The sequence below is a fragment of the uncultured Gemella sp. genome (genome assembly GCF_963525165.1).
In the GTDB taxonomy this organism is placed as follows: domain Bacteria; phylum Bacillota; class Bacilli; order Staphylococcales; family Gemellaceae; genus Gemella.
Genome location: NZ_CAURJN010000015.1, coordinates 1 through 41,150 on the forward strand (window position 1 = coordinate 1; position 41,150 = coordinate 41,150).

The 41,150-nt window shown below is 32.0% G+C and carries 60 protein-coding genes and 1 pseudogene; 59 read left to right on the forward strand and 2 right to left on the reverse strand.

Annotated elements, in window-relative coordinates; all coding sequences use genetic code 11:
- The 10 genes from RWQ74_RS04220 to RWQ74_RS04265 all read left to right on the forward strand — a co-directional run.
- The coding region (locus tag RWQ74_RS04220) for a tail fiber domain-containing protein (RefSeq protein ID WP_314397045.1) at positions 1–2,159 on the forward strand (2,159 nt) is incomplete at its 5' end.
- Positions 2,152–2,328, forward strand: coding sequence for a hypothetical protein (locus tag RWQ74_RS04225; RefSeq protein ID WP_314397046.1), 177 nt, complete (start codon positions 2,152–2,154; stop codon positions 2,326–2,328). The genes RWQ74_RS04220 and RWQ74_RS04225, both read left to right, overlap by 8 nt.
- Position 2,329: 1 nt before the next feature.
- Positions 2,330–3,085, forward strand: a complete 756-nt coding sequence (locus RWQ74_RS04230; protein WP_314397047.1) for a carbohydrate-binding protein — start codon at positions 2,330–2,332, stop codon at positions 3,083–3,085.
- Between the two features lies 1 nt (position 3,086).
- A complete protein-coding gene (locus tag RWQ74_RS04235) occupies positions 3,087–3,449 on the forward strand; it encodes a hypothetical protein (protein ID WP_314397048.1) in 363 nt (120 codons plus the stop codon).
- A 27-nt stretch (positions 3,450–3,476) separates the two neighbouring features.
- Positions 3,477–3,926, forward strand: coding sequence for a hypothetical protein (locus tag RWQ74_RS04240; protein WP_314397049.1), 450 nt, complete (start codon positions 3,477–3,479; stop codon positions 3,924–3,926).
- Positions 3,914–4,177: a phage holin family protein gene (locus RWQ74_RS04245; protein ID WP_314397050.1), complete on the forward strand. Its 264-nt coding sequence runs from the start codon at positions 3,914–3,916 to the stop codon at positions 4,175–4,177. The genes RWQ74_RS04240 and RWQ74_RS04245 overlap by 13 nt, the downstream gene beginning before the upstream one ends.
- A gap of 176 nt (positions 4,178–4,353) precedes the next feature.
- Positions 4,354–5,586, forward strand: a complete 1,233-nt coding sequence (locus RWQ74_RS04250; RefSeq protein ID WP_314397051.1) for a CHAP domain-containing protein — start codon at positions 4,354–4,356, stop codon at positions 5,584–5,586.
- A 201-nt stretch (positions 5,587–5,787) separates the two neighbouring features.
- The gene (locus RWQ74_RS04255; RefSeq protein WP_314397052.1) at positions 5,788–6,069 is read left to right on the forward strand and encodes a hypothetical protein; all 282 of its coding nucleotides are present in this window, start codon (positions 5,788–5,790) and stop codon (positions 6,067–6,069) included.
- A 1-nt stretch (position 6,070) separates the two neighbouring features.
- A complete protein-coding gene (locus RWQ74_RS04260; RefSeq protein ID WP_003147047.1) occupies positions 6,071–6,262 on the forward strand; it encodes a hypothetical protein in 192 nt (63 codons plus the stop codon).
- Positions 6,263–6,333: 71 nt separating this feature from the next.
- Positions 6,334–6,729 (forward strand): hypothetical protein, encoded by a 396-nt coding sequence (locus RWQ74_RS04265; protein ID WP_314397053.1) that lies wholly within the window; start codon positions 6,334–6,336, stop codon positions 6,727–6,729.
- 58 nt (positions 6,730–6,787) lie between these two features.
- On the opposite strand, the gene RWQ74_RS04270 is transcribed toward RWQ74_RS04265, so the two are convergent.
- Entirely contained in the window at positions 6,788–8,179 is a 1,392-nt protein-coding gene (locus tag RWQ74_RS04270) for a recombinase family protein (RefSeq protein WP_314397054.1), read from the reverse strand.
- A 54-nt stretch (positions 8,180–8,233) separates the two neighbouring features.
- The gene (locus RWQ74_RS04275) at positions 8,234–8,980 is read right to left on the reverse strand and encodes a S24 family peptidase (RefSeq protein ID WP_314397055.1); all 747 of its coding nucleotides are present in this window, start codon (positions 8,978–8,980) and stop codon (positions 8,234–8,236) included.
- 178 nt (positions 8,981–9,158) lie between these two features.
- Between RWQ74_RS04275 and RWQ74_RS04280 the strand changes: the two genes are divergently transcribed.
- From RWQ74_RS04280 to RWQ74_RS04520, 49 genes and pseudogenes are all read left to right on the forward strand, one after another.
- Positions 9,159–9,374, forward strand: coding sequence for a DUF739 family protein (locus RWQ74_RS04280; protein WP_314397056.1), 216 nt, complete (start codon positions 9,159–9,161; stop codon positions 9,372–9,374).
- Positions 9,375–9,411: 37 nt separating this feature from the next.
- Entirely contained in the window at positions 9,412–9,543 is a 132-nt protein-coding gene (locus tag RWQ74_RS04285; protein WP_314397057.1) for a hypothetical protein, read from the forward strand.
- Between the two features lies 1 nt (position 9,544).
- Positions 9,545–9,742, forward strand: a complete 198-nt coding sequence (locus RWQ74_RS04290) for a hypothetical protein (protein ID WP_314397058.1) — start codon at positions 9,545–9,547, stop codon at positions 9,740–9,742.
- Entirely contained in the window at positions 9,735–10,412 is a 678-nt protein-coding gene (locus RWQ74_RS04295; protein WP_314397059.1) for a helix-turn-helix domain-containing protein, read from the forward strand. The genes RWQ74_RS04290 and RWQ74_RS04295 overlap by 8 nt, the downstream gene beginning before the upstream one ends.
- Positions 10,413–10,438: 26 nt before the next feature.
- Entirely contained in the window at positions 10,439–10,669 is a 231-nt protein-coding gene (locus RWQ74_RS04300) for a hypothetical protein (protein WP_314397060.1), read from the forward strand.
- A 138-nt stretch (positions 10,670–10,807) separates the two neighbouring features.
- Positions 10,808–11,527: pseudogene (locus RWQ74_RS04305) on the forward strand (SNF2-related protein); the annotation flags it as partial.
- Between the two features lie 24 nt (positions 11,528–11,551).
- Positions 11,552–11,998, forward strand: coding sequence for a helicase-related protein (locus tag RWQ74_RS04310; RefSeq protein ID WP_314397102.1), 447 nt, complete (start codon positions 11,552–11,554; stop codon positions 11,996–11,998).
- On the forward strand, positions 11,967–12,284 hold the full coding sequence (locus RWQ74_RS04315; protein WP_314397061.1) for a hypothetical protein: 318 nt from the start codon (positions 11,967–11,969) through the stop codon (positions 12,282–12,284). The genes RWQ74_RS04310 and RWQ74_RS04315 overlap by 32 nt, the downstream gene beginning before the upstream one ends.
- Positions 12,281–12,481: a helix-turn-helix transcriptional regulator gene (locus tag RWQ74_RS04320; RefSeq protein ID WP_314397062.1), complete on the forward strand. Its 201-nt coding sequence runs from the start codon at positions 12,281–12,283 to the stop codon at positions 12,479–12,481. The genes RWQ74_RS04315 and RWQ74_RS04320 overlap by 4 nt, the downstream gene beginning before the upstream one ends.
- The gene (locus tag RWQ74_RS04325; RefSeq protein WP_314397063.1) at positions 12,478–12,771 is read left to right on the forward strand and encodes a VRR-NUC domain-containing protein; all 294 of its coding nucleotides are present in this window, start codon (positions 12,478–12,480) and stop codon (positions 12,769–12,771) included. The genes RWQ74_RS04320 and RWQ74_RS04325 overlap by 4 nt, the downstream gene beginning before the upstream one ends.
- Positions 12,764–13,066 (forward strand): hypothetical protein, encoded by a 303-nt coding sequence (locus RWQ74_RS04330; RefSeq protein WP_314397064.1) that lies wholly within the window; start codon positions 12,764–12,766, stop codon positions 13,064–13,066. Before RWQ74_RS04325 ends, RWQ74_RS04330 begins: the two co-directional genes overlap by 8 nt.
- Entirely contained in the window at positions 13,056–14,747 is a 1,692-nt protein-coding gene (locus tag RWQ74_RS04335; protein WP_314397065.1) for an AAA family ATPase, read from the forward strand. The genes RWQ74_RS04330 and RWQ74_RS04335 overlap by 11 nt, the downstream gene beginning before the upstream one ends.
- A 5-nt stretch (positions 14,748–14,752) precedes the next feature.
- A complete protein-coding gene (locus tag RWQ74_RS04340; protein WP_314397066.1) occupies positions 14,753–15,208 on the forward strand; it encodes a DUF669 domain-containing protein in 456 nt (151 codons plus the stop codon).
- A 28-nt stretch (positions 15,209–15,236) separates the two neighbouring features.
- Positions 15,237–16,556 carry a hypothetical protein gene (locus RWQ74_RS04345; protein WP_314397067.1) on the forward strand — a complete coding sequence of 440 codons (1,320 nt, stop codon included), beginning with the start codon at positions 15,237–15,239 and terminating at the stop codon, positions 16,554–16,556.
- Positions 16,540–18,420 carry a phage/plasmid primase, P4 family gene (locus RWQ74_RS04350; RefSeq protein ID WP_314397068.1) on the forward strand — a complete coding sequence of 627 codons (1,881 nt, stop codon included), beginning with the start codon at positions 16,540–16,542 and terminating at the stop codon, positions 18,418–18,420. Before RWQ74_RS04345 ends, RWQ74_RS04350 begins: the two co-directional genes overlap by 17 nt.
- 263 nt (positions 18,421–18,683) lie before the next feature.
- Positions 18,684–19,004 (forward strand): hypothetical protein, encoded by a 321-nt coding sequence (locus RWQ74_RS04355; protein WP_314397069.1) that lies wholly within the window; start codon positions 18,684–18,686, stop codon positions 19,002–19,004.
- Positions 18,979–19,221 carry a hypothetical protein gene (locus tag RWQ74_RS04360; protein WP_314397070.1) on the forward strand — a complete coding sequence of 81 codons (243 nt, stop codon included), beginning with the start codon at positions 18,979–18,981 and terminating at the stop codon, positions 19,219–19,221. Before RWQ74_RS04355 ends, RWQ74_RS04360 begins: the two co-directional genes overlap by 26 nt.
- Before the next feature lie 11 nt (positions 19,222–19,232).
- Entirely contained in the window at positions 19,233–19,412 is a 180-nt protein-coding gene (locus RWQ74_RS04365) for a hypothetical protein (RefSeq protein ID WP_314397071.1), read from the forward strand.
- Between the two features lie 12 nt (positions 19,413–19,424).
- Positions 19,425–19,622 carry a hypothetical protein gene (locus RWQ74_RS04370; protein WP_314397072.1) on the forward strand — a complete coding sequence of 66 codons (198 nt, stop codon included), beginning with the start codon at positions 19,425–19,427 and terminating at the stop codon, positions 19,620–19,622.
- A 1-nt stretch (position 19,623) separates the two neighbouring features.
- Entirely contained in the window at positions 19,624–19,890 is a 267-nt protein-coding gene (locus RWQ74_RS04375) for a hypothetical protein (protein WP_314397073.1), read from the forward strand.
- 11 nt (positions 19,891–19,901) lie between these two features.
- Entirely contained in the window at positions 19,902–20,105 is a 204-nt protein-coding gene (locus RWQ74_RS04380) for a hypothetical protein (RefSeq protein ID WP_314397074.1), read from the forward strand.
- Positions 20,095–20,319, forward strand: a complete 225-nt coding sequence (locus RWQ74_RS04385; protein WP_314397075.1) for a hypothetical protein — start codon at positions 20,095–20,097, stop codon at positions 20,317–20,319. The genes RWQ74_RS04380 and RWQ74_RS04385 overlap by 11 nt, the downstream gene beginning before the upstream one ends.
- Before the next feature lie 2 nt (positions 20,320–20,321).
- Complete coding sequence (locus RWQ74_RS04390) at positions 20,322–20,849, forward strand: hypothetical protein (protein ID WP_314397076.1); 528 nt, start codon at positions 20,322–20,324, stop codon at positions 20,847–20,849.
- Positions 20,849–20,995: a hypothetical protein gene (locus tag RWQ74_RS04395; protein ID WP_314397077.1), complete on the forward strand. Its 147-nt coding sequence runs from the start codon at positions 20,849–20,851 to the stop codon at positions 20,993–20,995. Before RWQ74_RS04390 ends, RWQ74_RS04395 begins: the two co-directional genes overlap by 1 nt.
- 59 nt (positions 20,996–21,054) lie before the next feature.
- Positions 21,055–21,420, forward strand: coding sequence for a YopX family protein (locus RWQ74_RS04400; protein WP_314397078.1), 366 nt, complete (start codon positions 21,055–21,057; stop codon positions 21,418–21,420).
- A gap of 3 nt (positions 21,421–21,423) precedes the next feature.
- Positions 21,424–21,657, forward strand: a complete 234-nt coding sequence (locus tag RWQ74_RS04405; protein ID WP_314397079.1) for a hypothetical protein — start codon at positions 21,424–21,426, stop codon at positions 21,655–21,657.
- On the forward strand, positions 21,644–21,832 hold the full coding sequence (locus RWQ74_RS04410) for a hypothetical protein (RefSeq protein ID WP_314397080.1): 189 nt from the start codon (positions 21,644–21,646) through the stop codon (positions 21,830–21,832). The genes RWQ74_RS04405 and RWQ74_RS04410 overlap by 14 nt, the downstream gene beginning before the upstream one ends.
- A 2-nt stretch (positions 21,833–21,834) precedes the next feature.
- Entirely contained in the window at positions 21,835–21,960 is a 126-nt protein-coding gene (locus RWQ74_RS04415) for a hypothetical protein (protein ID WP_314397081.1), read from the forward strand.
- Positions 21,950–22,384 (forward strand): DUF1492 domain-containing protein, encoded by a 435-nt coding sequence (locus RWQ74_RS04420; protein WP_314397082.1) that lies wholly within the window; start codon positions 21,950–21,952, stop codon positions 22,382–22,384. The genes RWQ74_RS04415 and RWQ74_RS04420 overlap by 11 nt, the downstream gene beginning before the upstream one ends.
- A 183-nt stretch (positions 22,385–22,567) precedes the next feature.
- Complete coding sequence (locus RWQ74_RS04425; protein WP_314397083.1) at positions 22,568–23,110, forward strand: ParB/Srx family N-terminal domain-containing protein; 543 nt, start codon at positions 22,568–22,570, stop codon at positions 23,108–23,110.
- Positions 23,103–24,113: a DNA (cytosine-5-)-methyltransferase gene (locus RWQ74_RS04430; RefSeq protein ID WP_314397084.1), complete on the forward strand. Its 1,011-nt coding sequence runs from the start codon at positions 23,103–23,105 to the stop codon at positions 24,111–24,113. Before RWQ74_RS04425 ends, RWQ74_RS04430 begins: the two co-directional genes overlap by 8 nt.
- On the forward strand, positions 24,106–24,606 hold the full coding sequence (locus RWQ74_RS04435; protein ID WP_314397085.1) for a helix-turn-helix domain-containing protein: 501 nt from the start codon (positions 24,106–24,108) through the stop codon (positions 24,604–24,606). Before RWQ74_RS04430 ends, RWQ74_RS04435 begins: the two co-directional genes overlap by 8 nt.
- Positions 24,599–25,906 (forward strand): PBSX family phage terminase large subunit, encoded by a 1,308-nt coding sequence (locus tag RWQ74_RS04440; protein WP_314397086.1) that lies wholly within the window; start codon positions 24,599–24,601, stop codon positions 25,904–25,906. The genes RWQ74_RS04435 and RWQ74_RS04440 overlap by 8 nt, the downstream gene beginning before the upstream one ends.
- Positions 25,907–25,916: 10 nt before the next feature.
- Positions 25,917–27,413, forward strand: coding sequence for a phage portal protein (locus RWQ74_RS04445; protein WP_314397087.1), 1,497 nt, complete (start codon positions 25,917–25,919; stop codon positions 27,411–27,413).
- The gene (locus RWQ74_RS04450) at positions 27,397–29,034 is read left to right on the forward strand and encodes a phage minor capsid protein (RefSeq protein ID WP_314397088.1); all 1,638 of its coding nucleotides are present in this window, start codon (positions 27,397–27,399) and stop codon (positions 29,032–29,034) included. Before RWQ74_RS04445 ends, RWQ74_RS04450 begins: the two co-directional genes overlap by 17 nt.
- A 5-nt stretch (positions 29,035–29,039) precedes the next feature.
- A complete protein-coding gene (locus tag RWQ74_RS04455; RefSeq protein ID WP_314397089.1) occupies positions 29,040–29,219 on the forward strand; it encodes a hypothetical protein in 180 nt (59 codons plus the stop codon).
- A 216-nt stretch (positions 29,220–29,435) separates the two neighbouring features.
- Complete coding sequence (locus tag RWQ74_RS04460; protein ID WP_314397090.1) at positions 29,436–30,005, forward strand: phage scaffolding protein; 570 nt, start codon at positions 29,436–29,438, stop codon at positions 30,003–30,005.
- A 16-nt stretch (positions 30,006–30,021) separates the two neighbouring features.
- Positions 30,022–30,909 (forward strand): phage capsid protein, encoded by an 888-nt coding sequence (locus RWQ74_RS04465; RefSeq protein ID WP_314397091.1) that lies wholly within the window; start codon positions 30,022–30,024, stop codon positions 30,907–30,909.
- 15 nt (positions 30,910–30,924) lie between these two features.
- Complete coding sequence (locus RWQ74_RS04470) at positions 30,925–31,149, forward strand: hypothetical protein (RefSeq protein ID WP_314397092.1); 225 nt, start codon at positions 30,925–30,927, stop codon at positions 31,147–31,149.
- 26 nt (positions 31,150–31,175) lie between these two features.
- On the forward strand, positions 31,176–31,571 hold the full coding sequence (locus RWQ74_RS04475) for a hypothetical protein (RefSeq protein ID WP_314397093.1): 396 nt from the start codon (positions 31,176–31,178) through the stop codon (positions 31,569–31,571).
- The gene (locus RWQ74_RS04480; protein ID WP_314397094.1) at positions 31,561–31,902 is read left to right on the forward strand and encodes a putative minor capsid protein; all 342 of its coding nucleotides are present in this window, start codon (positions 31,561–31,563) and stop codon (positions 31,900–31,902) included. The genes RWQ74_RS04475 and RWQ74_RS04480 overlap by 11 nt, the downstream gene beginning before the upstream one ends.
- Entirely contained in the window at positions 31,903–32,247 is a 345-nt protein-coding gene (locus tag RWQ74_RS04485) for a minor capsid protein (protein ID WP_314397095.1), read from the forward strand.
- Complete coding sequence (locus tag RWQ74_RS04490; protein WP_314397096.1) at positions 32,244–32,657, forward strand: minor capsid protein; 414 nt, start codon at positions 32,244–32,246, stop codon at positions 32,655–32,657. Before RWQ74_RS04485 ends, RWQ74_RS04490 begins: the two co-directional genes overlap by 4 nt.
- Complete coding sequence (locus tag RWQ74_RS04495) at positions 32,650–33,105, forward strand: phage tail tube protein (protein ID WP_271964633.1); 456 nt, start codon at positions 32,650–32,652, stop codon at positions 33,103–33,105. Before RWQ74_RS04490 ends, RWQ74_RS04495 begins: the two co-directional genes overlap by 8 nt.
- A gap of 17 nt (positions 33,106–33,122) precedes the next feature.
- Positions 33,123–33,494: a hypothetical protein gene (locus tag RWQ74_RS04500; RefSeq protein ID WP_314397097.1), complete on the forward strand. Its 372-nt coding sequence runs from the start codon at positions 33,123–33,125 to the stop codon at positions 33,492–33,494.
- Positions 33,487–34,059, forward strand: coding sequence for a Gp15 family bacteriophage protein (locus tag RWQ74_RS04505; protein ID WP_314397098.1), 573 nt, complete (start codon positions 33,487–33,489; stop codon positions 34,057–34,059). The genes RWQ74_RS04500 and RWQ74_RS04505 overlap by 8 nt, the downstream gene beginning before the upstream one ends.
- Positions 34,060–34,082: 23 nt before the next feature.
- Positions 34,083–37,652 (forward strand): tape measure protein, encoded by a 3,570-nt coding sequence (locus tag RWQ74_RS04510; RefSeq protein ID WP_314397099.1) that lies wholly within the window; start codon positions 34,083–34,085, stop codon positions 37,650–37,652.
- Positions 37,649–38,374, forward strand: a complete 726-nt coding sequence (locus RWQ74_RS04515) for a phage tail domain-containing protein (RefSeq protein WP_314397100.1) — start codon at positions 37,649–37,651, stop codon at positions 38,372–38,374. The genes RWQ74_RS04510 and RWQ74_RS04515 overlap by 4 nt, the downstream gene beginning before the upstream one ends.
- Positions 38,374–41,150 (forward strand): phage tail spike protein (locus RWQ74_RS04520; RefSeq protein ID WP_314397101.1); only part of this gene is annotated, 2,777 nt, incomplete at its 3' end. The genes RWQ74_RS04515 and RWQ74_RS04520, both read left to right, overlap by 1 nt.

Sequence of the window (41,150 nt, forward strand, 5' to 3'; positions counted from 1 at the left end):
GAAATATCGAAAAGTGGGTTAACGACAAAGGTTATGCAACAACTTCTGTTGTTGAGAACAAGGTGCAAGAAACAGCAAATAGCTTTAGTCGAGAAATCAGTAATGTTAAAGAAGTAATTAAAGATAAAGTTTTAAGTAACGATAATTTATTATTAGGTACTAAAGATTTTATTCCTAAACATTTTGCTCCAGCCTCACCATGGCAAAGAGCATTAGTATGGGAAAACGAAATAGAACGATACAACGATTTTGCGGTAAAATCTACAATTTACCATTTTAATGGTTTATGGCAAGATGTCGCAGTAGAAAAAGGTAAAACATACGAATACGGTTTTTTCGTTAAAGGTAGTCGATATACTAATAAAATAGTATTTAGTCCTGGATGGGCAAGCGACAACGCCAAAAGACCATTAGCTGAATATAACATAAGAAATACAGAGTTTACATTAACGACAAACTGGAAATTTCATTCTTTCCGATTTACTGTAACCTCAAGTGGTTGGTCTCAGTGCCGAGTAGAAAAAATAGAGGAAAATAATGGTATTAAACTTTCAATTTGCGGACTTTATCTTAGAGAAGTTAAGAATAACGAAACAAGTCCATTAGGTTGGAAACCCGCTTTTGAAGATGAACAATTAAGTATCAATGAGTTAAATACATGGAAGCAAACTGCTACAGAAACCTTAAATACTGTAAGTAGTGGTTTAAACGATACTGTAAGACACTCACAACTTCGAATAGGTGCTGATGGAATTGATTTTGGTTCGAACAAAGTATTCAATGGAAGAAACCTTGCGAGTATCCTTTCTATTAGTCCAGAAAGTATTCAAGCTATTACAAACAAGCTAATCATTACACCAGCTAATGAGAATTTAGTTAAATCTGAATATAGAAGAAATTCTAGCTTTACGAAAGATATGCAAATTAGTGAAGACTTTGATATTGGTAAGACTACAGATTTCTTAGTTAAAGGAAAAGCACGAACTAATAGCTATGAAAATAGGTTTAGGTTTGCAATAAAAATAATATATAAAGATGGGACTAGTGATTTTGTAACTGGAGTAGACAGTGCCACATATATAAATGGTGGGATGTTTTCCGTACCTTTTAAAATAAACGAAAGAGAGAAAGAAATAAAGAATGCTTATTTTACAATAGATAGATATGGAACACCTATTTTTGATGAATTAAGTATAGTACCACAGAAAAGTGCAGAATTAATTGTAGATGGTTCAATCGAGGGTCGACAAATCAAAGCTGAAACATTAGAAACTGGACACCATAAGGCAGGCAGTATCACTTCAGAAATTATTGCTGCTAACGCTGTTAGAGCTAAGCATATATTGATAGATGATGGGTTGATAAATAACCTAGTAACGCATAATGCTTTCATTTCTAAACTTTGGGCGCAGGACGCTTTCATCAGAAGTTTAAAAACTGTTAAAATTTCAACAACTCAATTAGATACTGACTGGCTTTCAGCATATACAGGAGATATTGGAGGATTCAGAATTGGTAAGAACCCGAACCAACCTGGAGATTTCTGGCTTACAGGTTCGAATAACTTTAACTGTGGATTAAACCCAGGTCACAACATTGGGACACGTGGTGCTCAAATTTGGGCAGCATGGGGGTATAATTGGAATCAAGCAGGACCGAATGCATGGTGGGTTGATGGACAAGGTAGAATGAATTGTAAAAGTTCAGCTACATTTTATGGTGGATTACATGTGTATAATGCCAGACTTGATACTCACGGTCAAGATATTCAAGGAGATGCAAATAGTGCTGGTGCAAAAACTACTGTTATTTGGTGGTCGCAAATCAACAGGGTTAAAAGTTCAGTATCTGATAAACGTTTCAAAACTAATATTAAACCAACTAAAGTTAAGGCAGTAGATTTACTTAATAAAATTGAAATGGTTGAGTTCAACTGGAAAAAAGATAATAAATTCGAAAAAATCGGAGCAATAGCTCAACAAGTTCAATCAGTAGAAGAAAGCCTTGTTGTTAAGGATATGGATTCTAAGCAATCACACAGTGATTATTTAAGAATTAGTTACTATGACGCTATACCTTACCTTATTAAGGCAGTACAAGAATTGTCAGAAGAAAATAACAAATTAAAAAATAAATTGGAGGAAATAATAAATGGATAATCAATTACAACCAATCGACTTAATCGCACAAGAATTAAGCGAAAAAACAATGCAGTTAGCACATTATAAAGTTGCTTATAATAAATTAACTGAAGAATTAGAGGCTAAAGAGAAAGAGCTTAAAGAATTAAAGGAAACTAAAGTAGAAGAACACGAGGAGGTAGAATAATATGGCACTAGAAATATCAGTGAAACAACCTAACCCAACGGCAGGTGGTTATAAGAGTGTGAACGTATATTTTAATATGAATACTGGAGGTATTTATTTCAACGGTAATATTGAATTACCAGGGAAATTTGCAACTGCTAGTGACGCAGAGACACTAGAAGAAATTAGAAAACAAATTGCAGTTCAAATGTACACGGGTGAAGCAACTCCAGCACTAGTTGCTGAATATGCTAACCTTAATAAGCAAGTTGGAATTTTAGCAGGTAATAAAGAAGACGTTACAGAACGTGAGAAAGCATTAACTAAACTATTTGCTAAGGTGAATAAAGGTAATGATAAAGTACTAATGACGTTACTTTTAGACGTGTTAGATCCTAAGACAATATCAACAAATAAAGATAAAATTATCAATGCTTTTGATTCTTACGAAGTTAACACGGATTATTCAGTAGGTGATAAGTTTAAATTTGATGGCAAACTATACGAAGTTATCGCAGAACATACAAGTGTTGTTGAGTGGGTGCCAAGTGCTGAATCAACTAAATATAAAGAAATTACATTTGAACGTACTGAAAATAAAGAACAGTTAGAAGATGATAACAACCGCTACATCACTAAATTACAACTTGATGAAGCATTAACAAAAGTAGTTCAAACAATTATGGAACAATTATCACAAGACGATGAAGGAGAAGAAGAACATGAGAATCACGGAGAAAATAGCAACAATTTATCACACAGCGAGGGGGATAATTAAGATGAAATTTAGTGTAAAACATGCAAAATTTAAACAAAATGATTATTTAGTACAAACTCACATGAGAATGGTTATTACAGAAGTTGAAACTTTAGAACAAGTTCCTAACTTTGGAAACTTACGTGAAATGGTTAGGTTAGCAGTTGAGGAATTTAAGCGAAAAGAAGCAGAACTTAAGGCAATTGAAGAAGTAGCGACACCTAAAGAAGTTGTAACTGAAGCACCAAAAGAAGTTGTTGTTTCAACTGCTCCAGTAAGTGAACAACCTAAAGTTGAGGAAACTCCAAAAGAGGTAGTCACACCAACATTAACTGTAAGTGAAGCACCAAAGGAAACTACAGAAAGTACAGAGCACGCTGAATAGCGTGTTCTTCTTTTGGAGGTAGTCTAAATGACAAACTATATTTTGCAATTCATATTGCAACTTTTTACAGTAGCTATTATTCCATTAGTTAAGATTTGGTTTGACAACAGCAACAAACAAATCACAAAACAATTTGAACAGTTAAGTGATGAAGTAAAAAGCATTCAAGATAAAACGGAAAAGCAACTTGATAAAGTAAATATGGAAATAAAGAATACGCAAGATAAAGTCGATGAAGTAACCCAAATTGGACTTCAGAACAGAGATTCTAATAAAAGCATTATGTCGTATAGATTACATAATGAATTTAGTGAATCAATAGAACGAGGGTATACAACAAGCGAAGATTTATCAGAGCTAAGTGGATTATATAAAAGCTATAAAGAAATCGGTGGTAATGGTAAGATTGAAACTTTATTCAATAGATTTGCAAAGTTGCCAATAAAAAATAGGAGGACAAACAAATGGAACAATTAGAAGCTTTAAAACCAGCATTAGTATTTTTAATAGTAACATTACTTGGAATGTTAGGTAAATTTTTAAAAGAATCAAAATTCTTTCCTAACGAAATGATACCTAATTTTTTAGGAGTGTTAGGAGGACTGATAGGAATTATCCTATTTAAAGATGCAACAGCGATAACACTTGGAGTGGGTGCTGTTGGTGTGCATCAAATTTACAAACAAACTGTAGGAAATAACTCTAAAATTGATAATTCAGAGAAATAGTGATATAATTTAATTATCAATCCCCCCGTTCCTTTTAAGGCAGTTACGACTGACACGGGGGTTCTTTTTTTAGATATCAACGAAGAGTTGAGAAAAACGCAGAAAAGTTAAGAAAAACGTAGAAGACTAGGTTTATAATCTAGTCTTTTTTATATTAATTAAACGGAGGATAAATAATGGTATTATTAAAGAAAATACTAGACTTTCTAAAGTCAGAAGTAAACAAACTTCACGATTTTGACGGGTATTACGGTAGCCAGTGTGTGGACTGGATAAACTACTACTTATGGACATTCTGGAAGATAAGACTATTCGGAAATGCTATTGACTTATTAAATAATGCAAAAGAACAAGGCTTACAGGTAATCTACAACGCACCAGGAGTAAATCCCAAGGCTGGAGATGTATTTGTAATGGAAGTGCCGACACATCAGTTCGGACATACTGGAGTTGTCATTGAAGATAGTGACGGTTACACGATTAAGACTATTGAACAGAACATTGACGGTAATGCGGATGCTTTAACCAACGGAGGGCCAGCACGTTATAACGAGCGTGATTTTACTGGCGTTATCGGTTGGATTAGACCGCAAATCGATTATTCACAGGAGGAAACAAACATGACTTATACTGAAGATACTACTTACTTACGACAAACCCCACAAGTAGGTGTAGCACCATATCGACAAGTGCACGCTCACTCAACTGGAAATTCTACTAGTAAAGCTAGTGGAGAAGCGACTTACATGTCAAATAAAGACCTAAGCGACGGGTTTTATACGCATGTTGTTGGTAACGGTAAGGTATACCAAACAGCTTACGTAGGACAAGGAGCTTGGGATGTTGGCGGTGATTGGAACAATGAGACGTTCGCAGCAGTCGAACTTATAGAAAGCCATCAGACTTATGAAGAATTTAGAACAGACTACGAGATTTATATTCAACTGCTAAGAGATTTAGCAAATCAAGGTGGAATTCCTACTACTCTTGATAGCAACTCATTAGAAGGAATTAAGACACACTACTATTGCACTTACAACCAACCTAACAACATTTCAGACCATGTAGATCCTTATCCTTATTTAGCAAAATGGGGAATTAGTAAGGAACAATTCAAAAAAGATGTTGAAAGTGGTATTATTTCTAATGCACCTACTAAGGTTGAGTTAGATGTTCTTGATAGTAACACTAACCTTGAAAATAGGGAACAACCTTATTATCGTGGATATTTAAGCGAAGACTACTACCTAGAGACTGAACCTAACGCAAATAGTGCGGATAAGGAATTCATGGCAAAAGGCACTGAAGTGTATGTTTATGAGAAAAAGAACGGCTGGAGTAGAATTGGTTCAAACTCTAGCAATCAATGGCTAGAAGATGATTATGTAGTTGAAGCTAGTGTATTCTAGATTGAATTTAAAATATATTTGTGTTAAAATGAAAATGTCCTTTCAACCTACAAAAATAAAGGATAAAAACACTTATAAGCCCTCACTTTTTGTGGGGGTTATTTTTTTATGCAATTTTTAAAACTTTTTTTAAAAAAACTATTTACATTATACACTTTAAAGTGTATAATGTAGTTATAAAGAAAAAGAGAGGTAACACCAATGACAAAATACGATTTTATCGAAAAAGCAATAACAAGTAATAACGCTTTTATAAAGAAAGAACAAGATTTTTTACTAAAAAATTTAGATAAGTTTGTAGACTTTGCAAAAACTACACCTGAAAGAATGTATGACTATACAGAATTAAGCATACAAGCTTTAAGATTATTGGTAAGTAACGGACTTGAAGCTGACGCTATGAAATCAATGAACAATATTAATTCATTCTTAAGACGTAATTTTGAAAACTTCTGCATAGCGATAGCAATGGGGGAAATCTAATATGTATAAAATAATTGAAGAGATAAAAGAATTATTAGATGATAAAACCTTAACAAGTTATAAAATTGGTAAAGATACTGGAATACCAGTGCAACAAATAGACCGTTACAGAAAAACGGTGAAACTAGAAAACATAACATTAAAAAATGCTTTAAAACTTCATGAATATTACAAAAAAATAAAAAAATCTTAAAAAAACTATTTACAATATACACTTTAAAGTGTATAATATAAGTATAAAGAAAATTAAAGGAGAACTTAATTATGTTAGAATTAAAAATCAGACACAATGGAACAAACAAATATTTTTACGGTAGAGATATAGAGGTAGTAGCGTTAGAAAGTTTCGACCTTTACAAAAACGATGAACAAGCTAACGAGTACATCAACAATGAAAACTACGAAGACTTTGTTAAAGACTTTCTAAAAGGTGAATTAAAATACGTTGGTGAAGATGTTGAGTATTTCAAAGATATTGAGACAGTCTGGGATATGGGATACATCGAAACTTTAGAATTTCTAAAAACACTAGATGAGGAAATTAAACAATATATCAAACTAGATACATTTAACGATGAATACTATGTTGAATATGATAAAGGTGCTTATAAAATAAGCGAACAATTAACAGAATTAGCTGAACAATTTTTATACGAATAAAAAAAGTAGTAACTCTTACACGTTTATTAATACAAATGTACAAGAGTTACTACTTTTTTTAATTAAAAATAATATCCGTTATATCGATTTCACTTCTGTTTACTACGTTAACTTTTTTTATTTTCACTTCTGTTTTTATAGTCTTAATTATTATCTTTAAAAATTCTATTTTTTCATCAGTATCCATTCCATTATAGAGATTTTCAAAGTTAGCTGCAATTTCAGAAATATTATTTTGTTTTTTAGAATTCTCAACCATCAAATTATATTCTTTTTCTTCTCGTTTTATTAATTCAATTTGTTCGTTAATTTCATTTTGTAATTTTTCCAACTCTTCATCGGTTAGCAATTCATTTAACCATGCTTTTTGTAATTTAAACTTTTTATTTTCAAAATTATTTAATATTTTAGAAAAGTCTTTTTTTTCTATTTCTTTTTGTTCAAATTTTATTTTAAAATCATACTTTAAAAATTTAAGTAGTTTTTTTTCAAATTTACTTTCCGATATAGTGAAAGATTTCTTTTTTTCTTTCGGGCAAAAAGTACACTTGTAAAAAAAGACTTTTTCTCCGTTAGTTTTTTCTCTTGAAGCTGGCGTTAATTTACGGTGGCAACAAGGACAAGAAATAAGTCCACGGAAAATAGCTTTTATTTTATTTAAGTTACTTTTCGAACTGTGGTGTTTTCTTTCCCATAACATATCAATTATAAGTTTTTGTTCTTCTGTTGTGATGTAACTTTCATGAGTATCTTTTATTAAAACTCCCATTGTATCGGTATGACCGCAATAAGCTACATTTCTTACCAATCTATTAATTATAGATGTCGACCACTTTCTAACATTCCCAAAATTGTTTATTTCTAACAAATTCACAGTTTTTTGTAAACTATTTCCTGCTAACATCGACTTAAAAACAAACTCTACACTATCTTTAGTTTTTTCATCTTTTAAAAGTTTTCCATTTTCTTTTATATAACCAAAAGGCGTTTTGTTTAAGTTTTTACCACTTTTAACAGCTTGAATTTTACCAGCCATCATTCTTTCTTTAATCGTTTCACGTTCCAATTGTGCAAACGTGGATAGCATACCTATAGTTGCCATTCCCATTGCTTGTGAAGTGTCAAAGTTTTCAGATAAACTAATTAAGTTAACATCATTTGGTTTGAACAGATCCTCGATAAGATACATAGTATCTTTAATTGAACGGGATAATCTATCCAACTTGTATATTAATACTATATCTATCTTATCAATATCTTTCTTTAATTTATTTAACGCTGGGCGTTCTGATTTCGCACCACTTACTCCAGCGTCCACATACTCACCAACTACTTTATATTCATGTAGTTGGCAATATGCTTTTAATTTTTCAATCTGAAAATCTAGTGAATTACCATTTTCAGCCTGTTCTTGAGTTGATACTCTAGCATAAATTGCTACACGTTGCATATTAATATCCTTTCTGGTATAATATACCTATATACTGTGATAACAAGCCCTTGATTAAGGGCTTGTTTTTATTTTGCCTACGATTTTACCTATTATTTTAAAGTGATCTTTTAACGGTAAAATTATAGTAGTTGTTGGGTGGTTATCGTTTAACGGTACTAACAATATTTTATAATTTTCGAAGAAAACTCTCCTAATTAAAATATCTTCTTTATACTCAATTAAATAATCCTCACCGAATTTGAAATCAAAACCAAAACTAACCATTAACCTATCACCCTCGGAATATGTAGGTTCCATTGAGTTATCAAACATGGTTGCCACTATATTATATTCATCTGTTTGGTAAGTAGATTCTAATAATACATCCGAATAATGTAATAAGTTTTTTCGCTTATCTTCTTCTAATTTATCGAAGTTTTCTAATAAAGCTAAAAACGTTAATTTATGTTCTTGATTTTCATATTTTTGGTTTGCGAAGTCTAAGTCTAACTTTATTTTGTCAGATTGAAATATTTTATCAAAATGGTTAGATAGATCACTTTTTGAAACTACTAATTCTTTCTTAACGTCATATCCAGATAACCAACCCTCAGATACTTTTAAAGTTTTAGCGAGGAGTTGGATTTTTTTATTGTCTGGATTAGATTTTCCGTTGATATATTGCGAAATGTTAGATTTTGTAAGTTTAACGTCCAATTCCTTTTGATAATACTCAGACATTTTAACCACGTCAACTTGCTTTAGGTTGCGCTCTTTCATTATTTGCTTTAACCTATCGTTAGGAGTTGCGATTTTCATTTTTTAAACCTCCTTTCTTTATTTATATTTTTATTATATTATAATGAAGAAAAAAAGTAAAGAAAAAAGTTTAAATAATTTAAACAAAAAGTATTGACTTTTTAAAAAGTTAACTGTATAATTAAATTACAAAGTTTAAATGATTTAAACTTAAAACTAAAGAACGGAGGTGAAATATATGGCACCACGCAATAAACATGCGAAGTTACAAAAACGTATTACTGATATTTGTAAAGCTAATATAAACTTTGCTATCCTCATGGGAATGTCAAACGTTACTCTAGTCAAGAAATTAAAAGATGACGGGATTTGGACTACCGAAGAGATCAATAAAGCTTGTAAGATTTTACAAATACCAATATCAGAAATACCATCATATTTTTTTGAATTATAAGTTTAAATTATTTAAACTTTTAGAAAGGGGAGATTGAATGAAAGTTACAGTTACAACCAACGCCCCAATATCAGATGTAGCGTTGGAAAATTTAGAAAACTTTCTAAGTAAATTCTTTAGTAAACACCCCGACAAATTAAAAGTAATTAGAGGTGAACAAAGTGGATAAAATGAGAAAACGAAAATTCAACACATATTACTGGACCAGTATTGTTGTAGCAGTATGCTTGCTAATCGTTAGCAATATTGAGTGGGAAAGAATTTTAGCTGGACTTATGGGTTCAATATGCATTCCATTTTATGGATTTGATGAAAGAGGAGCTTACGCTTTCCCAGATGGTTATGAGGATGATTTGGAAAGTGAGTAAGAAGAAAGAGAGCATAGCGATTGAAGATTTCAAAAAGATGGTATTTACAAGAATGGTACATTTAGGAATGAGTAATGAAGAACTTGTTAAATTAAGTGGTGTTACCAATTCGAAAGTATATGCTTTGAAATATGGAAATAATAAAAGTATCAAACTAGATGAAATTGTTAAAATTGCTAAGGCTTTGGATATAGATTTAAACAGATTGAAAGGAGATCAAAAAATGCGAGGTTTTGAATTAATTGAGGGAATGAACGGTGAACTACCAATCAAAGCCACAATTCATAGTGCAGGGGTTGATTTTATAGCTAGTGCTGATATTACAATTCCAGCTTTTAGATTTAAAGGTAGAGCAACTCTAGTACCAACAGGAGTTAAAGCCTTTATGCAGCATGATGAATACTTACAAATTTTCGCTAGAAGTAGCATACCAGTAAATTTAGGTTTAATCATGAGTAATGGCGTAGGAATTGTAGACGCTGATTATTATAACAATCCTAAGAATGAGGGACACATTATGATTGAGTTTACCAACTTAACAAACAAGCATATCACGATTGAAAAAGGCACTAGAATTGCACAAGGAATATTTAACAAAGTATTACCAGTAACGCATGGTGTACGCCTTAAAAACGATACTAGAAATGGTGGGTTTGGAAGTACAAACTAATACTTTTAACAACAAGGAGAACAACAATGCAAGTAACAATAGATAAAGATATTTTAGAACTTTTAAATTGTTTAAATACTTCAGAAGAAGAATTAGAATCTATAATTAACACTTTACTTATTGAGGGGATTGACTCAATAACTTCAAGTGAAGCATTTACAAAAAATGAGGAAAAGCAAATGTTTATAAAACTTAAACTTGTGGGATTAAAACTGAAGTATATGTTTAAAATGTTGAAAGATTTAAACGATGATTAAATTACACCAACAAAACGAAAAGAGGTGATGAAAATGTCTAAAGTAAAATTGTTCCCACACCAAGAAAGAGCAATAAAAGCTGCTAAAGGTAGAAATAAAGTAGCTTATTACTTAGATATGGGTTAAGGCTTAGGTAAAACGTTCGTAGGCAGTGAACAAGCTAAACTATATAAAAATGATGTAATATTAGTTATTTGCCAAAATTCAAAGGTTAGTGACTGGAGCGAACATTTTGAAAAGTTTTACGAAAACAAAGTCTTTGCTATTACTAATGTAAAAATATTACAAAACTATCTTAAATATACTGGTAAGAAAGTAGCTGTAATTAACTATGAAAAAACTTATCGTGAGAATTACAAGGAACTTTTAAAACTAGAAAACTTTACATTGATTATCGATGAAAGTTCAGTTTTAGGAAATAGTAAAACTAATATATCAAAAACAGTACAGAAGTTAAAATTTAAAAATCTGATCTTACTATCTGGAACTCCAACTAGTGGTAAGTATGAAAAACTTTGGACACAGCTTAATTTATTAGGTTGGGAAATCAAAGAAAATAAATTTTATGACCAATTCTTAAATAGAAGTTTATTAAAAAGGTTCGGAAGAACATTTTATCAAATTAATAAAAGTGAGCCTTATAAAAATGTTGATAGGTTAAAACGTAAAATGAGGGAATACGGCTGTGTATTCATGAAAACAGAAGAAGTTTTTGACCTACCAAAACAAAACTTTATTGAAATAAAAGTTAAAAACGATAAACACTATAAGGAATTTGAGAAACATGCTGTAGTTGAATTTAAAAGTAAGCTATTCGGAGAAGTTGAATATGTTGGAGATACTCAACTAAAAGAAAGGTTATTTTTAAGACAGTTAGCAAGTATTCACAACGAAAACAAGAAAGAAAAATTAAAGGATATAATCAACTCAACTGAGGGAAGATTAATCATATTTTACAATTTTAATCACGAAAAAGAAGCAATTAAAAGTTGCATACCAAAAGATAGACCAATTTCTTATGTAAATGGAGAATTGGTTGATAAAGAAAATTATAATAACGCTGATAATTCAATCACGCTTATGCAATATCAAGCAGGGGCGAAAGGACACAACATGCAAAAAGCAAATCACTTGATCTTTTATTCGCCAACAGAAAAATGTGAAGACTACATGCAAAGCATTAAAAGGATTCACAGAATAGGACAGGAGAAACCTTGCTTTTATTACAAGTTAGTTGTTCAAGATTCGATAGAAGAAGATATTTATAAAGCATTAGAAAGAGGAGAAGATTACACAAATGAGCTATTCAATACAAGAATTCGAAAATAAATACCTACAAGATTTTAAAAAGTTACGACTGTTAGAGGAAGAAAAGAAAAAATTAGATGAATTATCTAAGGCAGCAAAAAGTGAGCTATTAGAAGCCATGCTAGAAGCTGGTGTAAAATCAATCGACAATGATTTTATTAAAGTGATGGTAACTAACCCTAGTGAAGTTATATCTGTTGACTTAAAAGCATTCCAAAAGAAAGAACCAGTAGCGTATGCGGAACTATTAGAAGACTATCCGAAAGTTACAAAACGTTCAGAAAGTTTAAGAATTACATTGAAATGATTAATAGATTAAAAGAAGCAAGAAAAGCTAGGGGGTTAACACAAGTTGAAGTTTGTAAACTGGTGTTTATAGACCAAAACTCATTATCATTATTTGAAAATAATCACCGTTTACCAAAACTAGATATGGTTGAGAAACTAGCTAAATTATACAATGTTAACCCAGCATGGCTGGTAGGTTGGAGTGATGAAAAATGATGAGCGAAAAAGCATTTGAAAACAAAATAAAGAAATTTCTAAAAGAAAAAGGTTGTTATTTCCTAAAATATAACCCTGAGTATTTTGGAATTAAAGGCACACCCGATTTATTAATTTGCTGCAATGGTTACTTTTTAGGAATTGAGGTAAAACGTGAAACGGGAAAGCCTAGCAAATTACAACTAAAGAAAATCGAAGAAATAAAAAACGCTGGAGGAATTGCCATGGTGCTATATCCTAGTGGTTTTGAAAAATTTAAAGAATTAATAGAGGAGTTATGCAATGAATAAAGCAAGAGTACAAATACAAAAAGATTTTGGAGATTACACTGATAAAATGTATAGTTTTTACACAGATTTTAATGATTTAAAAGCTGGAGATATCGTTACAGTTTTAACGGCTTATGGTATCAAACTAGCAGTATTTGTTGAATATGATACTTCAAAATATGAACCTATGAACTTTTTACTACATAAAATAAGTGGTTCTTCAATATCACTCAGAAAAATGGAATTGAAAGAAAAGTTAGTTGATTCTACATTAAAAGAAATGAACGACTTTGTAAAAAGAGTATATGCGCTATAGTTACTCAAGAGTATCATTATTTGAACAATGCAAGTATGCTTTTCAATTTAAGTATATTTTTGAAATTGAAACAATACCTAGCCTTGAAGCTAATAACCCGTTAATAATAGGTAGTGCGGTTCACGGTGGAATCGAGGGAAAGGACTATGAGAAATTATACCTTGAGAACTTTCCAAAAATAACTGATCTTCATGTTAATGAATTAATTAAAATGAATGTGCAGGTTGACCGTGTAATCAGGAAGTTAAACGCCTTTAATTGTGAATATGAAGTTGAAATATCAACTGATAACTTCTTAGGGTTTATTGATTTAGTTATTCACAATAAAGACGGTAGTGTAAGTATATTTGATTTTAAATACTCAAACAACGTTGAAAATTACTTAAATTCAAGGCAGTTGCATATTTATAAATACTACTATGAAAAAATCTTTAATAAACCAGTTAAAGATTTAGGTTATATCTTTATACCAAAAACTTTTATCAGACAAAAAACAAAAGAAGACTTGCACGGATTCAGAAAAAGAATTGTAGCAAGTTTAGAACAACCATTTATTAAATACGTTGAATATGACGAAAGAAAAGTAAATGAGTTTTTCAAAATTATTAAAAAAATAGAAAATACAGATTTTAAGGGGTTATTTCCAAAATGTAATAATCCACATTGTGAATATTGTAGAGGAGAAAATTATATGTTTAAATTACCAGAAAATAAAAAGCGTGAAAAGGTTATTGACACAAAGCCAGACTTATGGATTTATGCTGATAGCTATGTTGGGAAATCAACTTTTGTAGATAAATTTGAGGACCTATTATTTATCAACACTGACGGAAATACAGATAACACTGAAAGTCCGTTTGTACTAATTAGGAATGAGAAGAAACAAGAGGGACGTTTAATTAAAACTAAATTCGGTTGGGAATCATTCCTGGAAGTAATCGACAGTTTAGAAACACAAGAAAATACTTTTAAAACAATAGCGATTGACCTAGTAGAAGATTTAAGAGATTTATGCAGGCTGTACATTTTTGATAAATATAATTGGGAACATGAATCTGATGGTGGATTTGGTAAAGGATGGCAAATGGTTAGTAGTGAATTTAACACTGCTATGAAACGTTTGAAAAGTTTAGGATATCAAATAGTTTATATCTCAAAAGAAAAACGTGAAGAAGTTAAGTTAAGAAACGGAAATACTAGAACGATTTTCACACCTAACATTGATGATAAAACAGCCAACGTATTAAGCGGTACTGTAGATTTAACAGTTAGGGCGTTCATTGATGAAGAGGGTAAACGTAAGTTGCAGCTGAAGAAAGTAAATAATGCTTTTGGTGGAGGTAGATTTAATTTTAAACGTGATTTAATCGACCTAGATATGAATGAGTTTAAAGAAGCACTTATCGAAGCACAAGACGGGGTTAAAAGTAAAGCGGTAGTTAAAAGTAAAGAAGTTAAAGAAACTACACCGCCAGACACTTCAATTTCAGATACTGTAGAAACTGAGGTAGTAGAAGTAGTGGAGGAGAAACCAAAACGAAGACGAAAAACTAAACAAACAGAAGAAGAATCATTTGTAGTAACAGATGATGAGGGAAACAAAGTAGTTAACCCGTTCACTGAAGATGTTGAATTAGAAAAAACAGAAACAAAAACTAGAAGAAGACGTAGAGGAGAATAAGAACAATGGCAATCGATTTTAGCAAATATGACAGAGAAGCAGATTTAGAGGGATTAAAAGAGGACACTCAAAAGGCAATTGAAAATGGTGGAGAATTTGAAGAAGTTCCCCCGGGTACTTATGAGGTGGCAATATCAGAACTTGAACTTACTATGAGTAAGAGTGATAAACCTATGGTTAAAATTTGGTACACAATTTTAAGTGGAGATTATGAGAATAACAAGATTTTTCAATACCAACTAGTAGACAAAGGGCAAAAACTGGCAATTATTAAGCCGTTACTTGAAAAGTTATCAGATGGAGAAATTGAAGTATCATTTGAATCATTCGCACAGTATGCAAACTTAATTGATGAAATTAAAGAATTTTCTGAAGATAATTCACTAGAATATTCACTTGAATATGGTGAGAACAAAAAAGGCTTTAAAACTTATAAAATTTTAGAGGTATTCGAGGGTTAACCGCCCTCGACCTCCACGGAGGTAAACAATGATATTTTATTACATTAAAAACAGCGATCTTCACATTGCTGATTTTAATACAAAAAAGAATTTAATCATAGATAACAATGATGATTTAGATAAGTTTATCAAAAGAAATAAAAAAGAAATATGGATAACGTACGACCAAGCGGACCATTTAAAGAATGTTGTAACGGTTTATGATTGCAAGGATAAGTATTCAATACAGTATAAGATGAATAGTTACAATGTTAAGACGGAACTTGAAGCAGTAGTAGAAACTTTCTTTGAAAATATCGACACTTACAAATGCAAGATGGCGTTGATTAATGAATTTAAACTACCTAAATATTTAATAAACTCAAGCATTGCTAGTATTACTGCTTATGCAATAGGTGGCACACCTTGTTATAAAGATGAGTTTGATTTTATGAAACTGGATATTTTATTCAAGTATTCACACGTTAGAAACTTTTTTGTAAATAATAACAACTATTCACAAAAGTACAAAACTATGATAGCAGGTGTTGAACATACTTACGGTTACGGCGGTTGCCATGGTGCGAGGAAATCTTATTGCAGCAGTAAACCTATTCTAGTAATCGATATTGAAACTTTCTATCCTACAATGTTAAATAGGTTAGGTTATTTTAATATTAAAAAAATCTCACGTGCAAAATATATACACGAACAGAACCTAAAATTAAAAGGTAAACCCGAAAGACTACCTTACAAACTAGCTGATAATAGTATCGTAGGTAATTTTAAAAATAAATTCAGTGATCTTTATAACCCTAGAGCAAGTAATACTATTTGTGTTAACGGACAACTATTAATTACCTTGTTAATTGAAATGTTAGAACCGCATATTAAATTAATTCAAACTAATACTGACGGAATTATCATAGAATATGACGACTTCGACACAATAGACCGAATTTGCGAAAAGTTCGAAGATTTAACAAGGTATAATCTGACGTTTACTTGTTACGATAAAATTTTTCAGAAAGATGTTAATAATTATTTGCTCATAGGAGACGAAATAAAGGCTGTAGGAGAGCTTAAAGAGTGTTCGGAGGGTAATTACTCCGAAAGTATTATTCGAGCGTCTATGCGTGCTTATTTGACCTCTGGAGAGAAAATAGCAAAAACTATTAACAATTGTAAAGAAGAACGTGAATTTCAAATACTAGCTAAGCCAGATTACAGAGTTTTCGCAAATTGGTATGGTAGACCTATTAAAGGTGTATTTTCTTTTGATGTATCTAATCAATTTAAGTACTGTGATGAAAATTGGTACATTTCAGAAGCGATTAGGAGGGTTAAAAAGTATGGAGTCACTTTATAGAGGATACGTCAAAACGAATGGTAAAAGCTCGCTTGATAAATTTAAAAACGGTGAAGAACTCCGAACACTTGAAGAAGTAAAGAAACTAAAATCTTATGGCGGTGTACTTAGGGACGATGTAATCCTTATCGATGTAGACGATGAAGAAAGTTCTGAAAAACTAATGAACCTTGTTGAAGAAAAGCAACTGAATTGTAAAGTTTATCAAACTTCAAGAGGAAAGCATTTTGTTTTCAAAAATAAAGGTGTTACAAAAAATTATACTAATGTTAACTTAGCGTTAGGAATTAAAGCTGATATTAAAGTAGGTTTAAATAATTCTTATCAAGTGCTTAAAAAAGATGGTGCTGAAAGATTTGTAGAGTGGGACAGCGATACTTACGATTCGTTACCTAAATATTTAAGACCTATTAAAAGTAGTTACGATTTTGGGAATTTGCATGAGGGAAGTGGAAGAAATAGCACGCTATTTAAGTATATCTTAACGCTGCAAAGTTATGATTTTGAGAAAGAAGAAGTCAGGGAAACAATAAGATTAATCAATGAATTTATATTAGATGAACCCTTATCAGAAAATGAGGTTGATGTGATCTTAAGAGATGACGCTTTTTCTGAAGAAATATTTTACAAAGAAGGTAAATTCAACTATCACAAGTTCTGTAAATTTTTAATCAGTAATCATAACATCAAGAGAATAAACGGAAATTTACACGTTTATAAGGACGGAATATATGAATACGGAAATATAGAGCTAGAACGTACTATCTCAAAGTATATGCCGAACTTCACAATTGGACAACGTAGAGAAGCACTGGCAATGTTAGAACTATTAGTAGAACAAGAATATCAACTAAGGGATTATAATTATATAGCGTTTAAGAACGGTTTATATAACATTAAAACTGATGAATTTATTAGTTTTACTCCTGATATTATTATCACTAACAAAATAAATTGGAATTACAATCCTAAAAGTTACGCTAGCTTAACAGATGAAATTTTAAACAACTTAGCTATTAATAATAAGGAAATCAGAATGTTAATTGAGGAAATGATAGGTTATACATTTTATCGACGTAATGAGTTGAGGAAAGCTTTTATTTTAACAGGTCAGAAACAGAACGGTAAAAGTACATTCCTTAATATCTTAAAAGAATTATTAGGAAGTAAAAACACTTCAGTATTAGATATTAAACATTTAAACGATAGATTTTCAACTGCGATGATGGTTAATAAATTAGCTAATATTGGTGACGATATTTCAAATAAGAGATTAAACGATACTGAACAGTTTAAAAAAATTGTATCGGGTGAAAAAATTACAGCCGAACAAAAAGGCCGTGATAAGTTTGAATTCACCCCTTACTGTAAGTTGATTTATAGTGCAAATAACATTCCTAAATTAGGTGATGGAGATGACGCACCTGCGGTATTAAGTAGGTTGGTTATTGTGCCTTTTAAAGCTTACTTTGATAGTAGTAGTCCTGACTATAAGCCGTTTATTATTGATGATTTAATAACCGAGGAAAGTATGGAATATTTAATCAATCTGGGGCTTGCTGGACTTAAACGAGTTTTAAAGAACAGGAAATTTACTGAAAGTGAATATACTAACAAGGAATTTGAAGAATACAAGAGCGAGATCGATCCTGTTAGTGAGTATTTAGAAATGTTGAATGTTGATTTAATAGTAGGTGAGAAATCTAGTACTATTTATACTGAATATATTGAATATTGTAACCGTGAGGGTTACGAAAGTATACCTAACAAAGCTTTTAGTAGAAAAATTAATAATCATTTTAATTTAACGACTAAAGATAAAAAAGTAGATGGAATAGTTACAAAAGTATATTTTAAAAAATAGGTAGCTATATAGGTAGCTATAGGTAGCTATGTTTTTAAAATATAGCTACCCCTTTAAAGTGTTGGTGTAACTGGTTTTTTAAGAGAGGGGTAGCTATGTTGCTATATTTTGTGAAATCTTTATATAGTAGTAGTTATATATATTATATATATAAATATAAAGAAAATTACTTATATATATAATATATAGCTACCTTGAAAACAGTATGAAAACTTATAAAATAAACGTTCGTAAAGGTAGCTATATTTTTGACGGAGGTAAAAATGAACAAGCAACAAAGAATAAGGTTTGAAATTGAGAAGCAAAAGATGGCAAATTATATTGCTAAAGAAAGACAGGATGTTTTCATCCAGTCAATTTTAATATTAATGTACACATTGAGAAATGATTATAATTTTGGACAAAAAAGGGTTATGGATTTTATAAGCAAATTCCTTGATAATATGACAGATTTTAAATTAGGTAAGTATTACACTAGACCTATGCTTATTGAAACGTTAGAAACTGAATTAAGTTTAAATGTAGAACAATTTATTAAAAGTGAGGTGTTAAAGACTTATGAAAGGTTTCAAAAAGGAGTTTAATTTGCCGTTGTTTTTAATAACGTTAGGTATGCTGCTAATAATGTTTACTGTTGGATTAGTAGTTGGAACGTATATTGCTAGTGATAATATTAAAAAGTTGGCAAATGAAAATATTAGACAGCAACGACTTATAGAACAACAAAAAGAACGTATTAGAGAATTGCAAATGTTCAAACAGTTACAAGAAATTAAAGGTGGACAACCTTTTGAAATTTAGGAGGATTAAAAATGAATGAACAAAGATATTTAAACGTTGAAATGAAAGTAAAGTTTGACGTGCCAGTATTTGAAGATTTTGATATAGATGAATTTTCAGAAGAAGATTTAAAAGAAATAGCAAACGATTATTTCTTTGAGTGCGGTGGAATTTATAAAGCTGATTATTCGGATTTCGAATTTGATATTTAAGAGGGGTTAACAATGAAATTAAAAATAGCTAATTTTAAAGATATAGACAACCTATTTATTGAATATAAAGGTTACACAATTTCTTTCTCACTTAAACAATTAGAATACAACAATAACTTAGGTATTAGAATTGAAACTAAGCAAGAAAAGGAAAGGTTTATTGAATTTTTAGAAGTATTTCAAAAAGAATTAGAAAGGTTGGAGTTTTAGAATGAAATGGCATAAAATATATTTGCGAAAGATGACTGAAGAAGAAAAAGAATTTTATCAAGGAGATTATGATGAAATATGGGATGGAACGTTACCTGATATTGACGAAGAAGTATTGATCACTTATCCTTTGTCTTCAGGGGAATTTATTGATACATACGTTGACACGTGGGTAGAAATTGGTGATGAATTAGGTTTTGAAAATACTGATAATGATATTATATATTGGATGGAGTTTCCAGAATATAACGGAGAATTGGATGATTAGGAGAAATAAAAATGAGTGAAAAATATAATTTGACAATAAAATTTATAAGCGGTGAAAAAAAAGTAATGGTGATTAAAAAAGGTGATTTGGATGAGATATTTAGTTGTTGTTACAGATACCATAAAAGTAAATTCGTTAATTTTGGACGTGAAGTGATTAATATAAATGCTATTGAATATTTCGTTTATGAGGAGGTAAAAGAAGATGAACTATAAAGAATTAGAAAACGCGATTAATTTATTAAATGAAACAAAAAAAATCGATATGATGATAGAAGATATTGTAGATTATAACTATGTTGAAATTGAAACTGAACACGCTACAAATTGTTTTGGAGAAAGACATAAACAAAAGTTTATAAATGTTCTAAAAGAAATTAAAGAAGAAATAATTAAAGAATTAAATGAGTTAGGGGTTAAGGAGGACTAAAAATGACTAACGAAGAATTAGAACAAGAAGTAAAACGACTAGAAGAACAAATGAAAGAAAAAATAACAGAATTAAGATTTAAGATATTAGAAAGTAAAGGTGGATTGATACCTTATAAACCTTATGAAGTGGAAGTGCCAGAGGATATAGAAGATTACTATTATGTTGATGAAATAGGAAGCGTAAATTTATTATCAGATTCGTTTGTTGAAAGTGATTATGATGAATTATATAAACGCGGCTTAGCTTTTAAAACTAAAGAAGAAGCTGAACAATTTGATAAAGAACGTATTTTAATAAATAGGGCGAAGGATTGGGCGAAGAAATACAATGACGGTTGGACACCGAATTGGGAAGATATCAAAGAAGAAAAATGGAGTGTTATGTATGATGATAAGAATAAAGAACTTGAAACATATGTAAATTACAAAAAACAAGACTTCTTAAAACTACCTTATTTCAAAACACAAGAGCTTGCTGAACAATTCATCGAAGAATTTGGCGAGGAAATTAAGGAGGTGCTTTTATAATGGATGCAATAATCGAATTTTTTAAAAATGGAATAGCGTTAATTTTTTACGGAATAATATTTATTTTTGGAGTTTTTACTTTGTATGGAATATTTAAAGGAATTGTTAGAAAAATATTTAAGATGATGTTTACAGAGGAAGACTAGATGTTAACAGTAATTGGATATTTAATTATTAAAAGTCACAAGTAGTGGAGAAATAAGTTATGAAACAACCAAAAGTATATGTTAAGTATTTGAATAAAGTGTTAGAAGTAGAATCAATTAGGTTTGATACTAAAGTAGTTGTGGTTTACGATGAAAGTTGTAACATATATAGATACTTTGGTTTTGAAGATGTTGAATTCATGGGAAATACAGGATTAAAAGATAAAAACGGTGTAGAAATACATTTAGGAGATATCGTTGAAATATTAGAAAAGCATTTTGAAGTGAAATACAAATCTTTTAAAGGTTTTGTAATTGAAAGTGAAAAACATATTGACAGTATATATTTATCATTAGAAGCAAATAATACATCAGCATGTGTAGTTGGTAACATTTACGAAAATAAGGAATTGTTGGAGGACTAATTAATGAACTATGAAGAATTAAAAGAAGCTAATGAATTAATAGATGAATTACATAAGATTAACTGGGTAATTAAAAAAATAGGAATAGAAAAATGTGTTCCTATGTATTGTTTCAATTATAAAGCTATACTTTTTGATGAGCAAATGGAGAAAGTATTAGATATTTTAAAAGGAATTAGAGATGGAATGGTTAAAAAGTTAAATGAGTTAGGAGTGACTGAGGTTGACGATATATGATTTAACAATTAAATATAAAAACGGTGAAACTGTAACTGTTGAAGCTAATATAGTGAATATTGAAGTTTTATTTCAAGCTATTAAAGATTCAGAAGATTCATTCATTTGGATAGGTTCGGAACTGATAAGTGTTAATGAGATTGATTATTTTCACTGGAGTGCAAAGGAGGAATAGAAATGCTGCCGTCAATTGTAATAGGGTTATTTTGGAGTGTATGTGCAGTTGTGGAGATGATAGCTTTAGTTATAGCAATGTACGTTTTAGCAACTTTATTAAAGGAGTTTACGAAAGATGAAGATTAAACGTGTAGGAAATGATAAAAGAAGATATTTAGAACGTATTTGGTGGTATGAAGATAGGATTGACAGCTTACAACGAAGTCTAAAAGCTGAAGAACAACGTAAGCAAGGGGTTAAAGCTATTGATTATCGTAAAGAACAGATTAAAGGCGGTAATCAGGATAGTTGGGAAGCTTTGATTGATAAAACTGATCGCTATAAACAAGATATTATTGACACGTGCCTTAAAGCTGTAGAACTTAAAAAAGAAGTGTTAGAGGTTATTAATCAAGTGAAAAATCCAAAATTACAACTTCTGTTAACTCTTAGATATATAGAACGCCTTAATTGGGATATTATCGAGGAGAAAATGGAACTACCACAAAATACTAGAAATAAATTACATGCACAAGCATTAAGTGCAATCAAAATACCTAATAATAGATAATATTTTATTATATTTTATAATATTTTATTATATTTTATAATATAATATTACCAAAGATAATAATTAATGTGCTATTATGATAGAGTAATATTTTTACAAGTTCTCTTTTAAGTAAAAGTATTTTGTCAGCAATATAAAAAGTACCTGTTCGCAGGTGCTTTTTTATTTTATTAGGAGGAAGATATGCAAATAGTAAATATTAATATTAATGATATAAAAGAATATGAATACAACGCTAAAATTCATACTGATGAGCAAATAGAACAAATAGTGACTTCTATTGAACGTTATGGAAATAATGATCCAATAGCAATTGATGAAAATAATGTGATTATTGAGGGTCACGGACGCTATCTTGCTCTTAAAAGGTTAGGTGTGGAAGAAGTACCAGTAATCAAACTTGAACATTTAACTGAAGAACAGAAACGTGAATATATATTAGTTCATAATAAACTTACTATGAATACTGGTTTTGATTTAGATATTTTAGAAAAAGAATTAGATAAAATTGAATTTGATATGACTAATTTTGATTTTGAAAAGTTTGAACAAATATTTGAAGAAGAAACAAGTGAATTAAATAAAGAAATTGAACTAACGGATCTTGAAGATAAAGTAATGTTAAAAGTTGAATTTGGTTATGATGAATATCAAATGGTTGTTGAGAAGCTACATGAAATTAACGAGGATAAAAGATTAGCCTTGTTAGAGGTGCTAGATGTATAACTGGAGTTTTAAAGATTATCCTAAAAAGAACGGTTTAAAAGTGTTCGGTACCTTTATTTGTGGTGGTGGCTCTACTATGGGGTTTAAACTTGCTGGATTTGAACATTTAGGCGGTGTAGAAATAGATCCTGAAGTAGCTGAAGTTTACAAACTTAATCACAACCCTAAATATTTATTTAACGAAGATATAAGAACTTTTTTAGCTAGAAAAGAATATCCAGAAGAACTTTATAATCTTGATGTTTTAGAGGGAAGCCCACCCTGTTCAAGTTTTTCATTAGCTGGAAATCGTGAGAAAGACTGGGGCAAAAAGAAAGTATTTGCTGAGGGGCAAGCTGAACAAAGACTAGATGATTTATTCTTTGATTGGATAAAACTTGTTGATAAGTTGCAGCCTAAAATTGCAATAGCTGAAAACGTTAAAGGAATGATTGTTGGGAGTGGTAGAGCATATTCAAAGAAAATCATTGAAGAACTAAATAAAATTGGTTATGATGTGCAACTATTTCTGTTAAATGCTTCAACTATGGGAGTACCGCAAAAAAGAGAGCGTGTATTTTTCATCTGTAGAAGAAAGGATTTAAACTTACCTGAATTACAATTAAATTTTAATGAGAAACCTATAAAATTTAAAGAAGTTAGAGAAAAGGGCAAAGGCGAAGAAATTAAAGGTGTAGCAAAAGAATTATTAGAATTTGCTAAAAGGGGTGAAAATAGTTTACAAAAAGCTTGTTTAAGAGCTAGAGGTAAAAGTTCATTTTTTAACGCTATAATTTTAAATGATGATCAAGTACCTAATACAATAACAAGTAGTGGATATCTACCAATCAAATTTGAAGATAAGTTATTTGCAACTGAGAATGAATTGAAATTAATTAGTTCATTTCCTCAAGATTATAAATTTAAGAATAAACCGCCTGTATGGTTTATGGGAATGAGTGTTCCTCCTGTTATGATGTGTAAGATAGCTAGAGAACTTGCTAAACTGTTGGGAGGTGAATAAAATCGCTAGAGGTAAGTACCAAGAGTGGTTAGAACAAGATAACTTATTAATGATTGAGGGTTGGGCACGTCAAGGACTTACAGATGAACAAATTGCTAAAAATATAGGTATTAGCAAAGTTACATTTTATGATTGGTTAAAAAAGTATCCTAACATTTCTAACTCCCTAAAAAGGGGAAAGGCTCCAGTAGATTTTGAAGTAGAAAATGCACTTTTAAAACGTGCAATTGGTTTTGAATATGAAGAAACAGAAACTATCATTGAAGAGATCGACGGGAAACAAAAGAAACGGGTTAAAAAAATCAAGAAAGTAGCACTGCCAGAAACTAGTGCTATTATTTTTTGGCTTAAAAATCGTAAACCTGAACAATGGCGTAAATTTAACCCCGTAGTAGAAGCTAAGATTAAAGCTGAAACTCAAGCCTTGTTAAAAGATACTGAGGTTGCACCTAGTGAGAATATTATAATTGTGGATAGGTGGGAAGATGAATAAAGTATTTTATGTTCAAAAGAACGTTAACCCTCATTTCAAGTCAGTATGGTGTTCTAAAGTACCTTACAACGTGCTAAAAGGTGGTAGAAATAGTTTTAAGTCTTCTGTAGTAGCATTAAAACTGGTTAATGATATGGTTAAAATGATTGCTAAAGGAGAAAAAGCTAATGTTGTAGTAATTAGGAAAGTAGCAAATACAATTCGTGATAGTGTCTTTAATAAAATTAATTGGGCCATTAATTTATATGGTTTAAGTGATTCATTTAAAAGCACAGTATCACCGTTTAAAATCACACATAAAGCTACAGGTTCAAGTTTTTATTTCTATGGTGCAGATGACTTTCAAAAGTTAAAATCGAATGATATTAACAATATCATAGCGGTTTGGTATGAAGAATCAGCTGAGTTTGACAGCAAAGAAGAATTTGATCAGACAAACATTACATTCATGCGTCAAAAACATAAATTAATACCGTTTGTGCAGTTCTTCTGGAGTTATAACCCACCTAGAAATCCTTATGATTGGATTAATGAGTGGAGCGAAGAGATGAAAACAGTTGAGGGTTATTTGGTCCATGAATCAAATTATTTAAACGATGAATTAGGCTTTGTTACTGAGCAAATGTTGGCTGATATCAATAGGATTAAAGAAAATGACTTTGATTATTATCGCTACATTTATTTAGGTGAACCAGTTGGATTAGGTAATAACGTCTACAATATGGCTTGTTTTCATCCTTTAGATGAAATACCTAGCAATGATAAAATCATGGGAATATCTTATGCACTAGATACCGGGCACCAACAAAGTGCGACTGCTTGCGGCGCTTATGGAATAACTGCTAAAGGAAATGTGATCTTATTAGATACTTTCTATTATTCGCCTGCTGGAAGAAGTATTAAAGCTGCGCCCAGTGATTTAACTATTATGATTAATGATTTTATTACTGGAGTACAGGAGAAATACAATGTACCTATTATTAGGCAAACAATAGATAGTGCTGAGGGAGCGTTAAGAAATCAGTACTTTAAAGATTTTGGGATTAGGTGGAATCCTGTGGCAAAACTGAAAAATCAAACTATGATTGATACTGTAACCAGTTTACTTGCTCAAGGTAGGTTCTTTTATTTGAATAATGAAAACAATAAGATATTCATTGAAGAACATAAAATGTATAGGTATGATGAAAAAACTATAAATACACCCGAACCAAAAGTAGTTAAAGAAGATGACCACACAGTTGATGAATTTAAGTATTTTGTTTTAGATAACTCAAAACTATTAGGATTAAAAGTGTAGGAGTATAACGATGAAAATTATACAAATTATTAAAGATTTTTTTAAAAGGAGCAAATATACAATGCAAGGTAGTTTAAATAGTATATTAGACCATCCGAAAATTGTTGTGTCTTCCGAAGAATACAACAGGATTCAGAACAATTTGAGATACTTTCAAAGTAAGTTTAACGATGTAACCTATCTGAATACGGACGGGGAGCAACGAACAAGGAAATTTAATCATTTACCATTAGCAAGAACAGCATGTAAGAAGATAGCAGGGTTAGTTTACAATGAACAAGCTGAAATAACAGTTGATAATGAAACAATTAATGAGTTTGTTAATGATATTTTGTTAAATGATAGATTTAATAAAAACTTTGAACGATATCTTGAAAGCTGTTTAGCATTAGGTGGGATGGCGATGAGACCATATTTTGATGGTAAAACAATTAAGGTAGCATTTGTTCAGGCGCCAGTATTTTTACCATTACAAAGCAACATGCAAGATGTAAGCAGTGCAGCAATCATAGCTAAGACTGTTAAAAGTCAAGGTAAGACAAATATTTATTACACATTAGTTGAGTTCCACGAGTGGAACGAAGAAGATTTAACAATTACAAATGAGCTTTACAAGTCAAACAATTCAAGCACAATTGGTAGTCAAGTGTTATTGAGTGAACTATATGAAGATTTAGAAGAAAGTATAGTTATTAAAGGACTAAGTAGACCGTTATTCACTTATTTAAAAACTCCTGGAATGAACAATAAAGATATTAATAGTCCATTGGGATTATCAATATTCGATAATGCGAAAACAACAATTGATTTTATTAACAGGACTTATGATGAGTTTATGTGGGAAATTAAGATGGGACAGCGTAGAGTTGCCGTTCCAGATGGTTTAACAAATATGACTTTCCAAGCTGGTAAAGATAATAAGTTCGTGACTAAACGAAGATTTGAAACAGATCAAAATGTATTCGTTCAAATAGGTGGTGGACTTGATGATAATAAAATCGTTGATTTAACTACACCTATTAGAGCTGATGATTACATTAAAGCTATTAACAAAGGATTAGCAATGTTTGAAATGCAAGTAGGAGTTAGTGGTGGAATGTTTAGTTTTGACGGAAAAACGATGAAGACAGCAACAGAAGTTGTCAGCGAAAACTCAGATACATTTCAGTTAAGAAATAGCATTGTATCGTTAGTAGAACATTCAATTAAAGAGCTTGTAGTATCTATTTGTGAATTAGGCAAGGCACACGGAATTTACAACGGTGAAATACCTAAGCTAGAAGATATTTCAGTTAATCTAGATGATGGAGTATTTACAGATAGAAATGCAGAGCTTGATTATTGGGTCAAAGCCTTAGCAAGTGGAATTGTTAGTAAGCAGTATGCTATCTCTAAAGTATTGGGCGTGACTGATGAAGAAGCAAGTAAGATGTTAAATGAGATTAACGAAGAAGTACAACCTAACCTTGATGAAGTGGACGGTGTAATCTATGGAGATAAAGAATAATGATGGTAACTATTGGATAAAATCAAAAGAAGTTGAAAACTTATATCATGAGCTGTCAATGGAAATGATGAAAAACATAGTCAGAAGATTAAAGCAACGTGGAACGGCTGATTTGATTGAAAATCCTTATGTTTGGCAGTTAGAGAAGTTAAACGACATGCATTTAATCACAGAAGAAAATGTTAAGTTAATCTCTAAATATAGTGGAGTTGCTGAAGATGTTTTTCGTGATGTAATTGCTAATGAGGGTTACAAAATATATCAAGATAGCCATCAACAATTGGCGCAGGCTTTAAAGACTAACGCACAACCTAATTATTTAGTTCAGGATAGCTTAAATTCATTAGCTAAGCAAACAATGTTTGAGGTTAACAATTTAATCAATACTACATTACCTAAGGCAATTCAGAAGAACTATAAACAGACTTTAGAAAGTGCAGTGGCAAGTGTTGTATCTGGTACTAAGTCAGATAAAAAAGCATTGTCAGAAGCTGTTTTAAAGATGTATGAAAGAGGATTTACCGCTTTTAAAGATAGAGGCGGTAAGACGTGGACTGTAGAGCGTTACGCACAAACAGTAATACGAACTACTACTTTCAGAGTATATAGAGAAATGCGTGAAAGGTCAGCTGATGAATTAGGTGTTGACACTTATTATTATAGCGCTAAGTCAAGTGCTAGAGAATTGTGTGCACCGCTTCAACATCAGATAGTAACTAAAGGAGTTGCAAGGACAATTAACGGTGAACGGGTGTTAAGTTTACCAGATTATGGATATGGAAGCCCAGGAGGTTGTTTAGGAATAAATTGCGGACACTATCTGACACCTTTTGTAGTTGGTGTTAATTACAAGCCAGAATTACCAGAATATTTGGAGAATCTAACCGAGGAACAAGCAAAACAAAACGCTTTAGATAAAGCAAGGTTGAAAGCTTTTGATCGTGAGGTTAGAATTAACAAGGATAAGCAAATACTAGCTAAAGAATTAGGAGATAAAGAACTACAAGCTAAGCTTAAACTTAAAGAAAAAACATTCAAAACTGGAAGAAAAAGTCTTATAGAAAAAAATCCAACTGTAATTGGAAAATATCCTCAAAAAGTGCTTACTAAAGGGGATGAAAAGGTGTATAATAAAGGTGTAGATATAAAAATAGACAAGTTTACAAATTGTCTTGAAGATAAGAAAACTGGCAAAGAAATAAATACTGAAATTAAACCTTATAAACCGAAATCTAAAGATTTACAAGGATGGAAATTCGACTGGACAAAGGAAACAGATTCGAATATTTCAGCTCTATATCTTGAAAATGATAAAGTAATTCAAGGTTTAATAGCGACAAGATTAGATAGCAGTTCAAATGCAGTGTATGTAAAATTAGTGGAAACAGCACCACACAATTATGGAAAAGATGGTGAATACGCTGGTGTTGGTGCACATTTATTTGCACATGCTTGTAAAGAAGCTAAAGATAATAATTTCGATGCTGTGTATTTCGATAGTAAAACTAAATTGAAGGACCATTATGCAAAAACATTAGGAGCTACTGTTCTTTTTGGAGACCGTATGATAATAGAAGATGAAGCCTTCAATTATTTAATTAAAAAATATTATAAGGAGTAACTTTTATGATTGAAGACAAATTACTATATAAGTTCGATGAACATGCAACAGATAGTAGATATACAGCATCTGAAAATCTTTATCCTGATCTTGACATGGGAAAATTAAGTGAATATATAAAAAAGAATAATTTAAGATGGAAAGACTTGACTGAAGAAAAAATAAATGAAATTTTAAGCACTTAGTAAATTTTTACTAGGTGTTTTTATTATACCCAAAATGGAATTAAACCGTTTAATTTCCATTTTCAATATAAAAATACAATTCAAAATGGAAAATTTGGTTGATTTTTCCATTTTCGTCCTGAGCATGACGTTAAAAGGCTTATTTTTTATGCCTTGCACGGTGTAATAGTGCTAAAAATTTAGTCTACAGGACGTAAAACGAAAGGAGCTTAAATTATGAGCTTAAAACGAGATATGTTAATCGAAGCAGGAGTAACAGATAAGGACGCAATCGATAAAATCATGCAAGCGTACGGTGCAGGGTTGGAGAAAGCGAAGCAACAAGTGAAGTTAGAACTAACTGCTGAGAATGACACATTAAAAGCACAACTAGAATCACAAAAAACTAAACTTGAAGATTTAACTAAAAGTAATGAAGCTAATTCAGATGTTAAACAGGCGTTAGAGAAATTACAGGAAGAATACAACCAATTCAAGGTAGATAGTGATAACAAGTTGGCACAAATCAATAAAACAAATGCTATCGCATTAGCATTAAAAGATGTTAAGGCACATGATAGCGACGTTCTAATGAAACTTATCGATGTAGATAAGGTTGAGTTAGGAGATGATGGGAAGCCTAAACTTGATGAGGTGGTTAATTCGTTAAAAGAAAGTAAGCCTTTCTTATTTGAACAAGAACAACAACCAACTACACCTCAGATTACAGTTGGTGGCAACCCTAACGGAAACGGAACAGCAGGTGTTGACCCGTTCCAAGCAATTTTAGACCAATATACACAATAAGAAAGGAATTTTAAAAATGACAACAAACAATAACAATTTACCAGTACGTCAGTACGCACCACAATATAGACAAATGCTATCAACGATTTTCAACGTTCAAAAAGCATTCGCAGGAGTATTAGCTCCAATTCAAACACTAGACGGAGTACAATTTAATTCTAAGGCTTTCTTAGTTAAAACTAACGCTACACCAGTAGTAGTTGGAACTTACAACCCAGATTCAACAAAAGTATTCGGAGCAGGTACAGGAACAGGAAGCCGTTTTGGAGAGTTAAAAGAAGTAATCTACCAAGATACAGAAGTAGGTTACGATTATACACTAGCAATTCATGAGGGAATCGACCGTTACACAGTAAATAATGACTTAAACGCAGCAGTAGCAGACCGTTTAAGATTACATTCTGAAGCACAAACTAGAGAAGTAAACAAGAGAATCGGAAAATTCTTATCAGCAAATGCTGGAGAAACAAAAGAGCTTGCTAAACTTGATGAAACTAATATTCAGAAGTTATTCAACCAAGTTAATGTTTACGTGACTAATACTGAAATTAACGCACCAATCAAATGTTATATCAGAGCTCAAGTTTATAACGCCATTATTGATATGGCTTCAACTAACAAATCAAAAGGTTCAAATATAAATATTGATACTAATGGATTAGTAAAATATAAAAACATTGAATTAATTGTAGTACCTGAACAATATTTTGAAAATAATGTTGTTGCAATCTTCTCACCAGATGGGATTGTAATTCCATTCATTGGAATTGAAACTGCTAGAACAGTAGAAGCTGAAGACTTTGACGGTGTAAAACTTCAAGCTGCTGCTAAAGGTGGTACATTCGTTCTTGACGATAACAAGAAAGCAATCATTAAAGTTACAAGCGCTACACCGTTAGCATAATAGGAGGAAATAAAGATGGTTAAATATTTAGTAAACAGAGATTTTACAGATAAAGACACTTATGAGCAAGTATCTAAAGGTACAGAACTGGATATCACAGAAAAACGTGCAGAAGAAATTATCCGTTCGTTAGGTAAGGAAGCCTTAACTAACCTAGAAGAAGTAAAAGAAGAAGTAAAAGAGGAAGTTAAGGAAGAAGCACCAGTTGTAGAAGAAAAAAAAGCTAAAGAGGTTGAATAATTCAGCCTCTTTTTAGGAGGTTAAAAATGAGTTATTTAACTTTAGAAGAATATAAAGAATTAGGTTTTGCAGAGATTGAAGAATTTTCAGAATTAAAAGTAAAGGCAGAAATGGCTGTAGATTTATATACAAATTACTTTTATCAAAATAATAATTTAGAAGATGATTTTCCACCACGTAAGAAAGCTGTGAAGCTTGCTATTGCTAATCAAATACGCTACTTAAATGAAACTGGAATACTTACTGCTGAAGATAAGCATTCATTAGGTAGTTTGAGTATTGGAAGAACTACTGTTAATTATGGCAGTAATGGAAGTAGTCCAGCTAAAATTGAAGCTAGTAAGTATAATTTAGCATTAGACACTATGAACTTACTGAAAAGCGTGGGGTTCGGATATAAAGGTGTTTGTTATGATAGATAAGCGCCTTTTGACTGATACTGTAACTGTAAGTTTGGTAGGACAAAAAGATAAATGGGGGAAGATCACTTATAAAGAACCGTTTGAAATAAAATTCGTTCGGTTTGATAGAAGTTCTTTAGATAAGACTACAAACACACAAAACTTAACAAATATCACAAGGAACAAATCGGGAACCTTATTTATTTATCCAAAATTTAATAATGTTGTTGTTGTTGATGATAGCTGGTTACAAGCTAACATTAAAGATAAGCATGGAGATTACAAGGTAATTAGTTTTGAAACTAATTATTTAGGAAATAAAGTATTTTCTTACGAGTTAACGGTGATTTAGATGTCGCTAAAAGTATCTTATGATTTATCACCTATGGAGAAGAAATTCGGACCAGGAAACATTAAAAATGCCAGAACAATGGTTGCTAATCAAGTGGTGATTGACAGTGAAAACTATGTGCCAAGTGATGGTAAAGATATTTTAAGAGGAACTGGACATGAAGATAACGGTAGCGCTGTTTGGGGAACAGTATATGCTAGAGCACAATTTTTTGGAACAAATGGAATTGTCACATTTAGAAAATATACAACTCCTGGAACTGGTAGTAAATGGACCGAAAAAGCTTCAAACAACAACATGAAGAATTGGGAAGAAGTAGCTAAGAAAGGATTAGGTATAAGATGATTAATAACATTGATTTTCAAGACGTGCTTTGTGATTATATTAATTCTTTAAATTTGCCACTTGAAGCAAGATTAGATTATTTTATTGAATCAGATGATTTAGTAGTTAATTTAATTGCTGGTGGTAAGGTAGAGCGGTTATTTATGGATGGAACACAAGAAATTAGTTTACCTTTTGAAATTGCCATAAAATGCATGGACAACCAAAAAGCTAACTCGATCTTGTGGACTATCCACACCGCACTATCTGAATTTAATTTGCAATTACCTAGTGCGAACAATACTTATCGCTTCTTAGGACTAGAGGTTGGAAAGCCTGCAGTCAATGGACGTGATGAGCAAGATTATTTTATTTATACGTTACGTATAGTAGCAAAAATTGAAATTGAAGGAGATATATTAAATGGCTAGACAAAAGAACGCATTAAGAAAACATTTTGTAGCACCTTTCAATAAAGAAAGTGCAACAACGGCACCAACAAAAGAACAGTACAAACTGTTAGCTAAATACATTAAAACAGTAAACGATGAAACAGATGAAGATACTGACGACGTAGCATGGTATGACGGGGACGGTACACCAGAGGAAACTGTAAAATCAGTTAAAGCTGGGTTCTCATTCGAGGGGAACTTCGATGTAGAAGATGACGCACAAAAACTAATCGCTGACCTTAGATATAAGGTTGGAGATGATAGAAAAGTATGGTTCAAAGTAGTGTCTTCAGATGGTAAGACAGCGTGGGAAGCAGTAGCAATCGTATCTAAGATTAAAGCTGGAGACGGTGACGCAAGTGACTTTGAAAACTTTGAATGTACGATTAAATGGACAACATTGCCAAAACAAACAGCAGTAGCATAATTTAGGAGGATTTAAGCATGGTAGTAATTAAGAAATTTGAAAATGTAATTCCAGTTGATTTTGGAGAATTTGAATTAAAGTTTGTAACTAGTGATGAAAATATTTTAAAACTAGCAAACGTAGAAGAAAAAGCAGGTAAGGTTAAAGATAAGCTTGGTGAACTAAAAGGAACAACTGAAGATATTAAATTAATCTATGATTTAGCTAAAGAATTATGGGTTGAATTATTCGATGAAGAAACTTTTGAGAAAGTTTATAATCTTTATAACAAATCATGTATGCCAACATTACTAGCAGTATTTCAAACGCTATTTGGGTTAACTCAAGAATTAGGTAGTAGTTATTCTCCAGATAAGCTGATTAAGTATCTAAATATCGACCATGCTTAATTTAGCTTATAAATTAGAAGATGAATTAATCGTTGGTAGTGAAGTTTATAAGCTTAATCTTAGCTTTGATAATGTAATTAGGTTGTTTGATATGCTTAATTCTAGTGATCTTGAAGATTATCAGAAACCACACTTTGCTTTATTAATGTTAACAGGTGAATCATTTGAGAAATACTCAATTGAGGACGTAGTTTTATTTTTAGACGAAGTAATAAAAGAGCATATCAAGAATGAGGAATTTAATTCAGTAGAATATGATTTAGCTGGAAACCCTATGCCAGTTAAGGAAATAGAAGAAGAACAGGAGCAATTATATAGTTTGAAATATGATTCAGACTATATTTTTGCTTCTTTTTTACAAGCGTATAATATTGATTTAATAGAAATGCAAGGTAAATTGCATTGGAGAAAGTTTAACGCCTTATTAAATGGACTTCCAGATAATACTAAATTTATGGAAGTTGTGAAGATTAGGTCTTACAAACCATCAAAACATGATAGTTCTGAATATAAAGAACACATGAAAAAACTACAACGTCAATATGAACTTCCTATCAATGATTAGTTTAAAAGAAAGGAGGTTAATATATGGCAGAAGGTAAAGTTAAAATAGATGTTGACTTGAACGAGAAAGGCGCCACCTCTGGTATCGGACGGTTAAAAAGTGCCTTAAACGGTCTTGAAAGTGCTGGAACTAAGGCAGGTTCAGTATTTAAAAGTGTGTTAGGAGCAAACCTAGTAAGTGCTGGTATAAGTGCAGGTATTAGTGGTATTTCTAACGGAATACGTGGGATGGTAACTGAATTAAACAGTTCAACTAAAGCGTGGAAAACTTTTGAAGGCAACATGTCAATGATTGGTAAGTCTAAGGAAGAAATCGCACAAGCTAAGGGCGTTATGCAAGATTATGCCACCAAAACTATTTATAGTGCGTCAGATATGGCACAAACCTATTCGCAGTTAGCAGCAGTAGGGATAAAAGAAACTGATAAACTTGTAACTGGTTTTGGTGGGTTAGCAGCAGCGGCAGAAAATCCTAAGCAAGCCATGAAGACTTTAAGCACCCAAGCTACTCAGATGGCGGCGAAGCCAAAAGTAGCATGGCAGGACTTTAAATTGATGATGGAGCAAACCCCAGCAGGTATGGCGGCAATTGCCAAGGAAATGGGAATGTCTCTTGAAGAACTTGTTAAAGGTGTTCAAGACGGTAAAATCAAAACAGAAGATTTCTTCAACGCTATTAAAAAGGTTGGTAATAATGCTGATTTCAGTAAAATGGCAACTGAATTTAAGACGATAGATCAAGCTATTGATGGAGCGAAAGAAAGTTTAGCAGTTAAACTTCAACCAGCTTTTGAGAAGTTTAATAAATTCGGTATTCGAGCAATAACTGGAGTTGTTGAAGCACTAGAAAAAGTTGATTTTGGAAACTTTGCTGAGAAGTTAGGAAGTTTTCTAGATGGAATCAATATCGAAGGAATCGTTAACGGGATAACAACTTCTATTAGAAATGTAGTGACAGTAGCTAAGGAATTGTGGAAAGGTTTAAATGATAGTGGAGCAGTAAGTGCCGTTATTAGTGCATTTAACAATGTTCAAAAGGCAGTAACTAACCTTGTTACAGCTTTGGCAAATAGTGGAGCAATTAGCACCTTTGCACATGCTTTAGGTTTAATTGTGAACGTAGTAGCGAAAGTAGTTAGTGGGTTTGCTAAATTAATAGCTTCACTTCCTCCTAGTGTGATTAGTGCTATTGCTTATTCATTGTTAGGTATCGTTGGTTCTCTTAAAGCCATCAAGTTGGCAACTAAAGGAATTGATTTAATTAAGGGGTTAAACCCGTTTAAATTATTCAAGAAAAACGCTACTGAATCACTAGATGAAGTAACAAAGAAAGCTAGAAGTTCTAAAAGTACTTTATCACAAATATTTGGTGGTTTTGGCAAATTGTTAGAATCAGCAGGTAAAGGGATAGCAACAAGTGCCAAGGGAATTGGTACTGGTATTAAAACAGCATTGAGCGGTGTTCCGTCCGTTCTTACTGCTTTAGGTACTGGAATTTCAACTGCTGCACAAGGTATAGGAACTGGACTTGCTATTGCTTTTAAAGGTTTAGGAAGTGCCATTGCAATGGTTCCACCTCCAACGTGGCTTGCATTGGGTGGAGCTATTCTTATGGTGTGTGCTGGACTTGCACTTTTAGGAACTCAAGGAGATGGAGTTGCTAAGGTCTTTCAAGCCTTAGGAAGTGCCGTGTCACAAGTTATTCTTGCATTAGGAACTGGCTTATCAGCCGTTTTAGTTTCGTTAGGTAGTGTTATTCAATCAGTTGGACTTGCTATTAAGTCAGTATTCGAGGGAATTGGATCTGTAATTCAATCTGTAGGTACTGCCATTAAGTCGGTACTCGAGGGATTAGGTTCAGCCTTTACTGGTTTTGGTAACGGAGTAAGACTGGCTCTTGAGGGAGTTGGTACTGTAATTACTTCGGTTGGTACTGCTATTCAATCAGCCTTGCAAGGAGTGGCGAGCATTATTGATTCAGTTGGTAATGCTATTAAGTCAGCTCTTGAGGGTGTAGGTTCCGTGATTGAATCAGTAGGTAATTCAATAAAATCAGTATTAGAGGGTGTAGGAACTGCCTTTGAGAAATTCGGTAATGCAGTTAAAACTGTGTGTGATGGAATTAAAGAAGTTATTGATTCAATCGGTAACTCAATAAGAACAGTACTTGATGGAGTAGCAAACGTAATTAAAAGCATAGGAGAATCAGCAGAAAAAGCAGGTAACGGATTCAGATTATTTGCTGAGGGTGTTAAAACTCTTGTTGATTTAAGCTTAGGAGATTTAGTTGCTACATTAACAGCAACGGCAACTGGAGTAGGTGCAATAACGGCTCACGCTGGAGAAATGACAACGGCTGGAGCTGGTATGCAAACAATGGCAAGTGGATTATCAATGTTAGGTCAAGCAGCAACTTCTGTTCAAGGAGCATTTACTGCCTTACCAACATTAATAACAAGCTTAACTACTTCATTAAATGCCTTACCACCTATCTTGATTACAACTTCAACAGCCGTTCAATTATTCAGTACTAATATAACAACTTCACTAGCTGGACTTATGACTGCCAGTGGTTCAATCAGTGCTTTCAATAGTCAAATAACAAGCATAGGAACAGCAGTAAGTTCTGTTACTGTATCGATTAGCGCATTTGGTATTGTGCTTTCAAGCTTAGCAGTAAGTTTTGGTACAACTTCAGCTTCAATTGGAGCATTAACTGGTGTAGTTAGTGGCTTAACTAGTGCATTGTCACAAGTAGGAAGTACAGCCACTAGCGTAGCAGGTCAGATTAATCAAATTGGCACTTCAATTTCATCAGTTGGAGCAACAGTATCTGGTATGGTTGCAAGCATTAGTGGAGCAATGAACGGGTTAGCTGGTGCCATTTCTTCAGCTATGAGTAGTGCCTTAGGGTCTATTCAAAGCACATGCCAACAATTTGTATCTACACTCCAACAAACAGCCTCACAAATGGCACAAGAAGGACGTAGAGCAGGTGAAGAAGCAGGAAGAAATATTGCTGATGGGTTAAGAAGTAACGAGGGTAACGTTCGTTCAGCTATGGAAAGTATCAAGAACACAGTTCAAAGCGTAGGTCAAAGTATAGTGCCAGTTGCTTATAATGTGGGAGCACAAGTAAGTAATGGAGTTGCGCAAGGTATGTATTCAGCTTTAGGTGCGGTTACTGCTGCAGCTAATGCGATTATTAATGAAGTTGATAGAGCATTAAGAGCCAAGGCACAAATTCACTCACCATCAAGACTTACACAAAAAAGAACAGGTCACCATTTAACAGGTGGTGTTGCTACTGGTATGGTTAAAAATATGCCAGCATTAAACAAAGCGTTTGATATTTATCAACGTGCAATTAATAAGTTTAAACCTAACTTTGTGCCTGAGAACATGTTAAGTTTCAAAGGTGGTCCATCATTTGCAACAGCAGGTGGAAGTAGTAACAACGTTACTAACAACAAAACAAGCAACTTTGGAGCGTTGCTACACATAGAGAATTTAAGTACAAATTCTGAAAAAGATGTTCGTAAACTATACGAACAAATAAAATTCTTAATTAAGGAGGAGAAAGACAGATTATGATAACTAAATATATCCTTTACAACCAACTAAACACAAAAGAATTAGGATTAAGATTAGTAGATGAAATAGAACTGGAATCTTCTTCTCAAACTGTAGATTTAGTTGAAATAGACGGTGTTGATGGTGCGAAAATCAAAGATAATAAACGGTTGAAAGTAGTTGAACGTACTTTCCCGTTTAAAATCTATGATGAAAAAGCTGACATTCAAAACATAATCAATAAATTAAATGATTATCTTATCAATATAAAGCCAAAATGGTATGATTTTGGCTTGAGTTGGGATAATGAATATCTTTATAAGGCGTACTTTTATGAAACGTTTAAAATTGAGGGAACATTAACAAGCAAGAAAAAATGTATCCTAAATTTTAAAGTACACCCTGTTAAATATTTAAAAACAGGACTATATAAGATAACAGTTTCTAATGGTCAAATATTAAGAAACCCAGAACGTAGAAAAGCCAACCCACTTATTAAATTAAGGGGAACAGGAGATATTAATTTGAATATTAATTCTCAAATATTTAGGTTGAAAGGAGTTAGTGGACACATTGTTATTGACTGTGAAACGCAGTCCGCTCATTGGGATAACAAAGAACCGCAGTACGATAAGGTGTTCACTTATCCATTTCCACACCTTGAAATAGGAGATAACAGAATCTCATGGGATAACAACTCATTTGTTGTTGAAATAACCCCAAGATGGGAGGCGCTAGTTTAATGGCTTATCCTATACTGTATAAAGCAAATGAAACTAATTTTGAACATTTGGGAGTATCAGTTTTATCTGATGCTTCTAAATGCCACGTTTCAAGAGAAAAAAACGGGATATACATTCTTGAATTTGATTATCCAATAAATGGAAAAGACGTAGAGAAAATTAAAGAGGGAATGTATATCAAAAGTGATGCAGGTTACAGAACTAAAAATCAAAGGTTCATAGTATCAAAGATCACAAAAACACAAAATGAATTTAAAATTTACTGCCAACATATTTCCCAAGTTAAAACTACTATGAACGCCATCAGACCAGATATAACATTAACTAGTGTTAGTGCAGTAGGTGCTTTAAGAGCGTGGCGAGATAACTTGTTAGATAGTCGTGAGGAGTTCTTCGTTCAATCTGATATAAGTACATTAAATTCTACTACATGGAAAGTTGAAAACATTGAGAACGCCCGTGACGCATTAGGAGGTAAAGCAGGTTCAATTCTTGATGTTTGGGGTGGTGAATATGAGTTCGATAACTTAAATATTACACTTCACAGAAGCATGGGAATTGATAACCCAACCATCATTGCTTATGGTAAAAACTTGTTAGACTTAGAACAAGAACAATCAATACTTGAAACTTATACTTCAGTTTTTCCTTTTAAAAAATATACTGATGATAACAACAGGGAACAATTAATAACATTACCAGAAATACTCCTTGACAGCACTCACTTAAATAAATTCACACATAGAAGAATTTTAAAAGTTGATTTTTCAAATGATGAAAACTTAAAAACAGTAGAGCAGTTAAGAAGTAAGGCGAAAAGTTACATTAAAAGTAATAATGTAGGTGTGCCAAAAACTAACTTAAAGATCAACTACCAAGACTTATCAAAAGTTGAGGGAGTATTTGATAACCCAGCACTTGAACAGATAGATTTATGCGACAGATTAAAAGTTTATTACAACGAGTTAGGGATATTAAATGAGAACGCGAAAGTAGTTAAGGTAATTTGGGATGTTATCCTTGAAGAAAATCACGAGATAGAAGTGGGAGATGGTAGAAGTAGCTTTACTGATAGCACTTCAGCTAAATTAGAATCACTACAAGTTCAAAACGATTCAGTACTTGCCAGAATAAATGCTTTAGTTGCCGAACAGGAAGCAGCTTTCGACAGATTCTTTAAAGAAAAATCAAAAGTTATTGAAGATAAGGTAAAAGGTGGATATGAAAAAGCCTTATTAAGTAGTGAAGAAAAAATCCGGAAAATGGGTGAAGCCTTTGATGAAAAAATCAATCAGTTTAGAGAGCAAGTATCAACCGCTGTAGAAAACTACAATAGGCAATTCCAAGCTACAAACTTAGAGATAAGCAAGAATAGAGTTGAAGCAACAAAGCAAATTCAAGCAGTTAATCTAGAAATAAGTAAGAGTAGAATAGAAGCAACAAAACAAATTCAAGCATTATCTGATCGAGTTAACAACATGCAGGATATTTCAAATAATGAAACAGTTGTAGAACTTAGAGGACTGGTTAACGGTGCTACTAGCAAAGTTACAGAATTGCAAGATAGCATAACAAGAGAATTTACAGCAGTTAAAAAGAAAAATGAAGATGGTTTGAGTGCTGTTAAAGCTGAATTCAAAAAAGGTGTAGATGGCTTAACAAGTAAAGTTAGTTCACTTGAAGAATACAAAAATCAAGATGGTAGTAGAACTGAAAGCTTGAAGCAATGGGTGCAACGTGATACTGCTAATCAATTAAGTAGAGAGCGAACTGAAATCAATAGAATAGTTGATGCTAAAGGTTATGTTAAAAACACAGAATTTAGTAGTAAGTTCAATGATAACGCACAAGGTATCAATAGGAAACTAGAGGCACTTGAAACGTATAAAAATCAAGATGGAGTAAGAACAGCTAACTTGCAAATTTGGACACAAAACAATACAGCTAATCAACTGACTGCTGCAAGGCGTAGTATTGAAAGTTGGGTAGATGATAAGGGGTATGCAACTACATCTGTTGTGGAAAATAAAGTTCAAGAAACAGCTAATAGTATTTCAAGAGAAATCAGTAATGTTAGAAATAGTATTCCAACAAGTGTTGGGGGTAGAAACTATATAACTGATAGTGAGAAATTGCAAAGTAAACCACATTGGGGTAGCAATAAATGGGATGAAACAGTTGATGGAGATACTATCATTTTGACAAAAAAAGGTGGTAGTGATAACACCGGTTTTTGGTTTGCTCTTACAGATCTAGTTAAAACTCGATTCCAAAATGAGATGTTAACATGGTCTATCGATGTTAAAGCTAGTAGGGATATGTCACTTAATACTGTTGGATTTGAAACTAACGGATTGAGACGTGTAGATATTTCAACGCAATGGAAACGAATATCTCATGCATTCATCAATAAGTTTACTAATTATTTTGCATTTGTATTTTACCACCCGACTACTAATTTTAATAATGGGGATAAAATATATATCCGTTTACCTAAACTTGAAATAGGAAACGTTGCAACTGACTGGACACCAGCTCCTGAAGATAACAATGCTTTTGTAAAAAATACAGAGTTTTCTAATAAGTTTACTGAAAGTGCTAGAAGTATCAACAACCAACTATCAGCGTTAGAGACCTACAAGAATCAAGACGGAGTAAGGGTTGCTAATATGCAAATTTGGGTGCAAAATAACACAGCTAATCAACTTACTGCTGAAAGAAGAAATATCGAAAAGTGGGTTAACGACAAAGGTTATGCAACAACTTCTGTTGTTGA

Coding starts and splice junctions, on each gene's coding strand:
- RWQ74_RS04495 (WP_271964633.1), top strand. CDS start 32,650: ATGGCTAGACAAAAGAACGCATTAAGAAAACATTTTGTAGCACCTTTC.
- RWQ74_RS04480 (WP_314397094.1), top strand. CDS start 31,561: ATGATAGATAAGCGCCTTTTGACTGATACTGTAACTGTAAGTTTGGTA.
- RWQ74_RS04225 (WP_314397046.1), top strand. CDS start 2,152: ATGGATAATCAATTACAACCAATCGACTTAATCGCACAAGAATTAAGC.
- RWQ74_RS04345 (WP_314397067.1), top strand. CDS start 15,237: ATGATATTTTATTACATTAAAAACAGCGATCTTCACATTGCTGATTTT.
- RWQ74_RS04370 (WP_314397072.1), top strand. CDS start 19,425: ATGAAATTAAAAATAGCTAATTTTAAAGATATAGACAACCTATTTATT.
- RWQ74_RS04240 (WP_314397049.1), top strand. CDS start 3,477: ATGACAAACTATATTTTGCAATTCATATTGCAACTTTTTACAGTAGCT.
- RWQ74_RS04245 (WP_314397050.1), top strand. CDS start 3,914: ATGGAACAATTAGAAGCTTTAAAACCAGCATTAGTATTTTTAATAGTA.
- RWQ74_RS04355 (WP_314397069.1), top strand. CDS start 18,684: ATGAACAAGCAACAAAGAATAAGGTTTGAAATTGAGAAGCAAAAGATG.
- RWQ74_RS04500 (WP_314397097.1), top strand. CDS start 33,123: ATGGTAGTAATTAAGAAATTTGAAAATGTAATTCCAGTTGATTTTGGA.
- RWQ74_RS04260 (WP_003147047.1), top strand. CDS start 6,071: ATGTATAAAATAATTGAAGAGATAAAAGAATTATTAGATGATAAAACC.
- RWQ74_RS04450 (WP_314397088.1), top strand. CDS start 27,397: ATGGAGATAAAGAATAATGATGGTAACTATTGGATAAAATCAAAAGAA.
- RWQ74_RS04275 (WP_314397055.1), bottom strand. CDS start 8,980: ATGAAAATCGCAACTCCTAACGATAGGTTAAAGCAAATAATGAAAGAG.
- RWQ74_RS04430 (WP_314397084.1), top strand. CDS start 23,103: ATGTATAACTGGAGTTTTAAAGATTATCCTAAAAAGAACGGTTTAAAA.
- RWQ74_RS04330 (WP_314397064.1), top strand. CDS start 12,764: ATGAATAAAGCAAGAGTACAAATACAAAAAGATTTTGGAGATTACACT.
- RWQ74_RS04455 (WP_314397089.1), top strand. CDS start 29,040: ATGATTGAAGACAAATTACTATATAAGTTCGATGAACATGCAACAGAT.
- RWQ74_RS04425 (WP_314397083.1), top strand. CDS start 22,568: ATGCAAATAGTAAATATTAATATTAATGATATAAAAGAATATGAATAC.
- RWQ74_RS04320 (WP_314397062.1), top strand. CDS start 12,281: ATGATTAATAGATTAAAAGAAGCAAGAAAAGCTAGGGGGTTAACACAA.
- RWQ74_RS04415 (WP_314397081.1), top strand. CDS start 21,835: ATGCTGCCGTCAATTGTAATAGGGTTATTTTGGAGTGTATGTGCAGTT.
- RWQ74_RS04465 (WP_314397091.1), top strand. CDS start 30,022: ATGACAACAAACAATAACAATTTACCAGTACGTCAGTACGCACCACAA.
- RWQ74_RS04250 (WP_314397051.1), top strand. CDS start 4,354: ATGGTATTATTAAAGAAAATACTAGACTTTCTAAAGTCAGAAGTAAAC.
- RWQ74_RS04440 (WP_314397086.1), top strand. CDS start 24,599: ATGAATAAAGTATTTTATGTTCAAAAGAACGTTAACCCTCATTTCAAG.
- RWQ74_RS04350 (WP_314397068.1), top strand. CDS start 16,540: ATGGAGTCACTTTATAGAGGATACGTCAAAACGAATGGTAAAAGCTCG.
- RWQ74_RS04405 (WP_314397079.1), top strand. CDS start 21,424: ATGAACTATGAAGAATTAAAAGAAGCTAATGAATTAATAGATGAATTA.
- RWQ74_RS04485 (WP_314397095.1), top strand. CDS start 31,903: ATGTCGCTAAAAGTATCTTATGATTTATCACCTATGGAGAAGAAATTC.
- RWQ74_RS04375 (WP_314397073.1), top strand. CDS start 19,624: ATGAAATGGCATAAAATATATTTGCGAAAGATGACTGAAGAAGAAAAA.
- RWQ74_RS04420 (WP_314397082.1), top strand. CDS start 21,950: ATGAAGATTAAACGTGTAGGAAATGATAAAAGAAGATATTTAGAACGT.
- RWQ74_RS04380 (WP_314397074.1), top strand. CDS start 19,902: ATGAGTGAAAAATATAATTTGACAATAAAATTTATAAGCGGTGAAAAA.
- RWQ74_RS04460 (WP_314397090.1), top strand. CDS start 29,436: ATGAGCTTAAAACGAGATATGTTAATCGAAGCAGGAGTAACAGATAAG.
- RWQ74_RS04445 (WP_314397087.1), top strand. CDS start 25,917: ATGAAAATTATACAAATTATTAAAGATTTTTTTAAAAGGAGCAAATAT.
- RWQ74_RS04400 (WP_314397078.1), top strand. CDS start 21,055: ATGAAACAACCAAAAGTATATGTTAAGTATTTGAATAAAGTGTTAGAA.
- RWQ74_RS04510 (WP_314397099.1), top strand. CDS start 34,083: ATGGCAGAAGGTAAAGTTAAAATAGATGTTGACTTGAACGAGAAAGGC.
- RWQ74_RS04255 (WP_314397052.1), top strand. CDS start 5,788: ATGACAAAATACGATTTTATCGAAAAAGCAATAACAAGTAATAACGCT.
- RWQ74_RS04395 (WP_314397077.1), top strand. CDS start 20,849: ATGGATGCAATAATCGAATTTTTTAAAAATGGAATAGCGTTAATTTTT.
- RWQ74_RS04265 (WP_314397053.1), top strand. CDS start 6,334: ATGTTAGAATTAAAAATCAGACACAATGGAACAAACAAATATTTTTAC.
- RWQ74_RS04505 (WP_314397098.1), top strand. CDS start 33,487: ATGCTTAATTTAGCTTATAAATTAGAAGATGAATTAATCGTTGGTAGT.
- RWQ74_RS04270 (WP_314397054.1), bottom strand. CDS start 8,179: ATGCAACGTGTAGCAATTTATGCTAGAGTATCAACTCAAGAACAGGCT.
- RWQ74_RS04325 (WP_314397063.1), top strand. CDS start 12,478: ATGATGAGCGAAAAAGCATTTGAAAACAAAATAAAGAAATTTCTAAAA.
- RWQ74_RS04365 (WP_314397071.1), top strand. CDS start 19,233: ATGAATGAACAAAGATATTTAAACGTTGAAATGAAAGTAAAGTTTGAC.
- RWQ74_RS04490 (WP_314397096.1), top strand. CDS start 32,244: ATGATTAATAACATTGATTTTCAAGACGTGCTTTGTGATTATATTAAT.
- RWQ74_RS04280 (WP_314397056.1), top strand. CDS start 9,159: ATGGCACCACGCAATAAACATGCGAAGTTACAAAAACGTATTACTGAT.
- RWQ74_RS04385 (WP_314397075.1), top strand. CDS start 20,095: ATGAACTATAAAGAATTAGAAAACGCGATTAATTTATTAAATGAAACA.
- RWQ74_RS04360 (WP_314397070.1), top strand. CDS start 18,979: ATGAAAGGTTTCAAAAAGGAGTTTAATTTGCCGTTGTTTTTAATAACG.
- RWQ74_RS04315 (WP_314397061.1), top strand. CDS start 11,967: ATGAGCTATTCAATACAAGAATTCGAAAATAAATACCTACAAGATTTT.
- RWQ74_RS04230 (WP_314397047.1), top strand. CDS start 2,330: ATGGCACTAGAAATATCAGTGAAACAACCTAACCCAACGGCAGGTGGT.
- RWQ74_RS04235 (WP_314397048.1), top strand. CDS start 3,087: ATGAAATTTAGTGTAAAACATGCAAAATTTAAACAAAATGATTATTTA.
- RWQ74_RS04285 (WP_314397057.1), top strand. CDS start 9,412: ATGAAAGTTACAGTTACAACCAACGCCCCAATATCAGATGTAGCGTTG.
- RWQ74_RS04340 (WP_314397066.1), top strand. CDS start 14,753: ATGGCAATCGATTTTAGCAAATATGACAGAGAAGCAGATTTAGAGGGA.
- RWQ74_RS04470 (WP_314397092.1), top strand. CDS start 30,925: ATGGTTAAATATTTAGTAAACAGAGATTTTACAGATAAAGACACTTAT.
- RWQ74_RS04390 (WP_314397076.1), top strand. CDS start 20,322: ATGACTAACGAAGAATTAGAACAAGAAGTAAAACGACTAGAAGAACAA.
- RWQ74_RS04515 (WP_314397100.1), top strand. CDS start 37,649: ATGATAACTAAATATATCCTTTACAACCAACTAAACACAAAAGAATTA.
- RWQ74_RS04290 (WP_314397058.1), top strand. CDS start 9,545: ATGAGAAAACGAAAATTCAACACATATTACTGGACCAGTATTGTTGTA.
- RWQ74_RS04300 (WP_314397060.1), top strand. CDS start 10,439: ATGCAAGTAACAATAGATAAAGATATTTTAGAACTTTTAAATTGTTTA.
- RWQ74_RS04335 (WP_314397065.1), top strand. CDS start 13,056: ATGCGCTATAGTTACTCAAGAGTATCATTATTTGAACAATGCAAGTAT.
- RWQ74_RS04475 (WP_314397093.1), top strand. CDS start 31,176: ATGAGTTATTTAACTTTAGAAGAATATAAAGAATTAGGTTTTGCAGAG.